Genomic DNA, 56335 nt, shown 5'->3' with positions numbered 1-56335 from the left:
GGTAGGGCAGCGGCCGCTGCCACAGGCCGTCGTACTTGAGCAGCACGGTCTTGAGGGCGCGCGCCAGGTCGGCCCGCTCGGCCGGCGTCAGCTGCGCGAAGCCGGGCACCGCGCGCACCGGCGCCACCCAGACCTCGTACGGGTAGCGGGCGCAGACCGGCACGAAGGCCACCGCGTGCTCGCCGGCGTAGACGATGCGCTCGCCGCCCGCGCGCTCGGCCTCGATCAGCATCTCGAGCGGCCCGCGGCCGTGCGTCGCATGGTGGGCCGCCGCCACCTCCTGCATGCGCGCCGGCACCGGCGGCACCACCGGGTAGGCATAGATCTGGCCGTGCGGGTGGTGCAGCGTCACCCCCACTTCCGCGCCGCGGTTCTCGAACGGCAGCACGTACTGGATCTCGGGCCGTGCGCCCAGCCGCTCCGTGCGCTCGCCCCACACCTGCAGCAGCAGCTCGATGTGGTCCAGCGGCAGCCGGCCCAGCGCGCCGCCCGGGTCCTGGGTGAACACCACCACCTCGCAGTGGCCGCGCGCAGGCTCGGTGGGCACGATCAGCGCCGGCGGGGCCTCGCCGCCGCCCGGGGGCACGCCCAGCGAGGGGAAGCGGTTGTCGAACACCGCCACGTCCCAGGCGCCGGCCGGCACCTCGGTGGGGTTGTCGGCCCGCACCGTGGCGGCCAGCGGGTTGTACTCGGGCGGGGGCAGGAAGGTGCGGCCCTGCCGGTAGGCGGCATAGGTCACCCACTCGCCGCGCAGCGGATGCCAGCGCAGGTGCGGCGACGCGTTCAGCGGCTCCGGGAACGGGCTGGGCGCCACGAGCGCGCCGTCGATCGGTCTGCGCGCGTACAGCGTGAGCTGCCGCCCGTCGGGTTTGGTGAGCGCCAGCCGGTGCATCACAGCGTCCCGGGAATCCAGGTGCGCGACTCGGTCGTGGCCGCGTGGATCAGCTCCAGCGGGACCTTGGGCGTGCGGTCCGCGTTGAGCAGCCCGTTGGCCTCCTGGTAGGTGTCGGCGAACTGCGTGTAGCAGAAGCCGCTGAACAGCGCCGTGTGGACGATGGTGTGCATCAGCTCCTGGTACAGGCGGCCGAACTCCTCGGCCGTCTCGGCCTTGGTGTAGCCCCAGACCTTCTTGACGCCGGGCTCGGGCTTGCCCACGTAGGCGATGCCGCCGAACTCGGTGAGCATGATGGGCTGGCCGCGGTGCGGGTAGCCGTCCAGCGTGAGCACCCGGCCGCCGGGACGCCGCCGGTCGAACAGCTGCTCGGGCGGGATCTCCTTGCCGTAGCGCTGGCGGATGTGCTCGGTGTTGGCGTCGTAGTCGTGGATGCCGATGATGTCCGTCGCACTCGACTCCCAGCCGTCATTGCCGATCACCGGCCGCGTCACGTCCAGCGTCTTGGTCAGGTGGTACAGCGCTTCCACCGCATGCCGCTGCTCGCGCACCGCCGTGAGCTCGGGCACGCCCCAGGACTCGTTGAACGGCACCCAGACGATGATGCAGGGGTGGCTGTAGTCGCGGTCGATCGCCTCGGTCCACTCGCGCACGATGCGCTTGATGGCGGTGCGGGTGAAGCGGTAGGCCGAGGGCATCTCCTCCCAGACCAGCAGCCCCAGCCTGTCGGCCCAGTAGAGGTAGCGCGGATCCTCGATCTTCTGGTGCTTGCGCACGCCGTTGAAGCCCATCGCCTTGGCCAGCTCGACGTCGCGCCGCAGCGCCTCGTCGCCGGGGGCGGTGAGCAGCGTGTCGGGCCAGTAGCCCTGGTCCAGCACCAGGCGCAGCACGTAGGGACGGCCGTTGAGCATGAAGCGGTCGCGCAGGATGTGCACCGAGCGCAGCGCGGTGTACGAGGTGAACTCGTCGATCACCTTGTCGCCGCGCAGCAGCCGGATCCGCGCGTCCAGCAGCGTGGGCCGCTCGGGGCTCCACAGCAGCTCGTTGCGGTAGTCGTCGATGCCGGGGTCGGACAGCACGATGAACCGGTCCACCTCGTTGTCGACCACCTGGTAGCGGTCGCGCGCCAGCAGCCGCTCGCCATGGCTGAGGCTGACCTCGATCGACAGGTCGTCGGCCAGATCGCCGCGCACCCGCACCTCGAAGCCGATCTGGAAGCCCTCCACGCGCGGGGTCCAGCGGATCTTGTCGACGTAGGTGCGCGGCACCCGCTCGATCCAGACCGTCTGCCAGATGCCGGTGGTGCGGGGGTACCAGATCGAGTGCGGCTCCAGCTGCCAGTCCTGCTTGCCGCGCGGCTTGGTGAGCTCGTGCGGGTCGTCCTCCGCCCGCACGGTGATGACCTGCCGGCCCGAGGGATCCAGCATGCCGGTGATGTCGGCCGCGAACGGCGTGTGGCCGCCCTCGTGGGTGGCGGCGAGCTGGCCGTTGACCCAGACGCGGGCGGCGTAGTCGACGGCGCCGAAGCGCAGCATGACGCGGTCCTGGCCGGGCTTGATCTCGACGTCGCGCTGGTACCAGCAGACCTTGTGGAAGCCGCGGTCGCCGATGCCGCTGGCCTGGGACTCGGGCGGGTACGGCACCGTGATGGTCTGCGGCCAGTCACGGATGTCCTGCGGGCAACTGAAGGCGAGGTCGTCGTCGTAACGGAAGCGCCAGCTGCCGTTCAGGCTGGTCCAGTTGGCGCGTTGCAGCTGCGGGCGCGGGTAGGCGAAATCCAAACGTTGTCTCCTAGGTGCGGGGCCGGCGCGGCGTCCCCGGCCGGCGACGGCGCCGTCCCGCCTGGATGCGTTCGGGTGGCGCGTCAGCCCGCCGGGCCGCGCAGGACGAGCCAGGCGAACAGCCCTGCGACGGGCCGGCCCTGGTCGATCCGCAAAGGATGCCGGGCGACGTGCCGGACAGCGAAACCGTGTTGCCCGGCAAGCATCCGGATGTAACGCTCCGAGTGCGCATAACGCAGGCTGGCACGCAGCACCAGATCGTCCTGCCCATCCGCGGCTTCGGCCGAGAAACAGAAGACGCCGCCAGGTTGCAGCACCCGCGCCGCGCCCGCGAAGACCGCATCCAGCGCGCCGACATAGATGAACACGTCGGCGGCGATGAGCAACTCGTAACGCTCCGGCGTGCGCGCGAGGTGCTCCGCGACGTCCGCCTGCACCACCTGGTCGTACGCGCCGCGGCGGCGCGCCTGGTCCACCATGTTGGCCGACAGGTCGACGCCGACCAGGCGCTGCACGCGCGGCCGCAGCAGCGGCCCGCACAGGCCGGTGCCGCAGCCCAGGTCGAGGGCGGCGGCGAAGGAGGAACGGTCCAGGCCGTCGACCAGGATCGCCGGCGCCCGGTACTGCAGGGCTTCCACCAGGTGCGCATCGAAGCCCTCGGCATAGGCGTCGAACAGCTGCTCGACGTAATGGCGGGGCGGCGCCGGCGGAGCCGGTTCGCCGGACAGCGCGGCCAGGCAGTAGCGGGCCACCTGCGGATCGGCGCCGCGGGCCAGCGCCTCGCGGTACGACGCGGCGGCCTCCTCGCGCCGGCCCTGCTCGCGCAGCAGCGTGGCCTGCAGCAGCCAGGCCGCGCCGGCAGCCGTGTCCAGCTGCAGCGCCCGGCCGACGGCCGCCAGCGCCTCGGCCGGCCGGTCCAGCTCGGCCAGCGCGGTGGCCAGATGGCCCAGGGCTTCGGCGTTGTCGGCGTCCTGCGCCAGCGCCTGCTGCAGCACCTCCAGCGCGTCCTGCGGGCGGCCGAGCTTGAGCCGGGTCGCGCCCAGGTTGGTGAGCGTGGACACGCGGCCGGGCACCAGCGCCAGCGAGCCGGCGAACTCGCGCTCGGCCGCCTCGAAGCGGCCGGCCTGGTAATGCGCCAGGCCCTGCAGGAAGGCGGCACGGGCGGATTCGAAGCGGGCGTCCATGGGGTGGCGCATCATACGGAGGGGGCGCCGCGGCCGCGAGCGACAATCCCGCGATGACTTTCGCCCCGCTCCAGAACGACACGTTCCTGCGCGCCTGCCACGGCCTGGCCACCCCGTACACGCCGATGTGGCTGATGCGCCAGGCCGGCCGCTACCTGCCCGAATACCGCGACACGCGCGCCCGCGCCGGCAGCTTCATGGGCCTGGCCACCAACGTGGACTACGCCACCGAGGTCACGCTGCAGCCGCTGGAGCGCTATCCGCTGGATGCCGCGATCCTGTTCTCCGACATCCTCACGGTGCCCGACGCGATGGGCCTGGGCCTGAGCTTCGCACTCGGCGAGGGTCCGAAGTTCGCGCGCACCGTGCGCGACGAGGCCGCGGTGCGCGCGCTCGCCGTGCCCGACATGGAGAAGCTGCGCTACGTGTTCGACGCAGTCACCTCGATCCGGCGCGCGCTGAACGGCCGGGTGCCCCTGATCGGCTTTTCCGGCAGCCCCTGGACGCTGGCCTGCTACATGGTGGAAGGCCAGGGCTCGGACGACTACCGGCTGGTCAAGACGCTGATGTACGCCCGCCCCGACCTCATGCACCAGCTGCTGGCCGTCAATGCCGACGCAGTGGCCGCCTACCTCAACGCCCAGATCGAGGCCGGGGCGCAGGCGGTGATGCTGTTCGACAGCTGGGGCGGCGTGCTGGCCGACGGCGCCTTCCAGGAATTCAGCCTGGCCTACACGGCGCGCGTGCTGTCGCAGCTGCGGCGCGACCACGCGGGCGAGCGCATCCCCCGCATCGTGTTCACCAAGGGCGGCGGCCTCTGGCTGGCGCAGATGGCCGGGCTCGACTGCGAGGTGCTGGGCGTGGACTGGACCGTGAACCTCGGCCAGGCGCGCCAGCTGGTGGGCGACCGCAAGGCGTTGCAGGGCAACCTGGACCCCAACGTGCTGTTCGCGCCGCCCGAGCGCATCCAGGCCCAGGTCCAGTCGCTGCTCGACAGCTTCGGTGCTCCGCACACCGGCCCCGGCCGCGGCGCGACGCACATCTTCAACCTCGGACACGGCATCAGCCAGCACACCCCGCCCGAGCACGTGGAGGTTCTGGTGGACGCCGTGCACCGGTTGTCCCGGCGGGCGGTTGGCTGACGAGTCATCCGGGAATACCCTGGCGGATGCGCAGGTTTCCGTTTTTTCGCGCCTTGACTTATGCACAAAAAGCGTGTTGCGGCCCCCGGGTCGCGGCCGCGACCGGGCAGTCACGCTACCAAACCGATAGCGACGCTAAGTCCTTGATTTCCTTGGAGTTGTGGACATGCCGTTTTTGCGGGCATTCCAGCCAAACCCTTGATTCTTGGGGCTTCGCAAGAGCTCGGCCGCGAGCTTTCAACAAAGTTATCCACAGAAAACGTGAAGAGCGGCGAAGTGCTTTGAAATCAACGACTTGGGGCCGACTCTGAAGCTCAACCTCAAGATGCGCGTGCAAGGATGAGTTCGTTGCCCCATCGGTTGGACGTGGTGGTCGCCACGCCGGCGCACAGCAACCTGGCCGGCGCGCTGACCTACCGCTGCGCCGGTCCGCTGGCGCCCGGCAGTCTGGTGCGCGTGCCGCTCGGCCGCCGGGAGGTGCTCGGGGTGGTGTGGGGCGAGGCGAGCGCGCCGCCCGGCGAGCACGAGGAGCGCAGCATCGTGGCGCAACTGGAGGGCATCGCGCCGCTCTCGGCGGCCTGGCGCCAGCTGGTTGCATTCTGCGCGGCCTATTACCAGCGCAGCCCCGGCGAGGTCGCGCTGGCGGCGCTGCCCCCGCAGCTGCGCGAGCTCGATCCGGCGCAATGGCGGCGGCGGCTGGCCCGCGCCGCGGCGCCATCCGCGCCGGCCGCGGGCACCCCCCCTCCGGCGCTGACCGACGAGCAATCGGCTGCGCTGGACGCGGTGCGCACGGGTCCCGGCCCGTTCCTGCTGTTCGGGGCCACCGGCAGCGGCAAGACCGAGGTCTACCTGCACGCCGTGGCCGAGGCGCTGGCCGCCGGGCCGCAGGCCCAGGCCCTGGTGATGGTGCCGGAGATCAACCTCACGCCCCAGCTGCACGCGCGCTTCGTCGAGCGCTTCGGCGCGGCGGCGGTGGTGGCCATGCACAGCGGCATGACGCCGCCGCAGCGCCTGAAGGCCTGGCTGGCGGCCCACACCGGCGCCGCGCGCATCGTGCTGGGCACCCGCATGGCCGTGTTCGCCTCGCTGCCCGGGCTGGCGCTGCTGGTGGTCGACGAGGAGCACGACCCCAGCTACAAGCAGCAGGAGGGCGCCCGTTACTCCGCCCGCGACCTGGCGATCTACCGGGCCCGGCTCGAAGGCGCGAAGGTGCTGCTGGGCTCCGCGACGCCCTCGCTGGAGAGCTGGCACGCGAGCGAGCGCGGCCGCTACCGCCGGCTGGAGATGCCCAGCCGGGTGGGCGCCGGTGCGCTGCCGGCGGTGCGGCTGGTCGACATGAACCTGCAGCCCAAGAAGACCGTGGTCTCCCCGCAGCTGCTGGACGCCATCCAGACCCGGGTGGCGCGCGGCGAGCAGACGCTGCTGTTCCTGAACCGGCGCGGCTATGCGCCGGTGCTGGCCTGCACGGCGTGCGACTGGAAGAGCGAGTGCCCGCATTGCAGCGCCTACCGGGTGTTCCACAAGATCGACCGGACGCTGCGCTGCCACCACTGCGGCTTCACCGAGCGGGTGCCGCGCGCCTGCCCGCAGTGCGGCAACCTGGACATCGCGCCGCTGGGCCGCGGGACCGAGCGGCTGGAGGAGCACATCGCCGAGCTGCTGGCCGGTGCGCTGCGGCCGGATGGCCAGCCGGCCCGGATCGCCCGCATGGACGCCGACACGACCCGGGCGAAGGGCGCGCTCGATGCGCAGCTGGCGCAGGTGCATGCGGGCGAGGTCGACGTGCTGGTCGGCACCCAGATGGTGACCAAGGGCCACGACTTCCGCCGCATCACCCTGGTGGCCGCGCTCAACGCCGACTCGGCGCTGTTCTCCAGCGACTTCCGCGCACCCGAACGCCTGTTCGCGCTGCTGCTGCAGGCGGCCGGCCGCGCCGGGCGCGACGCCGCCCGCGCCGCGGACAGCCAGATGTGGGTGCAGACCTGGCACCCCGGCCACCCGCTCTTCGCCGCCCTGCGCCGGCACGACTACCCGGCATTCGCGCGCCAGCAGCTGGAGGAGCGCGAAGCCGCGAGCATGCCGCCGTTCGCGTTCCAGGCCCTGGTGCGGGCCGAGGCGCGCACGCAGGAGGTGGCGCAGGCCTTCCTGCAGGCGGCCAGCGACGCCTCCCGGCAACTGCCCGACGCCCCGCAGGTCACCGTGTACCCGCCGGTGCCGATGGCGGTGCAGCGGGTGGCGAACGTCGAGCGCGCGCAGATGGTGGTCGAGAGCACCTCGCGCGTGGCGCTGCAGCGCTTCCTGTCGGCCTGGCAGCCGCTGCTGCAGGACAGCCGGCAGAAGGGCCTGATCCGCTGGGCGGTGGACGTGGATCCGCTGGCGATCTGACGCGGCACCGCGCAGCAGCCGGCGACGGCGCGCCGGACCATCGCCGCCGCCAAGGGCGTGGCCGACGGCTCCCCCGATGCAAGCCGACGCCGGCCGCGCGACCAGCGGCTCAGCCGTCCTGCTTCAGCCGCAGCGCCAGCTCGTAGAGCGCGTTGCGCGAGCCGCCGGTGATCTCGGCGGCCAGCCGCACCGCGGTCTTCACCGGCACCTCGGCCAGCAGCAGCCGCAGGACGCGCTCGCCGTCGTCGGCGGACACCGCCTGCGCGACACCGTGCAGGACCATCGCGAACTCCCCGCGCGAGCGCTGCGGGTCCGCCGCCAGCCAGGCCGGCAGGTCGGCGCAGGCCAGGGTGGCGACCTGCTCGAACTGCTTGGTGAGCTCGCGCCCGACCGTCACCCGCCGCTCGCCCAGCACGGCCAGCGACGAGGCGAGCGGCTCGATCCGGTGCGGCGCCTCGAGCAGCACGATGGCGCGTGCGTCCTGGGCCAGCCGGGCCACCGCGGCGTCGCGCTCGCCGGCCTTGGTGGACAGGAACCCGGCGAACACGAAACCGCCCTCCTGCACCGAGCCGGCGGCGCTGAGCACGGTGGTGACGCTGCTCGCGCCGGGCAGCGGCAGCACCCGCAGCCCGGCCGCGTGCGCGGCCGCCACCAGGCGCGCCCCCGGGTCGCTGACCGCCGGCGTGCCCGCGTCGCTGGCATAGGCCACCCGCTCGCCGGCCTGCAGCCAGCGCAGCACCTGGCCCGCCGCCTCGGCCTCGTTGTGCTGGTGCAGGGCCAGCAGCCGGTCGCCGGCCTTGTCGATGCCGTAGGCGCGCAGCAGCGCCTGCGTGTGCCGGGTGTCCTCGCAGGCGACCCGGTCGACCAGCTGCAGCACGTGCAGTGCGCGCAGCGTCACGTCCGCCAGGTTGCCGATGGGCGTGGCCACGACATAGAGGGTGCCCTGCGGATAATGCTGGGCGCCCGCCGCCTCGCGGGCGGCCTGCAGGGCGGTGGAGAAGGACGAGGCGCTCGAGGACAAGGTGGAACCCCAGGGATGAACACCTCCAGCGGCAGGCCCGCCAGCCCGAAGGCGAGCGGCGACGCGGCGGAAGACCTGGCCCTGCGCCGGCTGCGCGAGGCGGGTCTGCGGCTGGTGGCGCGCAATTATCGGACCCCCGGGCGCGGCGGGGGCGAGATCGACCTGGTCATGCGCGATGGCGACACCCTGGTCTTTGTCGAAGTGCGGCGGCGCGCCGGCGCGGCCTTCGGCGGTGCGGCTGCCAGCGTGGGCGCCACCAAGCAGCGCCGCATCGTGCTGGCAGCCCGGCATTTCCTCCTGCGCCTGCCCGCGCCCCCGCCCTGCCGCTTCGACGTGGTGACGGTGGAGGACGGCCGCATCGGCTGGCTGCGCGCGGCGTTCGACGCGGGCTGATCCGCGGCGGCGTGCAGGCCGCGCGCGGCTCGGCCATTCGCCCCCCACCGGGCCGGCCCGCAGCAGGCACCCCCCGGGGCGCCCGCACCGGATCCGCTGCCCCGCCATCCTTCCCATCCTTCCCATCCTTCCCATCCTTCCCGTCCTTCCCGTCCTTCCCGTCCTGCCCTCTCTGCCCTGCTCTGACCCTGCTCCCCCGCGGCCCTCCCCTGCCGTCCGAGAGCCGTTCGCCGATGCCCTGCCGCGGCCGAGGCCACTGCCCACGGCGGACGGCCCCGGCGATGCGCAAGTTATCATCCCCGCCCATGCTCGAACAACGGATTCAGCAGCACTTCATCGACAGCGCCGACCTGAAGTACCAGGCTGCGCAGACGCTCAGCAAGCCGATCGCGGCTGGCGTGCAGGCCATCCTGGCCTGCGTGACGAGCGGCGGGAAGGTGCTTGCCTGCGGCAACGGCGGCTCGGCGGCCGACGCCCAGCATTTCGCGGCGGAGTTCGTCGGCCGCTTCGAGCGCGAGCGCCCGGAGCTGGCCGCGGTGGCCCTCACCACCGACACCTCGATCCTCACGGCCATCGCCAACGACTACGACTTCCAGCGCGTGTTCTCCAAGCAGGTGCGTGCGCTCGGCCAGGCCGGCGACGTGCTGCTGGCGCTGTCGACCAGCGGGAACTCGGGCAACGTGGTGGCGGCGATCGAGGCCGCGCACGAGCGCGAGATGACCGTGATCGCCCTGACCGGCCGCGGCGGCGGCAAGATCGGCGCCATGCTGCGCGAGACCGACGTGCACATCTGCGTGCCGCACGAGCGCACCGCCCGCATCCAGGAAGTCCACCTGCTCGTGCTGCACTGCCTGTGCGACGGCGTGGACGCGCAACTGCTCGGAGAACAGGAACCCCCGACATGACCCGTCCCCTGCATCGCCTCGCGGCGATGGCCCTCGCCTCGGCCGCACTGGCCGGCTCCCTCAGCGCCTGCGCGCCCCTGGTCCTCGGCGGCGCCGCCGTCGGCGGCCTGGTCGCGGTGGACCGCCGCACCTCCGGCGCACAGCTGGAGGACGAAGGCATCGAGCTGCGCTCGGCGTCCCGCCTGCGCGACGCGATGGGCGAGCGCTCGCATGTCAACGTCACCAGCTACAACCGCCAGGTGCTGCTGACCGGCGAGGTGCCCAGCGACCGCGACAAGCAGGCCGCCGAGCAGATCGTCTCCAAGGTCGAGAACGTCCGCACCGTGGTCAACGACCTCGCGGTCGCGGCCAACTCGTCGCTGGCCCAGCGCTCGTCCGACACCCTCACCACCGGCAAGGTGCGCGCCTCGCTGGTCGACGACAAGCTGCTGCAGGCGTCGGCCTTCAAGGTCGTGACCGAACGCGGGACCGTGTACCTGATGGGCCTGGTGACGCAGCGCGAAGCCGACCGCGCCACCGAGCTGACCCGCGGCGTCAGCGGCGTGCAGCGGGTGGTGCGCGTGTTCGAGCTGATCAGCGAGGACGACATGCGCCGCATCGCCCCGACGCAGCCCCGCACCGACGCGCCTCGCCAGGCGCAGTGAGCGCCAGGGGCGCCGACCAACGACAAGGGCCGCTCGCGCGGCCCTTGTCGTTTCAAGCAGCTGCTTGCCTCAGCGCAGCCGCTTGATCAGGCTGGAGGTGTCCCAGCGGTTGCCGCCCTGCTGCTGGACGTCGGCGTAGAACTGGTCGACCAGGGCCGTCACCGGCAGCCGCGCACCGTTGCGCTTGGCCTCGTCGAGCACCAGGCCGAGGTCCTTGCGCATCCAGTCGACGGCGAAACCGAAGTCGAACTTGCCGGCGATCATGGTCTTGCCGCGGTTGTCCATCTGCCAGCTCTGCGCCGCACCCTTGCCGATGACCTCGAGCACCTGCTCCATGTCGAGCCCGGCGCGCATGCCGAAGGCGATCGCCTCGGACAGACCCTGCACCAGCCCGGCGATGGCGATCTGGTTGACCATCTTGGCCAGCTGCCCGGCGCCGCTGCCGCCCAGCAGCGTGAAGGCGCGCGCGTAGGCCATCGCGACCGGGCGCGCCGCCTCGAAGGCGGCCGCGTCGCCGCCGCACATCACGGTGAGCAGCCCGTTCTGCGCGCCTGCCTGGCCGCCGGAGACCGGGGCATCGACGAACTTCAATCCCTTCTCGGCGGCCGCCGCCGACAGCTCGCGGGCGACGCCGGCCGAGGCGGTGGTGTGGTCGACGAAGACGGCACCCGGCTTCATGCCGGCGAGCGCGCCGTCCGGGCCGAGCACCACCGAGCGCAGGTCGTCGTCGTTGCCGACGCAGCAGAACACGAAGTCGCAGCCGGCCACCGCCTCGCGCGGCGTGGGGGCCGAGCGGCCCTTGAACTCACCGGTCCAGGCCTGCGCCTTGGCGGCGCTGCGGTTGAAGACGGTCACGTCGTGGCCGGCCAGCGCCAGGTGGCCGGCCATCGGCAGGCCCATCACGCCCAGGCCGAGGAAGGCCACCTGGCGGGAGGGAGTGGGATCGTAGGTCTTCGGGTTGGTGCTGGGCATGCCGGTCGTCCTGGGATGGGGGAAGCCGGATTCTAGGCACGCGTCGCCGGCTGCGCCCGGTCCTGCAGCGCGTAGTGGGCGATGCCGGCGCCGAACGACCAGTTCTCGCGGGCGGTCTCAACCAGGTTGAGGATCACGTCCTCGGCCCGGAACTCGGTGTCCCGGGCGACGTCGGCCGCGATGCGCGCGTACAGCGCTTCCTTGCGCCCGACGCTGCGCCCCGGCGAACAGGTGATCTGCACGAACGCGACCCGGTCGCCGTGGGTGAGCCCGAGGTAGGCCGGCGTGCACACCAGCTCGCCGGGCGCGCGGCGCGCGATGACGTGGAAACGGTCGTCGGCCGGCACGTCGAACACCTCCACCAGCGCCTGGTGGACGGCCTCGGAGAGTGCGGCGGCTTCGCGCTGCGAGGTGGACGCGGGGATGTCGATGCGCACGAGGGGCATGGCGGGCTCCTGGGAAAGTGTCGAAGGAGCCCCAATGTGCCGCGCGGCCGCCGGCCGGGAAAGGCCCGGCGGCGCACAACGGTTTTGCGCCCGCTGCGCAGCCGCCGCGGCGGCTGCGCGCGGGGTCGCGCGCCGGCTCAGGGCACCGTGTAGACGTTCAGGTTGTCGAAGCGGACGCGGGCATCCTCGGTGTAGAAGCCCACCTTGCCGTTCAGGTAGGCACCCGCCGGGTTGTCGTCCACGTGGTAGGCCACCTGCACCCCGTCGACGTAGACGCCGATCTCGTTGCCGACCTGGCGCACGCGGATGACGTTGGTGGCCGGCACGGTGATGCGGGGATAGTCGCCGGTCTTCAGGAAGATCTGGCCGCCGTTGCCGGCCGGGTCGCGCCGCCCCAGCTCCCAGCCATTGGGCTTGAGCATGAAGTAGTAGAAGTGGTCGTTGTCGGTGAAGTGCCAGACGAACCAGCCGACCTCCCACGGATTGGGGGCCGTGCCGGTGCGCAGCTGCTGGTCGGTGTTCATCGTCACCGACACGTCCAGGTCGCCCCAGCTGCTCTGCGTGGTCACCAGCGCGGCGTGGGTCTCGCTGGCGGCGGTCGACGCCTTGGGCTTGAGGTTGATGCGGTGGTTGGTCTCGTTGCCGATGATCGAGACGATCCCCATTCCGTTGAAGTCGACGAAGAAGTTCCCGTGCGAGGAGCTCTGGGCCCAGGTCGCGAGCGGGTAGCTGTTGAAGTCGTCCGACAGCACGAGGGTGTCGGCGCGTGCGCTCCAGGCGCCGAGGGACAGACAGAGCGCGGCGCAGGCGCCTGCGATGCGCCGTGGCGCGAGACGTGAGACAAGCATGGTGGTTCTCCCTGTGGGCGGCCCACTCGCATGCGCCCTTCGCACGCGCCCCGGACCGCTGCGGGATGATCCGCGGCAGCCCTGGCGCGGTCAGTCACCGCGCGTGTGAGGTGTACGAAAGCGTAGGGCGCAGCGGCCGGCCAGGCGCGAACCCCGGCGCTGGGCCGGGGTTCGGTGCCCGGCGGCGGACACCCGCCGACGCCGGGATGCGCGCACGGCCTACAAGGCCGCGCGCGATCAGACGATGGCGAGGTGCTCGGTGCCGGACGCGAGGTCCTGCGTCTTGGCGCGCTGGCTGTTCAACTTGATCTGCAGGCGCAGGTCGTTCACCGAGTCGGCGTTGCGCAGCGCATCCTCGTAGCTGATCACGTTGCCTTCGTAGGCATCGAACAGCGCCTGGTCGAAGGTCTGCATGCCGAGGTTGCGGCTCTTCTTCATGATCTCCTTGATCTCGGAGACCTCGCCCTTGAAGATCAGGTCGGAGATCAGCGGAGAGTTCAGCATGATCTCGACCATCGCCTGCCGGCCCTTGCCATCCTGCTTGGGCACCAGGCGCTGCGAGACCATCGCCTTGAGGTTCAGCGACAGGTCCATCAGGAGCTGGGCACGGCGCTCCTCGGGGAAGAAGTTGATGACGCGGTCGAGTGCCTGGTTGGCGCTGTTGGCGTGCAGCGTGGCCATGCAGAGGTGGCCGGTCTCGGCGAAGGCGATGGCGTGCTCCATCGTCTCGCGGTCGCGGATCTCGCCCATCAGGATCACGTCGGGCGCCTGGCGCAGCGTGTTCTTCAGGGCCGATTCCCAGTTGTCGGTGTCCAGCCCCACCTCGCGCTGCGTGATCACGCAGTTCTTGTGCGGGTGAACGAATTCGACCGGGTCCTCGATCGTGATGATGTGCCCATAGGAGTTCTCGTTACGCCAGTCGATCATGGCCGCCAGGGTGGTCGACTTGCCGGAGCCGGTGGCGCCCACCAGGATGACCAGCCCGCGCTTGGACATCACCACGTCCTTGAGGACCTGCGGCACGCCCAGCTTGTCGATCGTGGGCAGCACCTGCGGGATCACCCGCAGCACCATCCCGACCTTGCCCTGCTGCACGAACGCGTTGACGCGGAAGCGGCCGATGCCGGGCGGCGAGATCGCGAAGTTGCACTCCTTGGTGCGCTCGAACTCGGAGGCCTGCTTGTCGTTCATGATCGAGCGGGCCAGCGCCAGGGTGTGGCCGGCGTTGAGCGGCTGCGGCGACACCTTGGTCACCTTGCCGTCGACCTTGATCGCGGGCGGGAAGTCGCCGGTGATGAACAGGTCGCTGCCGTTGCGGCTGACCATCAGCTTGAGCAGGTCGTTGATGAATTTGCTGGCCTGGTCGCGTTCCATGTCACACCGTCCTTGTTCTGGGTCAGCCCGGGAAGTTCTCGGGGATCTTGGCCTTGCTGCGGGCCTCGGCCGGGCTGATCACGTTGCGCTTGACCAGCTCCGACAGGTTCTGGTCGAGCGTCTGCATGCCGAAGCTGTTGCCGGTCTGGATGGCCGAATACATCTGCGCCACCTTGGCCTCGCGGATCAGGTTTCGGATGGCCGAGGTGCCCAGCATGATCTCGTGCGCCGCGACCCGGCCGTTGCCGTCCTTGGTCTTGCACAGGGTCTGCGAGATCACCGCCTGCAGCGATTCCGACAGCATGGCGCGGACCATCTCCTTTTCCTCGGCCGGGAACACGTCGATGATCCGGTCGATGGTCTTGGCCGCGCTGGACGTGTGCAGGGTGCCGAACACCAGGTGGCCGGTCTCGGCCGCCGTCATGGCCAGCCGGATGGTCTCCAGGTCGCGCATTTCGCCCACCAGGATGGCGTCCGGGTCCTCGCGCAGCGCCGACTTCAGGGCCGCCGCGAACGACAGCGTCATCGGGCCCACCTCGCGCTGGTTGATCAGGCACTTCTTGGACTCGTGCACGAACTCGATCGGGTCTTCCACCGTCAGGATGTGGCCGTACTCGGTCTCGTTCAGGTAGTTGACCATCGCCGCCAGCGTGGTGGACTTGCCCGAGCCGGTGGGGCCGGTCACCAGCACCAGGCCACGCGGCTTGAGCGCCAGGTCGCCGAAGATCTTGGGGGCGTTCAGCTGCTCCAGCGTCAGGATCTTGGACGGGATGGTCCGGAACACGGCGGCCGCGCCGCGGTTCTGGTTGAAGGCGTTGACCCGGAAGCGCGCCAGTCCCTCGATCTCGAAGGAGAAGTCGCATTCGAGGAACTCCTCGTACTGCTTGCGCTGGCTGTCATTCATGATGTCGTACACCATGGAATGCACCTGCTTGTGGTCCAGGGCCTCGACGTTGATGCGCCGCACGTCGCCATGCACCCGGATCATCGGGGGCAGGCCTGCCGACAGGTGCAGGTCGGAGGCCTTGTTCTTCACGCTGAACGCCAGCAGCTGGGTAATATCCACGAGTCCCTCGAGTCGTTGTAGAGATAGCGCCGGCCGATTATGACGACCATTCCAAGCAACCTCCAAGCCGTTCACGACCGGATCGCGGCCGCCTGTGCCCGCGCGCAACGCCAAGTGAACGAAGTCACGCTGCTCGCCGTGTCCAAGACCTTCGGGCCTGCGGCGGTGCGCGAGGCGCACGCCGCAGGCCAGCGCGCCTTCGGCGAGAACTACATCCAGGAAGCGGTCGACAAGATGGCGCAGCTGGCCGACCTGCCGCTCGAGTGGCATTGCATCGGGCCGATCCAGAGCAACAAGACGCGCCTGGTGGCCGAGCACTTCGACTGGGCCCACACGGTCGACCGGCTGAAGATCGCGCAGCGGCTGTCCGAGCAGCGCCCGGCCGGCAGGCCGCCGCTGTCGGTGTGCATCCAGGTCAACGTCGACGGCGGTGCCACCAAGTCGGGCGTCGCGCCCGGCGACGCGCTGGCGCTGGCGCGCGATGTCGCGCAGCTGCCCCGCCTGCGGCTGCGCGGGCTGATGACGATCCCCGAGCCGGCCGACACGTTCGCGGCGCAGCAGGCCGTGCACGCGCGGGCCGCGCGGCTGTTCCACGAACTGCAGGCCGCCGGCCTGCCGCTGGACACGCTGTCGATGGGCATGACCGCCGACCTGGAAGCCGCGGTCGCCGCCGGCAGCACGCTGGTGCGGGTCGGCACCGCGATCTTCGGCGGGCGGGCGCCGCGCGCCTGACCGCGGGGCGCACCGCGCCGGCTGGCCGCAGGCCCCCGTCGCAGGGCACGGTCGCAGATGCCATGCAGATCCACGCCCTGGTTGACCGCCGCCATCGACGCTTGCATCACGTCGCGCAGCCAGTCCGGCCGCCCCTTGCCCATGTCGCCGGTCTCGCCGATCACCATCGGCCGGCCATCCCGTTCCCAGACCCGGCGCGAGCAGGGTGCACAGCGGCTGGGTGCCCGGCTGCCGGGCGGCAGCGCCGGGTGCGGGCCGTGCTCGCGGGACGCCATCTCCTGGCCGGCCGCGCGCGGCGTGCCGGGCCGTGCCGTGGCCCTACTTCCTGGGCTGGATCGGCTGCACGCTGCCGCAGTCGGCGCCGAGCCAGCGGCCGGAGCCCTCGACGGTGGTCTTCTCGGACTGGCCGTCGGTGGTGGTCGTCACGGTCGTCTTCGAGGTGTAGGCCTCGGGACCGTTGAAGGTGACCTGGGTTTCGCCGCTGGAAGGCGGCCGCGTGCAGGTGAACGCCATCTTCAGCGTATTGCCGCTGCGCTGCTGCTGGCTGGTCTTGCAGTCGCCCTGGTTGGCGGGCAATTCGTTGCGCTCGACCATCTCGCGCGTCAGGCACATGCGCACCGCCATCCCGCCGCCCGCCGCCGGGCTCATCTGCACGCCCTGCCGCCCCATCATGGCCTCCATCTGCCTGCGCTGCTCCGGCGGCATGCCGGCCATCTGCTTTTGCAGGTCGGCCATCGCGCGGTCGACCTCGGGATTGCCGTTGGCCTTGTGGCGCAGCTCCCAGAGGCCGGGCTTGAGGGTCTGGGCGGCGGCCGGCAGCGCGGCGGAACAGGCCAGCGCGGCCACGAACGGAAGCAGCGTCTTCATGCGGTCGTCTCCTGGATTGGATGCAGGCGATTGTGGGCGGGGCGCGACGTCACGACAACGTGGCCTGCCGCACCGCGTGCTCCCAGCGCGCCATCAGTTCGGCCGCCCGGTCGCGCGACTGCGTCGGCAGGAAGCGCCGTTCGGCCCGCCACTGGCTGGCCAGCTCGTCGGGCCCGGCATAGACCCCGGCAGCCAGCCCGGCCAGGTAGGCCGCACCGAGCGCCGTGGTCTCGGTCACCGCCGGGCGCACCACGGGGATGCCCAGCAGGTCGGCCTGGAACTGCATCAGCAGGTTGTTCACGCAGGCGCCGCCGTCCACCCGCAGCTCGGCCACGGGCGCGACGCCGGCGGCCTCGGCATCGCGGCTCATTGCCTGCAGCAAGGCGGCGCTCTGGTAGGCAATGCTCTCCAGCGCGGCGCGCGCGATGTGCGCGACGGTCGAGCCGCGCGTCAGGCCGGTGATCGTGCCGCGCGCATCGGGCTGCCAGTACGGCGCGCCCAGGCCGGTGAAGGCCGGCACCAGCATCACGCCGCCGGCGTCGGGCACGCTTTCGGCCAGCGCCTGCACCTGGGCGCTGCTCTCGATGGCGCGCAGCCCGTCGCGCAGCCACTGGACGACGGCGCCGCCGACGAACACGCTGCCTTCCAGGGCGTACTGGGTCTGCGCCGAGGTCTGCGCCGCGCTGGTGGTCAGCAGCCCGTTGCCGGACGGCTGGAAACGGCCGCCGGTGTGCATCAGCAGGAAGCAGCCGGTGCCGTAGGTGTTCTTGGCCATGCCTTCGCGCAGGCAGGCCTGGCCCACCAGCGCGCTCTGCTGGTCGCCGGCAACGCCGCCGATGCGCACCGGCGCGCCCAGCAGCGTGTCCAGGCTGCGGCCGTAGTCGCCGCTGGAGGGCAGCACCCGCGGCATCATCGACGCGGGCACCTGCAGCAGGTCCAGCAGCTCCTCGTCCCAGCGGTTGCGGTGGATGTCGAACAGCATGGTGCGCGAGGCGTTGGTGACGTCGGTCGCGTGCAGCGCGCCACCGGTGAGCTGCCACAGCAGCCAGCTGTCGACGGTGCCGAAGGCCAGCTCGCCACGCTCGGCCTGCGCCCGCGCGCCCGGCACGTGGTCCAGCAGCCAGCTGAGCTTGGTGCCCGAGAAGTACGAATCGACCAGCAGCCCGGTGCGCGCCTGGATCAGCGGTGCATGGCCCTGCTCGCGCAGCCGCGCGCACAGCGGCTCGCCACGCCGGTCCTGCCAGACGATGGCGTGGTGGATCGGCTGCCCGGTGCGGCGGTTCCAGACCACCGCCGTCTCGCGCTGGTTGGTGATGCCCAGCGCCGCGATGTCCTTCGCCCCGATGCCCGCCTTGGCGAGCGCCTCCCGCGCGGTGGCCAGCTGGCCGGCCCAGATCTCCAGCGGGTCGTGCTCGACCCAGCCCGGCTGCGGGTAGATCTGCGGCAGCTCCCGCTGGGCCATGGCGACGATGCGGCCGTCGTCGCCGAACACGATGCTGCGGGAACTGGAGGTGCCCTGGTCGAGTGCGAGGAGGTAGGTCATCTCGCGATTGTGTCGCCTGCCGTGTCGCCCGCCAGCACGCACCGCCCGCCTCGGCCAGCAGGCCGGGACCGGACTCCGAGGCGGGAGGCCTTGCGGGTCGTCGCGAGCGGGGGCTGGACCCAAGGACGGCAAGGTCCGCTGACCTGCCACCCGTGCGAGCAAGGCGCTAGCGCGGCTTGCCGCCGCTGCCGCGCTTGCGCAGGGCCTGCGGCTTGTGCGCGGCCTGCCCGCCGCTGTCCGTCTCGACCAGGTACTCGGGGTTGTCGGGGGACGCCGCGACCTGGTGCCCCTTGATGGTGGTGCGGCTGGTCAGCTTCTTCATCACCTTGCCCCTGGCGATGCCGCCATGCGAATTCCATTCGACCGCGTCGCCGGGGCGGAACTTGTCACTCATGCAGTGCTCCTTGTGTGAAGAGGCGTTCCATCATCGTCGGGCTGCCGACGCAAGGGTGTGACCGGCTGCCTTCAGCCGCAACGCTTCCTAGCGCAGCGGCAGCCTGGCGGTGCTCTTCACCTCCTCCATCACCGCGTAGGTGCGGGTCTCGCGCACGCCGGGCAGCTGCCACAGCACGGTGCCGGCGAACGCGCGGTAGGCCTGCATGTCGCGCATGCGGGTCTTGAGCAGGTAGTCGAAGCCGCCCGCCACCATGTGGCATTCCATGATGCCGTCGTGCACCTGCACCGCGGCCCGGAACGCCTCGAACACGTTGGGTGTGGTGCGATCGAGCAGCACCTCCACGAACACCAGCATCCCGGCCCCCAGCTTCAGCGGGTCGAGCCGGGCCTCGTAGCCGAGGATGTAGCCGTCGCGCGTGAGCCGCTGCACCCGTGCCAGCACGGCCGTCGGCGAGAGCGCGACCGCCTCGGCCAGCTTCAGGTTGGAGATCCGGCCGTCCCGCTGCAGGACGTCCAGGATCTTGCGGTCGATGCGATCGATGTCCCCTGTTTCGTCGGCCATGGCTGGTGAATCATTCGTCTGAAAGGGCGAATTTAGCGAATAACTCACCGGCGCTGGCGCCACCATCGCGGCAGATTCCCATCGGAGCCCCCATGCCGCAGCGCCTGCCCACCCCCTACCGCGACGAGCACGCGATCGTTGCCGACCGCCTGGCCCGGCTGGCCGGCCGCCTCGACTGGCCGTCCGCCGCAGCGGCGGCGGCGCCCTGGGTGGAGGCGGTGCGCCGCCATCCGCCGCCGTTCTGGGCGATGGAGACCCTGCTGAAGGAATACCCGATCGCCGGCAGCGAAGGCCTGGCCCTGATGCGCCTGGCCGAGGCCCTGCTGCGCGTGCCCGACGCCGAGACCGCCATCGCGCTCACGGCCGACCAGCTGGGCCGGGCCGATTTCGGCCGCCACGACGGCGAGAGTCCGCTGGGCCGGCTCTCGGGCACCGCGATCGCGCTGTCCAAGAAGGTCCTGCCCGCCGATGCCGACCAGCCGCAGGGCCTGGTGGGCCGGCTCGGTGCGCGCACGGTGGTGGCCGCCACGGTGCGCGCGGTGCAGCTGCTCGGGCGGCAGTTCGTGCTGGGGCAGGACATCGGACAGGCGCTGGACGAGGCCGGGAGCGCCCGGCGCAGCCAGCAGAACCTGCGCTTCTCGTTCGACATGCTGGGCGAAGGCGCGCGCACCGAGGACGATGCCTTGCGCTACCTGGCAAGCTACCAGGGCGCGATCGCGGCCATCGCCGCGCGTGCCGGCAGCGGCGGCCCGGTGGAGCGCCGCGACGGGATCTCCATCAAGCTGAGCGCCCTGCACCCGCGCTACGAGTTCAGCCAGCACGAGCGGGTGCTGGGCGAGCTGGTGCCGCGCGCCTGGACGCTGTGCGAGCTGGCGGCCCGGGCCGACATCAACCTGACCATCGACGCCGAGGAGGTCGACCGCCTGGAGCTGTCGCTGGACGTGTTCGAGGCGCTGGCACGACGCGTGGCCGCGGAGCACCCGGGCTGGCGCGGCTTCGGGCTCGCGCTGCAGGCCTACCAGACGCGCGCCGTCGAGCTGGTGCAGCACGTGGCCGGCCTGGCGCGTGCGCTCGGGCTGCGCTTCATGTGCCGCCTGGTCAAGGGCGCCTACTGGGACGCCGAGATCAAGCGGGCGCAGGAGATGGGGCTGCCGCACTACCCGGTGTTCACCCACAAGCACCACACCGACATCTCCTACCTGGCCTGCGCGCAGGCGCTGCTGGAGGCGCACGACGTCCTGTACCCGCAGTTCGCGACCCACAACGCCGGCACCATCGGTGCGATCGTGCAGATGGCGCAACGCCGCTTCGGCCCGGCCTCGGCGCAGCCGGGCGGCGACTGGAGCGGCCGGTTCGAGCTGCAGCGGCTGCACGGCATGGGCCAGGGGGTCTACCGCGAGGTCCTGCAGGACCCGGCGCTGGCGTGCCGGGTGTACGCCCCGGTCGGCCGGCACCGCGACCTGCTGGCCTACCTGGTGCGCCGGCTGCTGGAGAACGGCGCGAACTCCTCGTTCGTGCACCAGCTGGCCGACGACACCGTGCGGACCGACGAACTGCTGCGCTCGCCGCTGCACGCGTCGGCGGCGCCGGCGTTGCCGCTGCCGGCCGCCCTCTACGGCCCGCCGCGGCGCAACAGCGAAGGGCCGGACCTGTCGGTCGAGGCGATGCGCGCGCCGCTGCTGGCCGCGCTGGCCGCCACCGAGGTGCCGGCGCTGCGGATGGCCGAACCGGCCCAGGTGCCGGCGGCGATCGCGCGGGCCGAGGCCGCCTTCCCGGCCTGGGCCGCGACACCGGTCGCACAACGCGCCGCCGCGCTGCGCGGCGCCGCCGACGCGATGCAGGCCGCCCTGCCCCGCCTGTGCGCCCTGCTAGTGCGGGAAGCCTTCAAGACCTGGGGCGATGCCGTGGCCGAGGTGCGCGAGGCGGTCGACTTCCTGCGCTACTACGCAGCCGAGGCCGAACGGCTGATGCAGCCGGTGCTGCTGCCGGGGCCGACCGGCGAGCGCAACGAACTGCGGCTGGAAGGGCGCGGCACCTGGGTGTGCATCAGCCCCTGGAACTTTCCGCTGGCGATCTTCACCGGCCAGGTGGCGGCGGCGCTGGCCACCGGCAACACGGTCGTGGCCAAGCCGGCCGAGCAGACGCCCGCGATCGCCGCCGAAGCCGTCGCCCTGCTGCACGCGGCCGGGGTGCCGGCCGACGTGCTGCAACTGCTGCACGGCACCGGCGAGACCGTCGGCGCCGCGCTGGTGGCGGCGCCCCGCATCGCCGGCGTGGTGTTCACGGGCTCGACCGAGGTGGCGCGCCGGATCGCCCGCGCGCTGGTCGACAAGGACGGGCCGATCGTGCCGCTGATCGCCGAAACCGGCGGCATCAACGCGATGGTGGTCGACTCCACCGCCCTGCCGGAACAGGTGGCCGACGCGGTGGTCCAGAGCGCGTTCCGCTCGGCCGGCCAGCGCTGCTCGGCGCTGCGGCTGCTGTGCCTGCACGAGGGCATCGCGGACGCGGTGATCGGCATGGTCGGCGGCGCCGCCCGCGAGCTGCGCAGCGGCGACCCGGCCTTGCTGGCGACCGACGTCGGCCCGGTGATCGATGCCGAGGCGGCCGCGACGCTGGGCCGCCACCTGGCGCGCCTGCACGCGACGGCCACGCCGCTGTTCGCGGCGCCGCTGCCGCCGCACGCCCCGCCCACGCTGGTGCCGCCCCAGGCGTTCGAGGTGCGCGCGATCGCCGACGTGGCGCAGGAGGTGTTCGGCCCGGTGCTGCACGTGGTGCGCTGGTCGGGCGATCCGCTGGCCGTGGTGGACCAGGTCAACGCGCTCGGCTACGGCCTCACGCTCGGCCTGCAGACCCGGATCGACGGCCGCGCCCAGGCCATGGCGGCCCGCGCGCGGGTCGGCAACGTCTACGTCAACCGCAACATGATCGGTGCGGTGGTCGGGGTGCAGCCGTTCGGCGGCGAAGGGCTCTCGGGCACCGGCCCGAAAGCCGGCGGCCCGCACTACCTGCTGCGCTTGTGCGCCGAACGCACGCTCACGGTGAACACGGCGGCCGCGGGCGGCAACGTGGCGCTGCTCGCGGCCGCGTGACGGCCGGGTCCACGCGGCGACTGCAATGCTTGCCGCAGCGTCTTCCCTGGCTCAGGCGTGGCGGTTCGCGGGGCTCAGCCGCATCAGCGCAAAGCCCCAGATCGCCGCCAGGCCGACGGCGATGTAGATGACGCGCGAGACCATCGAGCCCTGGCCGAACAACGTGGCCACCAGGTCCAGGTTGAACAGCCCGACCAGGCCCCAGTTCAGGCCGCCGACGATCAGCAAGATGATCGCCAGCCAGTCGAGGATGTTCTTGCTGCCGTGGCTCGCGTGGTGGCGCGGCGCCGCCCGGTCGTCGTAGGCGGGGGCGCCTGCGGTGGTGCTGGTGGTGGACGGATCGCGGTAGGTGGTGCCGGTGCGGCTGTCGTACTCTGCCATGGAGACTCTCCTTCGTGCTTGGATGCCGAAGGACTGGCAACGCGCGTGCCCGGCAGCGCCGGCGCGGCTCAGCCGGCGCCGCGCCGCTTGGACAGCTCGTCGATCAGCGAGCGGATGCGTCCCACGTTCAGCGGCTTGGTCAGGTGGGCGTCGAAGCCGGCCTCCATCGAGTGCTGCACGTCGCTCTCCTGGCCCCAGCCGGTGGCGGCGATCAGCACCATGTGGCGGCCCCAGTCGGTGGCCCGCAACCGGCGCGCCACCTCGTGGCCGCTGATGTCGGGCATGCCGATGTCGAGCAGGGCGATGGCGGGCCGGTGCTGGTCGGCCACCTGCAGGGCCTCTTCGCCGCTGCGCGCCAGCAGCGCCCGGTAGCCCGACAGCTCCAGCAGCTTGGCCAGGCCCCAGGCGGCGTCGCCGTTGTCGTCGGCCACCAGGATCAGCTCGCCGTCGCTGGACGGGGCCGCGGCGACCGGCTGCTGCACCGGGGGCGCCTCCACCGGCTCCGGCTCGGCTGCGGTGCCGCGCAGCAGCGGCAGGCCGACCCGCAACTGGCTGCCCTGGCCCACGCCGGCCGAGCTGGCCAGGATCCAGCCGCCGTGCAACTCGACGATGTTGCGGGCCAGTGCCAGCCCGATGCCGAGCCCGCCATTGGAGCGGTTGACCGCGCTCTCGCCCTGCGAGAACAGGTCGAACATGCGGTCGATCTCGGCCGGGTCCATGCCGATGCCGTTGTCGGCCACCGTGATCACGACCTCGTCGTGGAACACCTCCACCGACACCACGATCCGGCCGCCCTCGGGCGTGTACTTGGCCGAGTTGCTGACCAGGTTGGAGACCACCTGCGACAGGCGCAACGGATCGGCCTCGACCTCGATCGGCTGGCGCGGCAGGTCGATCACCAGTTCGTGGCGCGCGGCCTGCACCAGCGGGCGGGTGGTCTCGACCGCCGACTGGATCACCGCGCCCAGCAGCACCGGCCGGCGCGCCAGCGTCAGACGGCCCAGGGCCAGACGCGAGACGTCGAGCAGCTCGTCCAGCAGCACCTTCATCGCGCGGGCCTGCCGCTGCACCACCTCGGCCGCCTTCTCGCGCGCGGCTTCCGGCAGGCCGGCCATCATCAGCAGCTCCGAGGCACTGGCGATCGAGGCGAGCGGGTTGCGCAGTTCGTGCGACAGCACGGCCAGGAACCGGTCCTTGGCCGTGTCGGCCGCCTCCAGGGCGCGGCGGGCGGCCTGGGTCTCGTTCAGCGAAGCCTGCAACTCGGCCCGGCTGGTCTCCAGCGCCTCCTGCGCCGCCCGCGCTGCGGTCTGGTCGCGCAGGACCTTGACGAAGCCGACCGGCTTGCCCCCGGCATCGCGCATCAGCATCGACACCCCTTCGGCCCAGAAGCGGCTGCCGTCCTTGCGCACGTGCATGCGGTCGTCCTCGGCGTGCCCCTCGGCGAGCGCCTGCCGCGCCTCCTTCTCGGGCGCACCGGCCTGGCGGTCCGCTTCCGTGAAGATGATGTCGCCGCTGTGTCCCAGCACCTCGGCGGCGCTGTACCCCAGCAGCCGCTCGGCGCCGCTGTTCCAGGTCGTCACGCACCGCTGCAGGTCGATCGAGAAGATGGCGTAGTCGCGCGCGTTCTCGACCATGAGGCGCAGCCGCTCCTCGCTCGCGCGCAGCGCCTCGGCGGCGGCCCGGTGCTGCGTCACGTCGCGTGCGATCGCGGTGCCGCCCAGGATGGCGCCGGCGTTGTCGCGGATCGGCGCGGCGCTCAGCGAGATGTACAGCACGCTGCCGTCCTTGCGCCGGCGCGGCACGTCGACCTGGCTGATCGTCTCGCCGGCGCCGATGCCGGCCGCGATCTCGTCCCACCCCAGCGGTTCGCCGCGTTCCGGTGGCGGCACCAGCAGCGACAGCGGCTGGCCGATCGCCTCGGCCGCCGTGTAGCCGAAGATCCGCTCGGCGCCCGCATTCCAGCTGAGGATGGTGTGGTCCAGCGCGAAGCTGACGATGGCGTCGTCGACCGACGACACGACCGCCTGCAGCCACAGCCGCACCTCCTCGGCCTGCTTGCGTTCGGTGATGTCGATGAACGACAGCACGACCCCGCCGATGCGGTCGTCCTGGGTGCGGTAGGGCAGCATGCGGGTGAGGAACCAGGCGCCGTCGGGCAGCCCGACCTCGCGCTCGATCGGCACCAGCCGCTCCAGCACCCGGGCCGCGTCCTCGCTGAGGGCGGGGTAGTCCAGCCGGGTGGCCAGGTCGGCCAGCGGCCGGCCCACGTCGGACGGGATCAGGTTGAACAGCTGCACCGCGGTTGGCGTGTACCGCATGATGGACAGGTCGCGGTCGAGGAAGACCGTCGCGATCGCCGTCGCGTCCATGAGGTTGTGGATGTCGGTGTTGGCATGCGCCAGCTCGTCGACCTTGCTCTTGAGCTCGTGGTTGACGGTGGTCAGCTCCTCGTTGATGGACTGCAGCTCCTCGCGGCTGGTCTCCAGTTCCTCGGTGGCCGACCGCAGCTCCTCGTTCATGGCCTGCAGTTCCTCGTTGCTGGCCTTGAGTTCCTCGGTGGACGCCTCGTATTGCTCGACGGTCTCGCGCAGCTGGGATTTCAGCCGCTCCAGCTCGCGATCGAGCTGGCTGGCGACGGCGTCGCTGTAGGCCTGCGGCGCCGGGCCGCCCGCCGCCTCGCCCGCGGCCGCCACGGGCCGCTGCTCCAGCAGCACCATGAACATGTCGACGCCCATGTCCTGCACCGGCCAGACCCGGACGGTGACCGCGCTCTCCTGGCCGCCCAGTGCCACGCGCGGCACGGTGACCTCGGCCATCTGGTTCGACTGGGCGGCCTGGTACAGGGTGGCGCGCAGTTCGATGCGCAGGCCGGGCACGATGGTGCGCAGGAGGTTGCGGCTGGGCTCGCCGCCGGCGTACTGGAGGAAGCGGCCCGCCCCGGCCGACAGGTGGACGATCTCGTGTTCGCGGTCGACCAGGATCGAGGGCGGGGCCAGCGTCTCCAGCAGCCGCAGGTGCAGCGCGCCCCAGCTGACGCCGCGCTCCTCGGTCGCACGGCCCGTGCGCCCCGGCAGTGGCGGCTGCTCGAAGGCACGGCCGCCGATCGCGGGGCCATCGTCGACCGGAGCCGTCTGCAGCGCCAGCGCCAGCGAACTGGCGCCCGCCGGGACCGGCATCGGCACCGGACGCGGGGTGGGACGCTGCTCGAACACGCGGTGCTTCTTGTCGAGCACCCCGAACAGCAGGTTGGCGTCGTCGCAGTTCTCCGAGGAACCCAGGAACAGCAGGCCTTGCGGCCGCAGCGCGAAGTGGAAGGTCTGGAACACGCGCTGCTGGGCCTCGCGCGCCAGGTAGATCAGCACGTTGCGGCAGGACACCAGGTCCAGCCGCGAGAACGGCGAGTCCTTCAGCAGGTCGTGCTGGGCGAACAGCACCATCTCGCGCACCTCGCGCCGCACCCGGTAGCCGCGGTGCTCCTTGGTGAAGTAGCGGCGCAGGCGGTCCTGCGAGACGTCGGCCTCGATGGTGGCCGGATAGATGCCTTCGCGGCCCACCCGGATCGCGTCGTCGTCGAGGTCGGTGGCGAACAGCTGGATCGTCGGCGGCGCGTCGAGTTCGCGCGCCTGCTCGCACAGCAGGATGGCCAGCGAATACACCTCCTCGCCCGTCGCGCAGCCCGGCACCCAGACCCGCACGGTGTCGGTGGTCCCCTTGCTGCGCATCAGCGCGGCCAGGCGTGGCTGCAGGGCATCGAAGCAGTCGGCGTCGCGGAAGAAGTTGGTCACGCTGATCAGCAGGTCCTGCAGCAGCGCCGTCGGCTCGCCAGGGCGGGTGCGCAGCACGTTCAGGTACCCGGCCAGGTTCTCGGTGCCGTTGACCTGCATGCGGCGGGCGATCCGCCGCACGATGGTGGCCCGCTTGTAGCCGCTGAAGTCGCGCCCGGTGCGCGTGCGCAGGAAGGCCAGCACCTCGCGCAGCGCGCCCTCGTCCTGGTCCTTGCGTCCGGCTGGCTGCTCGGGCGCCGGAAGCTCCTCGGGCGGCAGCTGCAGGGTCTGCTCGAGCCGGAAGTAGCCGAGCAGCCGCGGCGCCATCTCGGCAACCGGGAGCGTCCAGTCGACCATGCCGGTGGCGATGGCGGTGCGCGGCATGCTGCCGTGCTCGCACTCCCCGGGATCCTGCGCGATGGTCAGGCCGCCCCGCTCCTTGATGCGCTTGAGGCCGATCGCGCCGTCGCCGTCGGCGCCCGAGAGGACGACCGCGGCGCCGTGCGGCCCGTGCGAATCGGCCAGCGTGCGGAAGAACAGGTCGACGGTGACGTGGCGGCCCCGCTCGGGCAACAGCTCGTCCAGCCAGAGGCCGTCGCCATCCACCCGCACCAGCTTGGCCGGCGGGATCACGTAGACGTGGTTGGGCCGGATGGCCTCGCGGCCGCTGAGCTGGGTGACCGGCATCCGGGTGCACTGCTGCAGCATCTGCGCCAGCTGGCTCTCGTGCCCGGGTGCCAGGTGGACGACGACCACGAACGCCAGCCCCGGCTCGGGCGGCACCGAACGCAGGAAGGTCTGCAGCGCGGGGATGGCGCCGGCCGAGCCGCCCAACCCGACCACCGGGACCAGCTCGTAGCCGCGGCTGGGCACCGCGTTGTCCAGTCCGGCGTCGGCGTCTTGTTCGGCGTGATCGGGGGCGGTGCTGTCGGCCATCCTGGACCTTGTCTGGGTCGGCGATTATGCGCCGCTGGTCTCCTCCTGCATCAGCTTGGCCAGGTGCGCGGCCTGCTCGTGGACACGGTCGGCCTGCTGCCGGCCGGCCTGCGCGGCGGCCAGGTCGCCAAGCTTCTCGGACACCATGGCCAGGCGCCGCAGCAGGAACTCGCGCTCCTTGAGCGCGCGCAGGCTGCTCTGCAGGGAATGGTTGGCCCGCGCCGCCTGGGCATCGTGGAGGGTCAGGGCCGTGTAGGCATGGCCGGTGTGGCAGCGGTAGCGCAGCGGGCGGCTCTCGCGCACTTCGGTCAGGGTGCCGCCGCATTCGGGGCAGGTCAGCTGGCTCGGTTCGCCGAGGGCGGCCAGGTTCTCCATGGGATCGACTCCGTTGAAAACAGCTTGTTCGTGCCGCAGCATCTCGGGCGGCTCCCCGGTGCCACCGCGCGGCGGCAGGCCGACCAGCCGCACCAGCAGCGGCGCGATGGCGTCCAGCGGCAGGCAGTGGTCGACTTCGACGTTGGCCAGCGCGCTCAGCGGCATGCTGGGGGCCACGCAATCGGCCGGGTCCTGCACGATGGCCACGCCGCCGCACGACTTGATCGCCGCGAGGCCGGCCGTGCCGTCATCCAGCTGGCCGGTCAGCACCACGCCGATCACGCGCGAGCGCCACCCCAGCGCCGCGCTGCGGAACAGCGGATCGATGGCCGGCCGCGTGTGGTTCTCGCGCGGCCCGCGACTGAGGTGCGCCACCGCCTTGTCCAGCACCAGGTGGTGGTCCGGCGGCGCCACGTAGAGGGTGCCGGCGTGCAGGCGCTCGCCGTCGCGCGGATGCCGCGCGGGCAGCGGGCCGGCGCGGCGCAGCAGCTCCGGCAGGATGCTGGGCTGGGTGCCGATGTGGACCACGGCGGCGACCATGGCCGGCAGGTTGGCCGGCAGCGCCGCGGCCAGGCGCAGCAGCGCGTCGACCCCGCCCGAGGAGGCGCCGATCACCACCAGGGGCGGGTCGGCACCGGCGCCGGCAGGCGCGGTGGCGGAGACTTCATCGTCGTTCATGTGGGGGTTCCTGGCGCGCCCGACGGGACCGTAGCCGTAGTCCCACAGCGACGGCGCGCAGGTTCCGACGGCAATCGGCGGGCCCGCGCCGCACACTGGTGGCAACCTTTGGAGGCCCACACCATGGCTTACAGCAGCATCCTTGGCGGTGATCTGGCGCCCGCCCAGCCCAGCGGGCGCAGCAGCGACCTGCTCGGTCCCAGCGACCTCTCCGACACCGGCAGCGACGCGCTCGGCACCCAGGAGATCCATGCGGACAGCGACGGCGCCGGCACCGGCGAGCGCGGCGCGGTCTTCGGCGGCGACGTCCTCGAAGGCGCCGACATCGCCCCCGACCGGGTGGTGCGCCTGGGCGCCGACGAGGAGCTGGGCGAAGACGTGGACGACGGCCCCGGATCGGGCAACGGCTTCCCCGAGGCCGACCCCGACGGCCAGGAGTTCACCGACCTCGACGCGGACCGCGATGCGGACGCGGACGCGGAGGACGACGCCGCCTGACGCGCGCCGTCCCCGCCCCGGGACGCCACCGGACGCGCAGGGCCCACGCCGGGCCTTGCGCCCGCCCCTGCCGATCGCAGGGATCCCCATCCAGCCATGCCAGCGACGCAACCCCTCTCTGCCACGGCACGCGCCCGCCGCGTCGCCCAGGTCCTCCGGGACACCTTCCACCTCGACCGGCTGCGGCCTGGCCAGCGCGCGGTGATCGACCGGGTGCTGGCCGGCCGCCACACCCTGGCCATCATGCCCACGGGCGCCGGCAAGTCGCTGTGCTACCAGCTGCCGGCACTGCTGCTGCCCGGCCGCACGGTGGTGGTGTCGCCGCTGATCGCGCTGATGAAGGACCAGATCGAATCGATGCGCGAACGGGGCATCGTGGCCGTCCAGTTGAACAGCGCCAACGACAGCGAGGAGGCGCGCGCCGCGCATGCGGCAGCCGTCGACGGCAGCGCCCGCGTGGTGATGACCACGCCGGAGAAGCTGGCCGAACCCGGGTTCGTGCAGGCGCTGGCCGCGCACCCGACCAGCCTGCTGGTGGTCGACGAGGCGCACTGCATCTCGCAGTGGGGCCATGACTTCCGTCCGGCGTTCCTGGACATCGGCCCCGCGCTGCCCGGGCTGGGGCGGCCCACGGTGCTGGCCCTCACCGCCACCGCCACCGACGATGTCGCGCGCGACATCTCGCAGCAGCTCGGGGTGCCGCGCGACGGCATCGTGCACACCGGGTCCTACCGGCCGAACCTCGCGCTCAAGGTGGAGCAGGTGGCGCGCGAGGAGGACAAGCTGGAACGCGCCGTCGCCTTCGTGCGCGGCACGCAGGGCTGCGGGCTGGTCTACACCGCGACGGTGAAGGCCGCACAGGCCGTGCACGAGGCCCTGGAGGCCGCCGGCGAATCGGTGGGCCTGTACCACGGCAAGCTGTCCGCCGGCGACCGCAAGGCGGCGCAGGATGCCTTCATGGACGGCGAGCGCCGCGTGATGGTCGCGACCAATGCGTTCGGCCTGGGCATCGACAAGCCCGACATCCGCTTCGTGCTGCACTACCAGCTGCCGCCCGGGCTGGAGGCCTACTACCAGGAGGCCGGCCGCGCGGGACGCGACGGCCAGGCCTCGCTGTGCACCCTGCTCTACCTGCGTGCCGACAAGGCGGTGCAGCAGTTCTTCATGGCCGGGCGCTACCCGACCGACGACGACGCGATGGGCCTGTACCAGGCCTTGCAGGAGGCGCCCGGCGACGGCGGCGCGTGGACGCTGCCGCTGCTGCAGGCCCGCCTCGGCCGGCCGCGCAGCAAGGTGCAGGTTGCGCTGGGCCTGCTGCGCCGCCAGAAGATCGTGGCGGTCGACGCCGAGGGTGGCGTGCGGCTGCTGCGGCGCGGCCTCGAGGGCGATGCGGTGGGGCGGCTGATGACGGCCTACCGCGACAAGCGCGAGTCCGACCGCGAGACCCTGGAGCGCATGGTGTTCTATGCACAGACCGGCCAGTGCCGCTGGCGCGTGCTGCTGGAGCACCTGGAAGGCGAGTCGCCGTTGGAGCGTTGCAAGCACTGCGACAACTGCCTGCGCATCGCCCGCCAGGAGGCGGCGCTGGCGCGCGCCGAGCAGGAGCAGCAGGCGCACGGGCAGGACGCCCATGACGACCAGCACGCGTCGGCGCGCGCGGTGTTCGCGCGCGGCGACATCGTGCTGGTGCGGCGCTACGGCCGCGGCGAGGTGCGCGAGGCCTCGGCGACCGAGGTGACGGTGGCGTTCGCCGACGGCAACCTGCGCAGCTTCCAGCCCGAGTTCGTCCGCAAGGCCCGGACGCGGGCAGCGGCTCCCACCGCGGCCACGGCCTGAGGCGCCCGGCGCAGCACTCCGGGCGAGCGCGTGGCCATGCCCAGGCGTCGCCGCGCGGGCGCTAGGCCAGCCGCACCTCGCCGTCGAACACGACCTTCAGCCCGAGCCCCGGGATCTCCAGCGTCATCGCCGCGGGAAAGGTTTCGGTGCCGGCGACGGCGCGCTCCTGCAATGCGCGGGCGACGGCCTGCTCGATCTCGCGCTGCGAATTCACGCCGACCACCTTGAGGAACTTGCGCACGCTGAGGTTGAAGACTTCGTCGTTCATGGGTGTCCTTTGCACGCTGGTGCGGCCGGTGCGCACACCGGCCGCGGGTCGCTGATGCCGCTCGTTCCGCTCATTCGAGCTTCATGTCCTGGATGATCGGGCGGAACTGGTCCATCTGGCGGCGGAAGATCGCGTCCTGCTCGGCCCCGGTGGAGCCGACCGGTTCGGCCCCCATCTCCACCAGCCGTCTGGCGACGTCGGGGTGCCGCACCGCGGCAACCACCTCGCGCTGCAGGCGGTCCAGCACGTCCTTCGGCGTGCGCGCCGGCGCGAACACGCCGTTCCAGCCCTCGAGCTCGAGCCCGGCAAAGCCCAGCTCCCGCACCGTGGGCACGTCCGGCAGCACGGCGATGCGCTTGGACGCGGTCGTTGCCAGCGCCTTCAGGGTGCCGGCCTTGATCTCCGCCAGCGAGGTGGACAGCTGGTCGCCGCCGATCTGGATGCGCCCGGCCAGCATCTCCTGCTTGAGCGGCGCCGCGCCCCGGAAGCCCACGTGCTCCATGTTGACCTTGGCCTCGCGCTTGAACGCCTCGCCCAGCACGTGCACCGTGGAGCCGGGGCCGGTCGAGCCGAAGTTGTATTGCAGCTCGGGCCGGGACCGCAGCAGGGTGGCCAGCTCGCGCAGGTCCTTCGCCGGCACGCCAGGGTACGCGGTCAGCACGAACGGCACGTACACCGCGATCGAGACGCCGGCGAAATCGGTGTCGGGATTGAACGGCGACCGCCTGGACAGCACCTGCGCCACCGACGAGAGCGGGAAGGTCAGGTTGTGCATCATGATCGTGTAGCCGTCCGGGGCCGCCTTGGCCACCGCGTCGGCCCCGATCGCGCCGCCGGCGCCGGCGCGGTTCTCGACCAGCACTGGCTGCCCCATCGACTCCTGCATGCGCTGCGCGACCAGGCGCGCGACCACGTCGGTCGTGCCGCCCGCGGCGAACGGCACGATCATGCGGATCGGCTTGCTGGGATAGCCGGCGGGCGCCTGCGCCCGGGCGCTGGCGCCCGCCAGCAGCCCCAGGATGGCCAGGCCGGCCGCGGCCAGTGCTTGGAGTCGGATGCGCATCGATGTTTCCTGTCGTGGTCGTCCGCTCGCGGCAGCGGCGACGCCGGTGCGCGCGGGACGTCGCCCGATGCTAGGCAGCGGGGGACGCACCGGCGATGGGAGATTCCCTTGCACCGCACGCCGCACACCGCGTCCACGCGGGAAGCGGAGCACGCGCGGGAGGCAGGCCGGCGCGGGAGCGGCGCCCAGCCGCTGCAACGCGCCGGTGCCCCTGGCGCGGGCTCAGCGCGCCAGCGTCGAGGCGCCGAACAGGCTCTGCACGAACTCGACCGCCAGTTCGGCCGTTCGGTTGCGCACGTCGAGCGCAGGGTTGATCTCCACCACGTCGAGCGAGCCGAGCTGCCCGGTGTCCGCGATCATCTCCATGCACAGCTGCATCTCGCGGTAGGTCGGGCCGCCGCGCACGCCGGTGCCCACCCCGGGCGCATCCAGCGGGTCCAGGCAGTCCAGGTCGAAGCTCACGTGCAGGTGGGTGTCCTCGTGCACGTCCTGCAGCACCTCGGCCATCGTGTTGCGCATGCCGTGCTCGTCCAGGTGGCGCATGTCGAACACCTGCAGGCCCAGCTGGCGGATCGCCTGCTTCTCGTCGGCGTCGACGCTGCGGATGCCGATGAAGTCGATCTGGTCCGGGCCGATCGCCGCGCGCGTGCCGCTCCAGCCCACCAGTGCCTGCGGGCCGTGGCCCAGCAGGCACGCCACCGGCATGCCGTGCAGGTTGCCGGTGGGGCTGATCGCCTCGGTGTTGACGTCGGTGTGGGCGTCCAGCCAGACCACGCGCAAGTGTTTGCCCGTGGTGCGGCAGTGGCGCGCCACCGCGCTGATCGAGCCGATGGCCAGGCAGTGGTCGCCGCCCATCAGCAACGGAACGTCGCCGCCGGCCAGCGCCTGGTCCACCGCGGCGAACACCGCGCGGTTCCACGCGACGACCTCGTCCAGGTGGCGCAGGCCCTGCTGCGCGGCCTGCCAGGGGTTGGGCGGCCCCGCGAGGTTGCCGCGGTCGACCACCTCGAGGCGGTGCGCGCGCAGCGCCTCCATCAGCCCGGCCACGCGCAGCGCGTCCGGGCCCATGCCGGCGCCGCGGACACTCGCGCCGACGTCCGTCGGCGCTCCGATGAGGCTGATCCTGCTGCTCATGCCGCGATTGTGGCCGCGACCCGGTGCGCCGTGGGCCGCTCGGCCCATGGCACGCCAATTGCCGGGCAGACGGACTTACCCAACTGGAGAACCACGAATGCTGGCGATGAACTACCGGGGCCCGTACCGCGTGCGCGCGGTGCAGAAGGCCGAGCCCGAGATCGAGCACCCCAACGATGCGATCATCCGCGTGACGCGGGCCTGCATCTGCGGTTCGGACCTGCACCTGTACCACGGCCTGGTGCCCGACACCCGGGTGGGCACGACCTTCGGCCACGAGTTCACCGGCATCGTCGAGGAGGTCGGCCCGTCGGTGCGCAACCTCAAGAAGGGCGACCACGTGCTGGTGCCGTTCAACATCTTCTGCGGCTCGTGCTTCTTCTGCCAGAAGGAGCTGTACAGCAACTGCCACAACGTCAACCCCGAGGCCACCGCGGTGGGCGGCATCTACGGCTACTCGCACACGACCGGCGGCTACGACGGCGGGCAGGCCGAGTACGTGCGCGTGCCCATGGCCGACGTCGGCCCGACCGTGATCCCGTCCGACCTCGACGTGGACGACGCCGTGCTGCTCACCGACGCCTATCCCACGGGCTACCAGGCCGCGGAAATGGGCGACATCGAGGAAGGCGACACGGTGGTGGTCTTCGGCGCCGGGCCGGTGGGAATCTTTGCCGCAAAGTCCGCCTGGCTGCTCGGTGCCGGCCGCGTGATCGTGGTCGACCACCTCGAGTACCGGCTGGAGTTCGTCAAGCGCTTCGCGCAATGCGAGGTGGTGAACTTCAAGGACGTCAAGGACATGGCCATCCACCTCAAGAAGATGACCGACTGGCTCGGGCCGGACGTCTGCATCGATTGCGTCGGCGCCGAGGCCGCCGGCAACTTCATGCAGCGGCTGACCGGCGTGCACACCATGATGCAGGCCGGCGCGGCCACGGTGCTGCACTGGTGCATCAACTCCGTGCGCAAGGGCGGCACCGTCTCGATCGTGGGCGTGTACGGCCCGACCTTCAACTTCGTGCCGATCGGCAACGCGCTGAACAAGGGCCTGACGCTGCGGATGAACCAGGCGAGCGTCAAGCGCCACCTGCCGCGCCTGATCGAGCACATCCAGGCCGGACGCATCAAGCCCAGCGAGATCATCACGCACCGCGTGCCACTGGAAGAGGTGGCCGACGCCTACCACCTCTTCTCGAGCAAGCTGGACAACTGCATCAAGCCGGTGCTGATCCCGCCGTCGGCACGCCATTGAACCGCAGGAGCACGCCATGGACACCGCAGTTTCCCGCACCAACGAGAACTCGCCGCCCTACGTCGAGAACACCGATCCGCAGGCCCGCCGCCGGCACGGCGACATGTCGGCCATCCCCGGCTGGGGCGCCGACCTGGACCATGCCAACCGGCCGGGCTACCCGATGGAGCGCACCCCGCCGCGCCTGGAGGGCGTCCACTGGGACGAGCCCGAGCAGCAGCACTCGCACGTCAAGGTCTTCCACTCCAACGAGCGGCCCGGGATGACGCCGGTCTACGGCACCAGCGTGCCGCCGCGCGGCCTGTCGGGCATGCTGCGCAGCTTCGCGTTCCGCTTCAGCGAGAACGACATGCGGCACTGGCTGGTGCTGCTGATGGCCGACCGCGTCGACATGGGCGAGGGCATCCTGGAAGACCTGGCGCACGGCCACATTCCCAACATCTTCAGCGAGATGGGTGGCCCGGCCGAGTGGCGCTACAACCGCGCCGGCTTCGTGCGCAAGGCGCTGATCGTCTCGACGGCGGTCGCGCTGGCGGTCTACCTGCTGCGCCGTCGCAACCGCTGAGCCGCGGTGGCCGCATCACCGGCGGCCGCCGGTGATGCGGCAACTACTGACATGGCGGGCCGGGCGTTCATGCTCTAATCCGCCCCACGAAGGGGAGTAGCTCCCAGGCGTGCCGCCCCGAGCGGTGCGGCGCGCCGATCGACGTATCGTCAAGACGAAGCCTCGCGGCTTCCGGTGCGTCGGGCCCGACTTTCCACAAGCCGAGCAAGACCTTCGAACACGGCCCGCGCACCGGGCCCGTTCGAGGCGTCGACCCGCTGCACCACCGCAGTCCCGCCCTCGTTCCCCGGTGCCCGGCCAATCGACAGATTGAACTGGAGCTCACATGGAATTGTTCTCGGCGGCATGGTTCTCGGCCCTCCTGGCCATCATCCTCATCGACCTGGTGCTCGCGGGCGACAACGCGATCGTGATCGCGCTGGCGGCCCGCAGCCTGCCGCAGCACCTGCGCCGCAAGGCCATCGTGTGGGGCACGGTGGGCGCCATCGTCGTGCGCTCGATCATGACCATCGGCGTGGTCTGGCTGCTCAAGATCCCGGGCCTGATGCTGGTCGGGGGCCTGGGCCTGCTGTGGATCGCCTACAAGCTGCTCGCCCCGGCCAGCGGCGAGGACGAGCATGGTCCCGTGGCCTCGACCTTCTGGGGCGCGATGAAGACCATCATCGTGGCCGACGCGCTGATGGGCGTGGACAACGTGCTGGGCGTCGCGGGCGCGGCGCACGGCTCGTTCGACCTGGTGGTGATCGGCCTGCTGGTGAGCGTGCCCATCGTGGTGTTCGGCAGCTCGGTCGTGCTCAAGCTGGTCGACCGCTTCCCCGTCATCATCCAGCTGGGGGCGGCGGTGCTGGCCTTCACGGCGGCCAAGATGATCGTCGGCGAGCCCTTCCTCGACCCGGTGTTCGACCCCGAGACCGTGCAGGCCACGGCGGCGCGCTGGGCGGTGTATGCGCTGTCGGTCGCCGGCGTGCTGGGCGCCGGCTGGCTGGTCGCCAAGCGGCAGCAGGCCGCCACCGACGGCGCGGCGCAGTCCTGATCGCCTTGCCGGTGTGACGCAAGGGCGGCTGCGGCCGCCCTTGTCGTTTGCATCGCGCCCCCGAGCCGCGCCTGGCGGCATTGCCTGTCGTCGCCTCGCCCGGGCCGCGCTGCCGCCGGTCAGCCCGGCCGCTGCTCGGCCAGTGCCTGCGCCAGGTACGGCGCCGTGCGGCTGCCGCCGGCCTTCGCCACCGCCGCCGGCGGTCCCTCGGCGACGATGCGGCCGCCCTGGGCGCCCGCGCCCGGTCCGACGTCGATCACCCAGTCGGCCTGCGCCGCCACCCGCATCTCGTGCTCCACCAGCACCACGGTGTGGCCGGCATCGACCAGCCCGTGCAGCTGCGCCATCAGGCGGTCGACGTCGGCCGGATGCAGGCCGGTGGTGGGCTCGTCCAGCAGGTACAGGGTGGGCAGCCGGCTCGCCCGCTGCAGCTCGGTGGCCAGCTTGATGCGCTGCGCCTCGCCGCCCGACAGCGCGGTGGCCGGCTGGCCCAGCCGCAGGTAGCCCAGGCCGATCGCCTGCAGCACCGCCAGCGGCGCGGCCACGCCGGCTTCCTCGGCGAAGAAGCCGAGCGCCTCGTCCACGGTCATGGCGAGCACGTCGGCGATCGAGCGGTCGCGCCAGAGCACCTCGAGCGTCTGCGCGTTGTAGCGCGCGCCGTGGCACTGCGGGCACGGCGCATACACGCTGGGCATGAACAGCAGCTCCACCGACACAGAGCCCTCGCCTTCGCAGGTGGCGCAGCGGCCCTTGGGCAGGTTGAACGAGAAACGGCCGGCGTCGTAGCGCCGCCGGCGGGCCGCGGGTGTCGCGGCGAAGAGCTTGCGCACCGCGTCGAACAGACCGGTGTAGGTGGCCAGGTTGGAGCGCGGCGTGCGGCCGATCGGCTTCTGGTCGACCTGCACCAGGCGCCGCACGAACGAAGCGCCGGCGGCGATGCGTCCTTCGAGCGGGAGGACGGCCTCGGCCAGCAGGTCGTGTTCGCCGGGCTCCTCGTCGTCGGCCGCGGGGGTGCCCAGGTGCGCCAGCACCAGCTCGCGCAGGGCCTGGCTCACCAGGCTGGATTTGCCGGAACCGGAGACGCCGGTCACCGCCGTCAGGCAGCCGATCGGGAACCGGGCCTCCAGCCCTTGCAGGTTGTTGCGCCGCAGGCCTTCCAGCCGCAGCCAGCCGCGTGGCGCGCGCGGCGCACGCGCGGGCGCGGCCGCCTCGCCGAACAGGTACGGGCGGGTGCGCGACTCGGCGACCCGCGCCAGGCCGGCCGGCGGGCCGCTGTACAGCACGCGGCCGCCGCGCTCGCCCGCGTCCGGGCCGACATCGACCAGCCAGTCGGCCCGACGCATCGCCGCGACGTCGTGCTCGACCACGAACAGCGTGTTGCCGGCTGCCTTCAGCCGCTCCAGCGCGGTGACCAGCGCCTCGCCGTCGGCCGGATGCAGGCCGGCGGACGGCTCGTCCAGCACGTAGACCACGCCGAACAGGTGCGACCCCAGCTGCGTGGCCAGCCGCAGCCGCTGCAGCTCGCCGGGCGACAGGGTGGGCGTGGCGCGGTCCAGCGACAGGTAGCCCAGCCCCAGCTGCTCCAGCGTCGCGATGCGGCCGAGCAGGTCGCGGGCGATGCGCTGCGCCGCCAGCTGTTTTTCCTGCGAGAGGTTGGCGGTGCGGCGCACGTCCGGCGCCGCGGCATGGGCCGAGCCCCCGCGCGCCACCCGCTCCTGCACCGCCGCGCGCGAGCGGCCCCGCGCGAGCGCACCGCCCTGCGCGGCGCCCAGGCGGCCCTGCGCCGCGGGCTCCAGCACCTCGCGCAGCGACGACAGCGGGCGCTGCGCGAGCTCGCCGATGTCCAGTCCCTGGAAGGTCACCGAGAGCGCCTCGGGCTTGAGGCGCTTGCCGGCGCACACCGGGCAGGTGGTGCCGGTGAGGAACCGCGAAACGCGCTTCTTCATCAGCGCGCTCTGGGTGGTCGCGAAGGTGTGCAGCACGTAGTTGCGCGCACTGGTGAACGTGCCCATGTAGCTGGGCTCCAGCTTGCGGCGCAGCGCGGCGCGGGTTTCCTGCGGCGTGAAGCCGGCATACACCGGCACCGTGGGCGTCTCGTCGGTGTAGAGGATCCAGTCGCGGTCCTTCTTCGGCAGCTCGCGCCAGGGACGGTCGACGTCGTGGCCCAGCGTGACCAGGATGTCGCGCAGGTTCTGCCCGTGCCAGGCCGGCGGCCACGAGGCGATCGCGCGCTCGCGGATGCTGAGCGAGTCGTCGGGCACCATCGCGCGCTCGGTGACGTCGATCACCTGGCCCAGGCCATGGCAGCGCGGGCAGGCCCCCTGCGGCGTGTTGGGGGAGAAGTCCTCCGCGTACAGCATGGGCTGGTGCGGCGGGTAGCTGCCCGCGCGCGAATAGAGCATGCGCAGCAGGCTGGAGATGGTCGTCACGCTGCCCACGGTCGAGCGCGCACTGGGCGTGCCGCGCTGCTGCTGCAGCGCCACCGCCGGCGGCAGCCCCTCGATGCTGTCGACGTCTGGCACCCCGGCCTGGTCGATCAGCCGTCGCGCGTAGGGCGAGACCGACTCCAGGTAGCGCCGCTGCGCCTCGGCGTACAGGGTGCCGAAGGCGAGCGACGACTTGCCCGAGCCGGACACCCCCGAGAACACGACCAGGGCGTCGCGCGGAATGTCGACGTCGACGTCGCGCAGGTTGTGCTCGCGGGCGCCGCGCACGCGCACCAGCCCGGCCGGGCGGTGCGGGGTGGCGAGGGGGGGCACGTCGGCCGGGGGCGCTGGCTTCTCCTTCGGGTCGCGGTCACGGTCACGGTCACGGGCCATGCACCGATGCTGGCGCGCCCGCCGAGGCAGGCGGGTGGGACCGCGCAGCGCGGCGGCGTAGGAACCCGGCCGGTCCGCCAGCAGAACACCGCGGCGGTGTCGCACGCTGGCCGGCCGGTCCCCGCGCATCCGCTCGGCGGCGGGTAATGCTCGGCTGGTTTGCGGGGCTGGGTCGGCGGATCGAATCGACGGGTTGCGGCGCTGCGCTGAAGGCCGGCGGGCAGCCGGCGCCGCTTGCGGCATCATCCCCGGGGTGACGTCCGCCTCCTTCCGTTCCCGCTTCGCCCCGCGCCGGCTCGCCTGGCTGTCGGCCCTGGCGCCTGCCTCGTTCGCCGGCCTCGCCGCCCCGGCCGCCGCCCAGGAGCCGGCGTGGCAGGCCTGCGCCGCGCAGGCGGCGCCCGCCGCCCGGCTGGCCTGCTACGACGCCTGGGCGCGGCGGCAGCCGCCGGCCGCCGCGCCGGTCTCGCCAGTCACGCCGGCCTGGACGGTGCCCGGCGCGGCTGCACAGCCGGCGTCCCCGGCCAGCCCCGCCGCGGCGCCGGCGGCAGCAGCGGGCACCACGCCCCCACCCGAGCCGCCGCCGGTCGGCCTGGAACTGCCGGCCCAGGCCGCCGGCCCCGGGGCCCCGACCGCGCGCTGTGGCACCGCCAAGTCCGAGCTGGCGCGCACCTGGGACCTGGAGACCGCCACCGGCTGCGGGGTGCTCGGCATCCGCCTGTACCGGCCGCTGCAGCTGGGGCTGGTGACAGCCGACACCGTCAACCGCCAGCCGACCTCGGACAATCCGGCCAACCAGGTCGGCTTCCAGCCCTATCGCAACACCGAGACGCGCATCCAGTTGTCGGTTCGCACCAAGATCGCCGAGGGCCTGCTCACCGAGCGCGGGCCGCTGCGCGACTCGCTGTGGTTCGCCTATACGCAGCAGTCGTACTGGCAGCTGTTCACGCCGGCGCTGTCGCGCCCCTTCCGCAGCACCGACCACGAGCCGGAGGTGATCTACATCCACCCGTTCGCGGTGCCGGCGGTCCGGGGCTGGACGCTGCGCTATGGCGGGCTGGGGCTGGTGCACCAGTCGAACGGCCAGAGCCTGCCGCGCTCGCGCAGCTGGAACAGGGTGTACCTGATGGCGGGCGCCGACACGGCGGCCGGCACCACGCTGCAGGCGCGGCTGTGGCGTCGTCTGCGGGAGGATGGCGCGAGCGACGACAACCCCGGCATCAGCGACTACATCGGCCGCGCGGAACTGGTGGCCGGCTGGCGCACCGACACCGGCCGCACGCTCTCGCTCACGCTGCGCAACACGCTGCGCGACCAGTCGCGCGGGTCGGCCAAGGTCGAATGGATGATGCCGGTCGATTCCGCCGAGCAGCCCGGCGAGTTCGGCCGGCTGCGGCTGCACGCCAGCCTGTTCAGCGGCTACGGCGACACCCTGCTGGACTACAACCGGCGGCGCACGGTGTTCAGCGTCGGGGTGAGCCTGGTCGACTGGTGAGCCGGCCTCAGGCCGTGGTGCGCAGCCGGAACGCCGGCTTGCGCTCGCCCACCTGGGTGCCGCGCGCGTTGGCGATCGGCTCGGCGCGCCAGGGCCGCAGCTCCTCGCGCTGACGCGCATCGAGCCAGCCGAGCTGGTCCATCACGGCCACCGTGGCCGCATGCACCGCCGTCCTGTTGCCGTCGATGACCTTGAGTGCGAACGCCTGGCCGCGGCAGATGCTGCCGACGGCCTGCACGCCGTCGGCCCCGGCCTTGCTGACCCAATCGCCGCGGCCGGCGCGCATGAACGCCAGGTCGTTGCGCCCGGTGCCCGAGACCAGGTCGGGGTGGGCCACCATGGCCTGCGACAGCTGCGCGAAGCTGGCGCCGAACTCGGCGTCGCGCTCGCCGCTGGCCAGCCGCGCGTAGCCGCGCGCCAGGTGCGACAGCGGCAGCGCGTAGTTGGGCGCGGAGCAGCCGTCCACGCCCAGGCGCAGGTCCTCGGGCGCGAGGCCCACCGCACGCGCCACGTCGCGGCGGATCGCCTGCTGCAGCGGATGGCCGGGCGCGGTGTACGTGCCCACCGCCTGTCCATGCTGCACGCACCAGGCCAGGAAGCCGGCGTGCTTGCCGCTGCAGTTGTGGTAGCGCTCGTCGACCACCGCCGGGGCGGGCCCGACCCCGTGCTCGACGTAGTACGGCACGTGGCAGCCGCACTGCAGCGCGCGCACCGGCTGGCCGATGCGCGCGAGCATCGCGTCGACGTTGCGCACGTGCACCGGCTCGCCGTTGTGGCTCGCGCACAGCAGGGCGACCTGCTCGCTGCTGAAGCCGAAGCGGGCCGGCCCGCCCGCCTGCAGGAACGGCAGCGCCTGGAACGCCTTGAGGGTGGAGCGGCTGAAGGTGACCCAGTGCGGATCGCCGGCGTGCGCGACCAGCCGGCCACGCGTGTCGGCCACGGCCACGGCGCCGAAGAACTGGCATTCGAGCGTGCCGCCGCGCCAGGTTTCGATCAGGGGGACGAGCGTCGTCATGCCGGGATTGTTGCGCGGCGCGCAAGCCGCCGGCGGTGCACGCCCGATAAGATCGAACGGCCGCATGTCCGCTCCGCCTGCCGCTCCCGCCTCCCCCGCTTCCGACCTCGCCACCTGCCTGCGCCTGACGGTGCTGCTGACCGTGACCCACGCCAGCTTCGGCGGCGCCCGCCTCACGCTCACGCTGCAGGCCGTGCAGTGGCACGCCACGCCGCTGGCGGTCGGGTTGCTGGTCAGCCTGCTGATGCTGGTGCCGGCGCTGGTGTCGGTGCACATCGGCCGCTGGGCCGACCGCGCCGGCCATGTGCCGCCCACCGTCGCCGGGCTGGCGGCGCTGGCCGCGGGCGAGCTGCTCGCGGCGTGCGCGGGGCACCTCGCGCTGCTGGCGGCCGCCAGCGTGCTGGTCGGCACCGGCTACACGCTGTGCCACGTGGCGATCAACCACGCCATCGGCATCGTCGCCGGCACGCAGGGACGGGTGCGCGCGTTCGGCGTGACGGCGCTGGGCTTCTCGCTGTCGGCGCTGGCCGGACCGCTGGTCGCCGGCTGGCTGATCGACCAGGTCGGCCATGCCTGGACCTTCGCGCTGCTGACCCTCGGGCCGGCCGCTTCGGGGCTGATGCTGGCCGGCCTGCGGCATGCGAGCGGGCCGGCGCGCACCGCCGCCGCCGCGCGCGCCGGCCTGCTCGACCTGCTGCGGCATGCCCCGGTGCGCACCGTGCTGGTCAGTAGCGCGCTGGTGGCGATGGGCTGGGACCTCTTCACGTTCCTGGTGCCGCTGCATGCGGAAAAGCAGGGGCTCTCGGCGACCGCCATCGGCCTGGTGGTGGGCACCTTCGGCATCGGCAGCTTCGCCGCCCGGCTGGCGCTGCCGGCGCTGGTGCGGACGCTGGAGCCACGCCAGCTGCTGCATGCGGCCGTGCTGCTCGCGGCGGCCGGCTACCTGGTGCTGCCGTTCTGCGGCACGGTCGCGAGCATGCTGCCGCTGGCGTTCGTCGTGGGCCTGGTGCTGGGCTGCGGCCAGCCGCTCGTGATGACCCTGCTGCTGGAGGCTGCGCCGGCCGGCCGCGCAGGGGAAGCGGTCGGCCTGCGCACCGCGCTGACCAGCCTGGGGCAGACGGCGCTGCCGCTCGTCTTCGGCGCGCTGGGCGCCGCGGTGGGCATGCTGCCGCTGTTCTGGGCGGTGGCCGCGACCATGGCCGGCGGCTCGCTGGCCAGCCGGCGACGGCCGCGACGCTGACGCGGCGCCTCAGTGCTTCAGGTCCGCGGGGACCTGGCCGCCGTTCTCCTCGAGCTTGCGCATCACCTGCTGGTGCAGCCAGATGTTCATGGCCGCGCTGTCGCTCTTGTCGCCCTTGTAGCCGAGCTCGTCGGCCAGCTCCTTGCGCTCCTGCAGCGAGCTCTCCAGGCCGACCAGCTTCATCAGGTCGACGATGGAGGTTCGCCAGTTCAGCTTCTGGGGATTCTTGGCGGCCAGCCCGTTGAGGACCTGCTCGATGTCCACGCGCTGCACGGTGGCGGCGGGCGCCGACTGCGCCACCGGGGCCGCAGACGCCACCGACGCGGGCTGCTGCGCCGCGCCGGCTGTCGGCACCTGCGCGGTCGCCGCGGAGCTGGCGGGTGCCTGGCCTGCCTGGGCGTTGGTATTGGTGTCGGTGTTGGCGTTGGCGTTGGGGAAGATGCGGCCGAAGATCTTGCCGAGGATGCTCATGCGGATTCCTTGTGTGGAGGTCCGTGATGTTGGGCAGGCCATCGGATGCGTGCTGTGGGCGCCCGTTGGGAAAACGATGGGCTGCCGTCCGACACGGCCGCGCACGCGGCGCGGCTCAGCGGCGATGGCCGCGGGGACCGCCGTGACGATGGTGGTGGTACCCGCCTCCGAAGCGGCCGAAGAACACCACCGGCGGCGGCGCCACCCGGTAGACAGGTGGCCCGTAGTACACCGGCCCCGGGACGACCACCGGCCCGGGCGTCGCGTAGACCGTTCCCGGCGGGCCATAGACCGGCCCCGGCGCGGGAAAGACGGCCACCGGCTCGGGTGCATAGACCGCACAGCCACCGGCCAGGGCCGCCACCCCGAGCAGACACAGGCGCTGGATGCTTGGGTACTTCTTCATGACACCATTGAACGCCCCGGGTGGCAGCCCGATGACGGCTGGCCCGTGTCCGCTCCGCAAAGATCGCTGCGGACTGTAACGCTCTCGGCCAGCTGCAGGCGGCTAGCCTGCGAGGTTGCGGAAGACATAGCGCGCCAGGGCCTTCCAGAACCCGCTGCCCGCGTGTTGCTGGGCCAGCGCGGTGACATCGGCGTAGCCCTTGTGCAGGAGCATGCCGACAAGGCCGGCCAGCGCGAGGATGGCCAGCACCTGCAGCACGGTCTTGAACAGCTCGTCGGTCCGGCGGGTCATCGTGGGGCACCTGGCACGGCGACGGATCGCCGCCATGGCCGCCAGTGCTGCCGTGCCAGGGAGCAGCAGTGTGCCACCGCCCTGCCCTGTCCTCGTGATGACTGACAGGGGTCGCCGATTCTCCACAATGGGCCGATGCTGCCGCTGCGCTCCCCCCTGCAGGCCCAGGTCGTCGAATGGCTGGTCCAGCCTGGCGCGCTCGTGCGCGAAGGCGACCTGGTGCTGGTGCTCGAAGCCATGAAGATGGAACACGAGGTGCGCGCGCCGGCACCGGCCCGCGTGCGCGAACTGCTGTTCGCGCCCGGCGACCTGGTGGCCGAGGGCGACCTGCTGTGGACCGCGGATGCCGTCGTCGCGACCGGCGCCATGCCAGCCGCGGCGACAGCCCTGGCGCCCGCCGGCGATCCTGCGCCGGCGCCGCGCCCTGCCGTCCGGGCCGACCTGCAGCGCGTGCTGGACCGGCACGCACTCACGCAGGACGCCGCCCGGCCCGAGGCCGTGGCCCGGCGGCATGCGCTGGGGCAGCGCACCGCGCGCGAGAACGTGGCCGACCTGTGCGACGACGGCTCCTTCAGCGAGTACGGCGCGCTCGCGGTCGCGGCGCAGCGCAGCCGGCGCAGCGAGGAGGACCTGCAGCGCAACACCCCGGCCGACGGCCTGGTGGCCGGCATCGGCAGCGTCAACGGCGCGCTGGTGGGGCCGGAGCGCGCACGCACCGCCGTGCTGGCCTACGACGCGACAGTGCTGGCCGGGACCCAGGGCTTTCGCAACCACCAGAAGACCGACCGCCTGCTCGGCGTGGCGCTGCGCCACCGGCTGCCGGTGGTGCTGTTCGCCGAAGGCGGCGGCGGCCGGCCCGGCGACACCGACATGGCGATCGTGGCCGGGCTGCACGTGCCGACCTTCGCCGCCTTCGCGCGCCTGAACGGCCGCGTGCCCACGCTCGGCATCGCGGCCGGCCGGTGCTTCGCCGGCAACGCCGCGCTGCTGGGCTGCTGCGACCTGATCGTCGCCACCCGCCACGCCAACATCGGCATGGGCGGCCCCGCGATGGTCGAAGGCGGCGGCCTGGGCCGCTTCCCGCCGGAGGCGATCGGGCCGGCGGCCGAGCAGCATCGCAGCGGCGTGGTGGACCTGCTGGTGGACGACGAGGCGGCGGCGGTGGCCGCCGCCAAGGCGTGCCTCGCCATCTTCCAGGGAGCGACCAGCGGGTGGGCCGCACCGGACCCGCTGCTGCTGCGCGACGTGGTGCCGGAGAACCGGCTGCGCGCCTACGACACGCGGGCCGCGATCCGCGGCATCGCCGACGCCGGCTCGGTGCTGGAGCTGCGCACCGGCTTCGGCGTGGGCATCCACACCGGCTTCGCACGCATCGAGGGGCGCCCCCTCGGCTGGATGGCCAGCAACCCGTCGCACCTGGGCGGCGCCATCGACGCCGATGCCGCCGACAAGGCCGCGCGCTTCATGCAGCTGTGCAACGCGCACGGGCTGCCTCTGCTCAGCCTGGTCGACACGCCCGGCTTCATGGTGGGGCCGGCCGTCGAGCGCGTGGCGCAGGTGCGGCATGTGAGCCGGATGTTCATCGCCGCCGCCCACCTGGACGTGCCGGTGTTCGCCGTGGTGCTGCGCAAGGGCTATGGACTGGGCGCCATGGCGATGGCGGCAGGCGGCTTCCACGCACCGGCGTTCACCGTGGCCTGGCCGACCGGCGAGTTCGGTGGCATGGGGCTGGAGGGTGCGGTGAAGCTGGGGTACCGCAAGGAGCTGGAGGCACAGCCCGAAGGCGCAGCGCGCGAGGCGCTCTACCAGCGGCTGCTCGCGCAGCAGTACGAGAACGGGCAGGCGCTTCGCATGGGCGAGACGCTCGAGATCGACGCGGTGATCGATCCCGCGCAGACCCGCGCCTGGCTGGTGCGCGGGATCGCGTCGGCGCCGGTGTCGCCGCGCACGCAGGTGCGGGCGGTCGACGCCTGGTGACGGCGGCGGCGGGGCGGCAGCCGCGGCGCCTGCGGCAGCCGCGGCGCCTGCGGCAGGCGCCGTGCCGGCCGGATGCCCCGCGACCCCGGAGCCCGGCTTACTTCTTGTCGCCGCCCTGCTCCTTTTCCTTGGCCGTGGTGACGTTCACGTTCGGGACGGTGATCGTCTTCTCCTCGGTCTTCACGGTCGGGACGGTCACCGTCTTTTCTTCCTTGCTGACCTGCACGTCGGGGCCCTTCACGTCGTACTTGGGCAGGCTGACGTTGCCTTCCTGGGTCTTCTGCACGTCGTACTTGGGCAGGTTGACGTTGCCTTCCTGCGTCTTCTTCACGTCACAGGCGGACAGGCCCAGCATGGCGGCGCCGACGAGGGCCGCGGTCACGGTGGTCTTGAACATGGTGCACTCCCTTCGATGTTGTCGATGCGGCCGGCAGGCGTGCTGGCCGTGTCTGCATTCTGGAAGTCGGACCGCGCCCTGGCTGTAGGAAGCGGGCCGCCGGGGCTGTGGGGACCTGCCTCGACAGCAGGCAGGTCCCCGCGCGGGCGCAACTGTCACCTTCTTCCTACGGGTGGCGCACTGCTGCCGACCTAGCATGGCCCGCACCGCCACCGGAGCCGCCATGTCCGCCACGCCCCCGCCCGAGTCCCCCGCGCAGCAGCCGCACCACGCCGCGGGCACCGTGCGCGACCTGCGCGGCGGCATGCGCCTGGCCGTCGACGGCGTGCGCGGTGCGATCGGACTGGTGGAAGAGGTGCATGAGCGGCTGGCCCACATCACGCCACCGGTGCGCGGGTTCTCGCCGGGGCGGCCGGGCCGGGGCTGGCCGGCGTTCGTCTACCGCAGCCTGCGCGGCACCACCGACCTGGTGGGCGGTGGGCTGGACCTGCTGCTGGCGTCGGTGCAGGCCTCGCTGCAGACTCCCCAGCGGGACCGCGCGCCCGAGGCGGTCCGGCCCACGCGCGAGGCCCTGGTGGCCGCCTTGAACGCGCTGGCCGGCGACCATCTGCACCGCACCGACAACCCGCTGGCCGTTGCGCTGCAGCTTCGCCTGCCGCGGGCGCCGGCGCGGCCGCGCGTGCTGGTGCTGGTGCACGACCTCGGCCTGAACGACCTGCAGTGGCGCCAGGACGGCCACGACCACGGCGAGGCGCTCGCCGCCGCGCTGGACTGCACGCCGGTCTACGTGCAGTACAACACCGGCCGCCACGTCGCCGCCAGCGGGCGCGAGCTGGCTGCCGAGCTCGAGCGCCGGCTGGGCAGCTGGCCGGTGGCCCTCCAGGGCCTCGCGATGCTGGGCCACGGGATGGGCGGGCTGGTGCTGCGCAGTGCGCTGGACCAGGCCGTGCGGGCCGGCATGGGTTGGCCGACCCAGCTGCAGAAGCTGGTCTTCCTGGGCACCCCGCACCTGGGCGCGCGCCTGGGCAGCGGCCTCGACCTGCTGCTGCGCAGCGGCCTGGGCGCCCAGGCCATGGTCGCCCCGCTGGTCCGCCTGGGCCGGCGCCGCAGCGATGGCATCGACGATGTCCTGCAGGGCCGCTACCTCGACCCCGACGCCGGCTTGGCCGCGCCCCTGGCGCCACCGTGGCCGCCGGGCTGCGCCGTGCATGCCATCGCCGGCGTGTGCGGTGACGGGACGGGCGACGGCCTGGTGCCGCTGGCCAGTGCGCTGGGACGCGCCGAGTCACCGGCGCAGGACCTGCAGATCCCCGAGGACCACCGCTGGATCGCACAGGGCGTGGACCATCTCGGGCTGCTGCGCAGCGAAGCGGTGCTCGGCACGATGCGGCAGTGGCTGTCGGCGTGAGTCGCGCGGCGCGCACAGGGGCGTGGGCGCCGCGCTGACATGGTGCGTCGCAGGCGACTCCCACACTGGGTCGCAACCGTTGGAGTGCGAGCGATGACCTACCTTCCCAAGGCCCAGGAACAGATGAACGGCGACCTGCTGCTGCCCGAGGCCACCAAGCTCTTCCTGCACCGGCTGGTGCGCGACCTCAAGGCCCAGCCGGACCTCGAGCCCGCCGCGCTGGCCGCCCTGGAAAGCGCCCTGGGGCCGTGCCTGGAGCCGCTGCCCTCCTTGCGCGAGATGCTCGACCTTCCCGATCCCGAGCAGGAGGCGCGCGCCCACGCGCTGCTGCGCTACAGCCTGGCCCGCTGAGGCGGCGATGCCGGGCGTCGGCGCCGCCGACGGAGCGCAAGCTCAGGCTGCGCGCGCGAGCAGCGCCTTCTGCAAGGTCGAATGGATGGCCTGCGGTTCGGCCGGCTTGACCAGGTGGCCCGAGAAGCCGGCCATGGACGAGCGCTGCAGGTCGGGCGTGGCGCCGTAGCCGCTGAGCGCGACCACCGGCAGCGTCCGGCTGAGGGCGCGGCCGACGTCGATGCCGCTGCCGTCCGGCAGGCCGAGGTCGGTCAGCACGATGTCGAAGTCGCCCTGCTGCGCCGTGCGCACCGCGTCGGCGCAGGTCGCCACGTGCGTGACCTCGTAGCCGTAGGCTTCCAGGCACATCACGATGGTCTCGGCGGCGTCCTCGTTGTCCTCGACCAGCAGCAGCTTCCACCCGCCCTCGGCGCTCTGGCCCTGGTCGGCGCCGCCGGCACCCAGGCCGGCCACCTGGGCCTCGGCCTGGCTGCGCAGCCGCAGCGTGAACGTGGCGCCCTGGCCCCGCCCGGCGCTGCTGGCGCTGAGCTCGCCCTTGTGTTCCGTCACCAGGCCGCGCGCGATCGCCAGCCCCAGGCCCAGACCGCCGAACCGCTGGGAGACCTCGCGGTCGGCCTGCTCGAACGCGCTGAAGATGCGCGGCAGCGCCTCCGGGTCGATGCCGATGCCGCTGTCGCTGATCTCGACCACCAGCGTCGGGCCCTCCAGCCGCGAGCGCACGTCGACGCGGCCCGCCTCGGGCGTGAACTTGATCGCGTTGCGCAGCAGGTTCCACAGCACCTGCTGCATGCGCGCTTCGTCGGCCTGCACCAGCCCCGAGGCCGCGCGCAGGTCGAGCTGCAGCTGCAGGCCCTTGTCGCGGACCTGCCCGTCCAGCATGTCGAGCACCGCGTGGACCAGCGCGTGCATGTCCACCGCCCTGGGCTTGAGGCTGACCTTGCCGGCGGAGATCGCGGTGAGGTCCAGCAGGTCCTCGATCAGCCGCGCCTCCAGCGCCACGTTGCGCTGGATCATGGGCAGCAGGTTCTGGTACTTCTCCGGAACCGTGACCGAGCGCTCCAGCAGGTGGGCCGCGGTGGCGATCGGCGACAGCGGCGTGCGCAGCTCGTGCGACAGCACGGCCAGGAACCGGTCCTTGGCCTGGTTGGCCCGCTCGGCCTCCTCCTTGGCAGCGCGCAGCGCCTCGGCGTCGCGGTAGTCGGCGGTCGCGTCGCGCACGATCTTGCAGAAGCCGGTGTGCTCGTTGCCGTCGCTGAACAGCGGCATCAGCACGCCCTCGGCCCACAGGCGCAGGCCGTCGCGCCGCATCATCCAGCGGTTGTCGTCGGCCTTGCCCTCGCGCAGCGCCTGCGCCATCTCGGCCGCGATCGCGCCGCGCTCGCGGTCCTCCGGCGTGAACAGGCGGTCGGCCGAGATGCCGATCATGTCATCCCGGGTGTAGCCGAAGATGTCGCGGGCGGCCTGGTTCCAGCTGTGGATCACGCCGCGCTGGTCCATCAGGATCACCGCGTAGTTGCGCAGCGAATCGACCACCCGGGCGAAGATGGCGTTCGCCTCGCGCAGCTGCACCTGGGCGGAGTCGCGCGCCTCGCGCTGGGCCACCTCGCGCAGCGCGCGGTCGATCACCAGCGGCAGGCGCACCAGCCGGCTCTTGCTGACGTAGTCGGTCGCACCGCGCTTGAGCATCTCGACGGCGTTGTCCTCGCCGATGACGCCGGACACGAAGATGAAGGGCACGCGCGGGTTCTTCGCGCGCGCCTCGGCCAGCGCCTGTTCGCCGGAGAACCCCGGCAGCTCGTAGTCCGACAGGATCAGGTCGTAGCGCTGCGCCGCCAGGGCGGCCACGAAGCCTGGTTCGTCGCGCACCACGTCCAGGCGCGCGTTCGGGTAGGACGCGATCAGCGCCTCGCGCAGCAGCTCGGCGTCGAAGCGGGAATCCTCCAGCAGCAGCACCTCCAGCGTCTTCTCGTGAAAACCGTGCTCCGGCAGGTGCTCATTCATATCGGCGCATGGCCTTCAGGGAACCGGGCGGCGGCTCGTTCAGCACGGCCCAGAACACGCCCAGGTCGGCGATGGCGCCGACGAACTGCTTGAACTCGACGGGCTTGACCACGTACGCGTTCACCCCGAGCTCGTAGCTGCGGACCACGTCCGATTCCTCCTGCGAGGAGGTCAGCATCACCACCGGGATGCTGCGCAGCGCCGGCGTCCCCCGCACCTTCTGCAGCACCTCCAGCCCGTTGACCTTGGGCAGCTTCAGATCGAGCAGCACCACGGCGGGATTGCCCTCGTCGCGCTCCCTGAAATCGCCTTCGCGCAGCAGGTAGTCCAGCGCCTGTGCGCCATCACGCACGACGATCACCTCGTTGGCCAGCTGGCTGCGCTCCAGCGCCACCAGGGTCAGTTCCAGGTCCCGCTTGTCGTCCTCGACCAGAAGAATCGGCTTGAGCATGGTCACGTCCTCTTTCTCGACAGTCTCGGGGCTTGTGCATCCCCTTTCCCTCCCGGCAGGGAGAACCCGAACACGGCTCCCTGGTCCGGTTCGCCGTGCGCCCACACGGTTCCGCCGTGGCGCTCAACGATCCTCCTCACGCTGGCCAGGCCGATGCCCGTGCCCTCGAATTCCTCGGCCTGGTGCAGGCGCTGGAACACGCCGAACAGCTTGCCCACGTACTTCTGCTGGAAGCCCACGCCGTTGTCGGCGACCTCCAGGCCTTCGCCGTCCGCGTTGCGGATCGCCCGGATGCGCACCTGCGGCGACTTGCGCGTGCGCGTGTACTTCACCGCGTTGCTCAGCAGGTTGCGCAGCGCCACCTGCAGCAGGAACGGATCGGCGGTCAGCACCGGCAGCCCGGGGTCGACCTCCCAGGCGATGACCCGACCTGCTTCCTGCCGGCTGTACTCGGCCACCAGCTCGTCGACCAGCGCCCGCGTGTCCACCTGCGAGCGCTTGAGCGCGGCGCGGCCCATGCGCGAGAAGTCCAGCAGGGCATCCACCAGGTGGCCGGCATACGCCGCGGCCTCCTTCACGTGCGACAGGTAGCGCATGGCGCGCTCGGACAGCTGCTTGCCTTCCATGTCCTGCACCAGGTCGACGTAGCCGGCGATGTGCCGCATCGGCGCGCGCAGGTCGTGCGACACGGTGTAGGAGAAGGCTTCCAGCTCCTTGTTGACGCGCCCCAGTTCGGTGGCCACCTCGTTCATCTCCTCGGCGCGGCGCAACACGATGCCGATCAGGGCGTGCCGCAGCTCGCCGGCCGCCGACACCTCGGCGGGGCTCCAGGCCTCGCTGCGGCCACGCACCTGCTCCTGCCAGCTCTCGAAGCTCTGGCGCGGATGGATGCGGCCGGCGGTCACCTGCACTTCCTTGCGCGGATCGCCCGCCCAGCGGATGGTGCGCACCAGCTCGGGACGGAACCACAGCACCAGGTGCTGGTGCACCTGCGAGATGGAGATGGCCAGCACCCCGGCTGCGCGGGCGACGAAGTCCAGCCCCGGGGGATAGACCTCGGGCAGGCGGTCCGTGCTCCAGGTCTCCGCGCCCTTGGCGTTGATCCACTGGGCGAGCGCCGCCACCTGCGCAGGCTCGGGCGTCTCGCCGGTGGTCCAGCACTGGTCGTTGAGGACCACTGCCGCGCCCGACGCACCCGCCATGCGCAGCAGCAGTGCGGGCTCGCCGACCAGCCGCTGCAGCGTGGCGTCGCTGTCGGCCAGGTGCGCCACCAGTTGCAGCGTCAGGTGCCGCAGCTCCAGCCGGGCCGCCACGTCCGCGTTGTCCTCCTGGCTGGCGATCTGCAGCGACAGCAGCCGGCCCAGGTGCTCGCAGGCCGCGCGTGTCTGGAACGACAGGTGCCTGGGCTGGTGGTCGTGGCAGGAGATCAGGCCCCAGAGCCGGTCGCCCAGCACGATGGACACCGACATCGACGCCAGGGTGCGCATGTTGCGCATGTATTCCAGGTGCACCGGCGAGACGCTGCGCAGCGTTGCAAACGACATGTCCAGCGTGCGCGAGTCCCAGCCGGGCGCGGCGCCCAAGAGCGGCACGGCCGTGTAGTGGGCATCCGGGATCAGGCGGATCTGGTTGAGCCGATAGAGGTCGCGCGCCTGCGGCGGGATGTCGGCCGCCGGAAAGCGGTGCCCGAGGTACGAGTCGTAGCCGGGCTCGATCGCCTCGGCGAGCACCTCGCCGTGGCCCTCCTCGTCGAACCGGTAGACCAGCGTGCGGCCGAAACCGGTCAGCCGCTTGATCTCGTCGGCCGCAAGCTGGGCGAGCTTGCCCACGGTGTCGGCGCGCTGCAGCTGCGGCAGGAAGTGCCGGGCCAGCGAATAGATCGGCGCCTGGGTGCCGGTCTGCGGCGACCGCGGCTCGAACTCGACGACCGTCAGGCCGCCCCGGCGATGCGCCAGCACGTCGAGCGCCCGGCCATCGACCTCGACGACACCGAGCGGGGCAGGGGCTTCGCCGTCATCCAGCCCTCCAAGGGCCTCGCGCACGAGTGCCAACGCCTGCTGCGCCTGCTGGGCGTCGCGCCAGTTTGCGCTATAGCCCACCAGCGAGCCTTCGCCGTCCAGGACGACCATCCAGCCGTGGGGCTGGATCGCCCCCGGCACGCGGATCGGCTCTTCGGCGCACAGGACGAGGTCAGGCAGCGGCGCGTTCATGCAGCAGGATCTCGAAGATGTCGATCAGGGCCTGGAAAGTGCGGACCGCGGCGTGCGAGGCCTGGTCGACGGTCAGCGCATCGGCTGGTTCGGCGGCCAGCAGCACCTGGAACTCGCGCCAGCGCGCCGCGGTGCCGGGACCCGCGCCGTGGAAGTACGCGGCGCCGCGCTCCGGGCTGAGCCCCAGCGTGCGCCTGACTTGCGCCGCGATGAACTGGCCGCCCAGCGCGGAGCCCTCCAGCACGTACAGCGACCCCAGTGCCGCCGCCCGGCTGTCCAGGGCCGGCAGGTTGACCGGCAGCGTGGGCGCGGCCACGCCCAGGTGCAGCAGGTCGGCCTCGAGCAGCACCAGCCGCCGCCCCTGCGCGAACCAGGCCTGCAGGTCGGGCGGCAGGACGGCCGCCATCGCGGGCTCCCAGGCGGTGAGGAACGCGGCGAAGCCCTGGAGGGTGCGCGCGTAGTGCGCGCGGCCGAACGGCTTGCGCAGTCCGAGGAGATTGTCGATGTGGGCGTGGCGGTCTGCTGTCGTCTGACGCAGGACCTCCAGCATGCCGCGCGAGGACGCCGGCGCCAGGGACTCTGGAAGAACCATTCAACTGCTCAATGAAGCCCGCGGGGCGGGCCGCGGCGAGCATGCCAGATGGAAACCCATCGCGCCGTAGGACGGATCCGACAAAGATGTCGGGTCGTCTGGCGAACCCGGAACGCTCGTGCGAAAACCAAAGATGGCAGCTTACCGCAGGATCGCCACTGCAGCCGAGAAGGTGACGAAAGCTGCGGCGGTCGTCAGGAGAATGATGCGGGCAATGCGCCCGTTGTCCGCGCCGAAGCGCTCGGCCAGCAGGGCGACGTTGCTGGCGCTGGGCAGGGCCGCCACCAGCACCATCACGGTGAGGGTGAAGCGGTCCAGCGGCAGCCCCGCCAGCATGGCCAGCCGCCCGGCGCCCAGCACCAGGAGCGGGTGCACCACCAGCTTGGCGACCGAGACGGGCACGACATCGGCCAGCGGCATCGGCCCCTGCTCCTGCGCAGCCGCCACCATCTGCGACCGCGCGAGCACCGCGCCGATGGTGAACAGCGCCACCGGCGAGGCCGCATCGGCCAGCAGCCCGATGAACGCGCCCACCGGCCGGGGCGGCACCAGCCCCAGCCCCGAGGACAGCGCGCCCAGCCCGATCGCCCACGGCATCGGGTTGGCCGCGACGCCGCGCAGCGCCTTGCGTGCGGCTTCAGCCGCGCCATGCTGGCCTGCGGCGTCCAGGCGCGACAGGGCGATGCACAGCGAACTCGTGATCACCAGGTCGATCAGGATGGTGAGGATGGCCGGGCCGGCGGCCTGTGCGCCGAGCAGCGCCACCAGCAGCGGCACGCCCATGAAGCCGGTGTTGGGGAACGCCGCCACCAGGGCGCCGAAGGCGGCGTCGTTCCACCGGATGCGCGCGTTCAGGCTGAAGGCCACCGTGCCGGCCACCATCAGCAGCGCGCACGGCAGGTAGACGACCAGGGCGGCCGGGTCGAACAGCTGCGCGATCGGCGTGCCGGCGCCAAAGCGGTACAGCATGCAGGGCAGCGCGAAGAACAGCACGAAGGTGTTCAGCCCGCCGATCGCCTCGAGTGGCAGCAGGCGGCGGCGGGCGGCCAGGTACCCGCACAGCACCAGCGCGAAGAACGGGAACGTGACCTGCAGGATGTCAAGCACGCGCCGTATTGTCGGTGCAACGTGGCGGGGCACTTGTCGCGGCGCTGACGCAGGGCCCTCGGTATCATTCGCCGGCCTTCCGGTCCCTCCCGCCGTCCCCCTCCGCAGTCCCCTCCCCCGATGTCCGGCCTCAATCTCGCGCAGCAGGAAGCTGTGAACTTCATGCACGGCCCCTGCCTCGTGCTGGCGGGCGCGGGATCGGGCAAGACGCGCGTGATCACGCACAAGATCGGTCGCCTGATCCAGAGCGGCATCGAGGCCAGGCGCATCCTCGCGATCACCTTCACCAACAAGGCCGCGACCGAGATGCGCGAGCGCGCCAAGTCGCTGATCGGCCGCGATGCCAAGGACGTGGTCATCTGCACCTTCCACGCGCTGGGCGTGCGGCTGCTGCGGCAGGACGGCCAGGCGCTCGGCCTGAAGCCGCAGTTCTCGATCCTGGACAGCGACGACGTCACCTCGATCCTGAAGGACGCGGGCGGCACCACCGACGCGGCCACCGCGCGCCAGTGGCAATGGACGATCAGCCTGTGGAAGAACACGGGCCTGACCGCAGCGCAGGCCGAGGGGGAGGCCAAGGACGACAACGAGAAGGTGATCGCGCGCATCATGGCGCGCTACGAGGAGCGCCTCGCGGCCTACCAGAGCGTCGACTTCGACGACCTGATCGGCCTGCCGCTGAAGCTGCTGCGCGACCACGCCGAAGTGCGCGAGAAGTGGCAGCGGCAGCTCGGCCACGTGCTGGTCGACGAGTACCAGGACACCAACGCCACCCAGTACGAGCTGCTCAAGCTGCTGGTGGGCGAGAAGGGCCGCTTCACCGCGGTGGGCGACGACGACCAGTCGATCTACGGCTGGCGCGGCGCCACGCTGGACAACCTGAAGCGGCTGCCGCAGGACTGGCCGGCCCTGAAGGTGATCAAGCTGGAGCAGAACTACCGCTCCACCAGCGCCATCCTGCGCGCGGCCAACAACGTGATCCAGCCCAACCCCAAGCTGTTTCCCAAGACGCTGTTCTCGGAGCTGGGCGAGGGCGAGCCGGTGCGCGTGGTCGACTGCGACAACGAGGAGCACGAGGCGGAACGTACCGTGCACCGCATCCAGTCGATCCGTGCGGGGACGGCGGCCACCGCCAGCGGCGGCGCGGGCAAGGAGTGGAAGGACTTCGCCATCCTGTACCGGGCCAACCACCAGGCCCGCATCTTCGAGCAGGCGCTGCGCAAGGCGCAGATCCCCTACAAGGTCTCGGGCGGCCAGAGCTTCTTCGACCGCGCCGAGATCCGCGACCTGTGCGCGTGGCTGCGGCTGTGGGTGAACAACGACGACGATCCGGCCTTCCTGCGCGCGGTGACCACGCCCAAGCGTGGCATCGGCCACCAGACCCTGGGCACGCTGGGCGAGTTCGCCGGCAAGTACAAGCTGAGCCTGTTCGCGGCGCTGTTCTCGTCCTCGCTCGGCTCGGTGCTTAACGCGCGCGCGGTCGGCAGCCTGCACGAATTCGGCCGTTACCTGAACGACCTGGAATTCCGCGCCCGCCACACGCTGGGCGCGGAGGACGCGCGGGCCTTCCTGCTCGCCTGGCTCAAGGACATCGGCTACGAGAAGCACCTGTACGACAGCGAGGAGAGCGAGAAGGTCGCCGCCGCGCGCTGGACCAACGTGATGGAGTTCTGCGACTGGATGGCGCAGCGCTGCGGCGGAACGCTCGACGACGCCGCCGGCGTGTCGATCGCCAGCGAGAAGAAGAACCTGCTGGAGGTGGCGCAGACCATCGCCCTGCTGTCCACGATCAGCGAGCGCGAGAAGGACCAGAACGTGGTGACGCTGTCGACGCTGCACGCCGCCAAGGGCCTGGAGTGGCCGCACGTGATGCTGGTGGGCTGCGTCGAGGGCCTGCTGCCGTTCAAGCTGGGCGACGACGAGAACCCGACCGGCCGGGCCGACGGTCCGATGAGCGAAGGCATCCTGCAGCGCCTGCAGGAGGAGCGGCGGCTGATGTACGTGGGCATCACCCGTGCGCAGCGTTCCCTGGCGGTGAGCTGGACCAAGCGGCGCAAGAAGGGCCGCGAGGTGGTCGCC

48 protein-coding genes (2 of these 48 cut by a window edge) are annotated in these 56335 nt (G+C 72.1%); 18 read left to right on the top strand and 30 right to left on the bottom strand.

The genetic code is table 11. From position 1 onward, the window contains the following. From galT to VFE82_RS00535, 3 genes are all read right to left on the bottom strand, one after another. Window positions 1–892, bottom strand: partial view of a galactose-1-phosphate uridylyltransferase gene (galT, locus tag VFE82_RS00545; protein ID WP_324998277.1) — the 5' portion only. It extends 200 nt beyond the left edge of the window; 892 of the gene's 1092 nt are visible here — the first part of the coding sequence; the start codon lies at window positions 890–892; the stop codon falls past the left edge of the window. After that, on the bottom strand, window positions 892–2673 hold the full coding sequence (locus tag VFE82_RS00540) for a glycoside hydrolase family 2 protein (protein WP_324998276.1): 1782 nt from the start codon (window positions 2671–2673) through the stop codon (window positions 892–894). Before VFE82_RS00540 ends, galT begins: the two co-directional genes overlap by 1 nt. Window positions 2674–2756: 83 nt before the next feature. Beyond that, entirely contained in the window at window positions 2757–3857 is a 1101-nt protein-coding gene (locus tag VFE82_RS00535) for a methyltransferase domain-containing protein (RefSeq protein WP_324998275.1), read from the bottom strand. Between the two features lie 53 nt (window positions 3858–3910). Between VFE82_RS00535 and hemE the strand changes: the two genes are divergently transcribed. Next, window positions 3911–4999 carry a uroporphyrinogen decarboxylase gene (gene hemE / locus VFE82_RS00530; protein WP_324998274.1) on the top strand — a complete coding sequence of 363 codons (1089 nt, stop codon included), beginning with the start codon at window positions 3911–3913 and terminating at the stop codon, window positions 4997–4999. A 339-nt stretch (window positions 5000–5338) separates the two neighbouring features. Continuing rightward, a complete protein-coding gene (locus VFE82_RS00525) occupies window positions 5339–7384 on the top strand; it encodes a primosomal protein N' (RefSeq protein WP_324998273.1) in 2046 nt (681 codons plus the stop codon). 109 nt (window positions 7385–7493) lie between these two features. On the opposite strand, the gene rsmI is transcribed toward VFE82_RS00525, so the two are convergent. Then, window positions 7494–8405 (bottom strand): 16S rRNA (cytidine(1402)-2'-O)-methyltransferase, encoded by a 912-nt coding sequence (rsmI, locus tag VFE82_RS00520; RefSeq protein ID WP_324998272.1) that lies wholly within the window; start codon window positions 8403–8405, stop codon window positions 7494–7496. 15 nt (window positions 8406–8420) lie between these two features. On the opposite strand from rsmI, the gene VFE82_RS00515 reads away from it, so the two are divergent. The 3 genes from VFE82_RS00515 (at window position 8421) to VFE82_RS00505 (ending at window position 10347) form a co-directional block, all read left to right on the top strand. Further along, window positions 8421–8798: a YraN family protein gene (locus VFE82_RS00515; protein WP_324998271.1), complete on the top strand. Its 378-nt coding sequence runs from the start codon at window positions 8421–8423 to the stop codon at window positions 8796–8798. 305 nt (window positions 8799–9103) lie between these two features. Beyond that, a complete protein-coding gene (locus VFE82_RS00510) occupies window positions 9104–9703 on the top strand; it encodes a phosphoheptose isomerase (protein WP_324998270.1) in 600 nt (199 codons plus the stop codon). Then, complete coding sequence (locus VFE82_RS00505; protein WP_324998269.1) at window positions 9700–10347, top strand: BON domain-containing protein; 648 nt, start codon at window positions 9700–9702, stop codon at window positions 10345–10347. The genes VFE82_RS00510 and VFE82_RS00505 overlap by 4 nt, the downstream gene beginning before the upstream one ends. Before the next feature lie 69 nt (window positions 10348–10416). Here VFE82_RS00505 and VFE82_RS00500 read toward each other — a convergent pair whose 3' ends face one another. The 5 genes from VFE82_RS00500 to VFE82_RS00480 form a co-directional block, all read right to left on the bottom strand. Then, entirely contained in the window at window positions 10417–11319 is a 903-nt protein-coding gene (locus VFE82_RS00500; RefSeq protein WP_324998268.1) for an NAD(P)-dependent oxidoreductase, read from the bottom strand. 32 nt (window positions 11320–11351) lie between these two features. Beyond that, entirely contained in the window at window positions 11352–11765 is a 414-nt protein-coding gene (locus VFE82_RS00495; RefSeq protein ID WP_324998267.1) for a tautomerase family protein, read from the bottom strand. 137 nt (window positions 11766–11902) lie between these two features. After that, window positions 11903–12613, bottom strand: coding sequence for a hypothetical protein (locus VFE82_RS00490; protein WP_324998266.1), 711 nt, complete (start codon window positions 12611–12613; stop codon window positions 11903–11905). Between the two features lie 237 nt (window positions 12614–12850). After that, complete coding sequence (locus VFE82_RS00485; RefSeq protein ID WP_324998265.1) at window positions 12851–13987, bottom strand: PilT/PilU family type 4a pilus ATPase; 1137 nt, start codon at window positions 13985–13987, stop codon at window positions 12851–12853. A gap of 22 nt (window positions 13988–14009) precedes the next feature. After that, the gene (locus VFE82_RS00480) at window positions 14010–15053 is read right to left on the bottom strand and encodes a type IV pilus twitching motility protein PilT (protein WP_324998264.1); all 1044 of its coding nucleotides are present in this window, start codon (window positions 15051–15053) and stop codon (window positions 14010–14012) included. 39 nt (window positions 15054–15092) lie between these two features. Here VFE82_RS00480 and VFE82_RS00475 point away from each other — a divergent pair, with 39 nt between their 5' ends. Beyond that, entirely contained in the window at window positions 15093–15785 is a 693-nt protein-coding gene (locus VFE82_RS00475; RefSeq protein WP_324998263.1) for a YggS family pyridoxal phosphate-dependent enzyme, read from the top strand. A gap of 318 nt (window positions 15786–16103) precedes the next feature. Here the strand turns inward: VFE82_RS00475 and VFE82_RS00470 are convergent, their stop codons facing one another. The 4 genes from VFE82_RS00470 to VFE82_RS00455 form a co-directional block, all read right to left on the bottom strand. After that, window positions 16104–16652, bottom strand: a complete 549-nt coding sequence (locus tag VFE82_RS00470) for a DUF3617 domain-containing protein (protein ID WP_324998262.1) — start codon at window positions 16650–16652, stop codon at window positions 16104–16106. Between the two features lie 49 nt (window positions 16653–16701). Next, window positions 16702–18195, bottom strand: coding sequence for a glycerol kinase GlpK (glpK, locus tag VFE82_RS00465; RefSeq protein ID WP_324998261.1), 1494 nt, complete (start codon window positions 18193–18195; stop codon window positions 16702–16704). 166 nt (window positions 18196–18361) lie between these two features. After that, a complete protein-coding gene (locus VFE82_RS00460) occupies window positions 18362–18589 on the bottom strand; it encodes a DUF2945 domain-containing protein (protein ID WP_324998260.1) in 228 nt (75 codons plus the stop codon). Window positions 18590–18676: 87 nt separating this feature from the next. After that, window positions 18677–19153, bottom strand: a complete 477-nt coding sequence (locus tag VFE82_RS00455) for an Lrp/AsnC ligand binding domain-containing protein (protein WP_324998259.1) — start codon at window positions 19151–19153, stop codon at window positions 18677–18679. Between the two features lie 92 nt (window positions 19154–19245). On the opposite strand from VFE82_RS00455, the gene VFE82_RS00450 reads away from it, so the two are divergent. Further along, the gene (locus VFE82_RS00450; RefSeq protein ID WP_324998258.1) at window positions 19246–22245 is read left to right on the top strand and encodes an L-glutamate gamma-semialdehyde dehydrogenase; all 3000 of its coding nucleotides are present in this window, start codon (window positions 19246–19248) and stop codon (window positions 22243–22245) included. A 51-nt stretch (window positions 22246–22296) separates the two neighbouring features. On the opposite strand, the gene VFE82_RS00445 is transcribed toward VFE82_RS00450, so the two are convergent. The 3 genes from VFE82_RS00445 to VFE82_RS00435 all read right to left on the bottom strand — a co-directional run bounded on the left by VFE82_RS00445 (window position 22297) and on the right by VFE82_RS00435 (window position 28379). Further along, window positions 22297–22626 carry a DUF378 domain-containing protein gene (locus tag VFE82_RS00445; protein WP_324998257.1) on the bottom strand — a complete coding sequence of 110 codons (330 nt, stop codon included), beginning with the start codon at window positions 22624–22626 and terminating at the stop codon, window positions 22297–22299. Window positions 22627–22694: 68 nt separating this feature from the next. Beyond that, a complete protein-coding gene (locus VFE82_RS00440) occupies window positions 22695–27326 on the bottom strand; it encodes a PAS domain S-box protein (protein ID WP_324998256.1) in 4632 nt (1543 codons plus the stop codon). A gap of 24 nt (window positions 27327–27350) precedes the next feature. Next, the gene (locus tag VFE82_RS00435; protein WP_324998255.1) at window positions 27351–28379 is read right to left on the bottom strand and encodes a chemotaxis protein CheB; all 1029 of its coding nucleotides are present in this window, start codon (window positions 28377–28379) and stop codon (window positions 27351–27353) included. A gap of 123 nt (window positions 28380–28502) precedes the next feature. Here VFE82_RS00435 and VFE82_RS00430 point away from each other — a divergent pair, with 123 nt between their 5' ends. Both VFE82_RS00430 and VFE82_RS00425 read left to right on the top strand, forming a co-directional pair. After that, complete coding sequence (locus VFE82_RS00430; protein WP_324998254.1) at window positions 28503–28877, top strand: hypothetical protein; 375 nt, start codon at window positions 28503–28505, stop codon at window positions 28875–28877. A 96-nt stretch (window positions 28878–28973) separates the two neighbouring features. Beyond that, on the top strand, window positions 28974–30713 hold the full coding sequence (locus VFE82_RS00425) for a RecQ family ATP-dependent DNA helicase (protein ID WP_324998253.1): 1740 nt from the start codon (window positions 28974–28976) through the stop codon (window positions 30711–30713). A 61-nt stretch (window positions 30714–30774) separates the two neighbouring features. On the opposite strand, the gene VFE82_RS00420 is transcribed toward VFE82_RS00425, so the two are convergent. The 3 genes from VFE82_RS00420 to rocF all read right to left on the bottom strand — a co-directional run bounded on the left by VFE82_RS00420 (window position 30775) and on the right by rocF (window position 33178). Then, window positions 30775–30981: a DUF6494 family protein gene (locus VFE82_RS00420; protein WP_324998252.1), complete on the bottom strand. Its 207-nt coding sequence runs from the start codon at window positions 30979–30981 to the stop codon at window positions 30775–30777. Window positions 30982–31051: 70 nt separating this feature from the next. Further along, window positions 31052–32044, bottom strand: coding sequence for a Bug family tripartite tricarboxylate transporter substrate binding protein (locus VFE82_RS00415; protein WP_324998251.1), 993 nt, complete (start codon window positions 32042–32044; stop codon window positions 31052–31054). A gap of 222 nt (window positions 32045–32266) precedes the next feature. After that, window positions 32267–33178: an arginase gene (gene rocF, locus VFE82_RS00410; protein WP_324998250.1), complete on the bottom strand. Its 912-nt coding sequence runs from the start codon at window positions 33176–33178 to the stop codon at window positions 32267–32269. Window positions 33179–33275: 97 nt separating this feature from the next. Here rocF and VFE82_RS00405 point away from each other — a divergent pair, with 97 nt between their 5' ends. The 3 genes from VFE82_RS00405 to VFE82_RS00395 all read left to right on the top strand — a co-directional run bounded on the left by VFE82_RS00405 (window position 33276) and on the right by VFE82_RS00395 (window position 36028). Then, complete coding sequence (locus VFE82_RS00405; RefSeq protein ID WP_324998249.1) at window positions 33276–34430, top strand: zinc-dependent alcohol dehydrogenase; 1155 nt, start codon at window positions 33276–33278, stop codon at window positions 34428–34430. Window positions 34431–34446: 16 nt separating this feature from the next. Continuing rightward, window positions 34447–34995 carry a hypothetical protein gene (locus tag VFE82_RS00400; protein ID WP_324998248.1) on the top strand — a complete coding sequence of 183 codons (549 nt, stop codon included), beginning with the start codon at window positions 34447–34449 and terminating at the stop codon, window positions 34993–34995. 325 nt (window positions 34996–35320) lie between these two features. Next, window positions 35321–36028: a TerC family protein gene (locus tag VFE82_RS00395; RefSeq protein WP_324998247.1), complete on the top strand. Its 708-nt coding sequence runs from the start codon at window positions 35321–35323 to the stop codon at window positions 36026–36028. 119 nt (window positions 36029–36147) lie between these two features. Here VFE82_RS00395 and VFE82_RS00390 read toward each other — a convergent pair whose 3' ends face one another. Continuing rightward, window positions 36148–38847 (bottom strand): excinuclease ABC subunit UvrA, encoded by a 2700-nt coding sequence (locus VFE82_RS00390; RefSeq protein WP_324998246.1) that lies wholly within the window; start codon window positions 38845–38847, stop codon window positions 36148–36150. A gap of 253 nt (window positions 38848–39100) precedes the next feature. Between VFE82_RS00390 and VFE82_RS00385 the strand changes: the two genes are divergently transcribed. After that, window positions 39101–40339 carry a phospholipase A gene (locus VFE82_RS00385; protein ID WP_324998245.1) on the top strand — a complete coding sequence of 413 codons (1239 nt, stop codon included), beginning with the start codon at window positions 39101–39103 and terminating at the stop codon, window positions 40337–40339. A 7-nt stretch (window positions 40340–40346) separates the two neighbouring features. On the opposite strand, the gene VFE82_RS00380 is transcribed toward VFE82_RS00385, so the two are convergent. Continuing rightward, on the bottom strand, window positions 40347–41354 hold the full coding sequence (locus tag VFE82_RS00380; protein WP_324998244.1) for an asparaginase: 1008 nt from the start codon (window positions 41352–41354) through the stop codon (window positions 40347–40349). Window positions 41355–41418: 64 nt separating this feature from the next. On the opposite strand from VFE82_RS00380, the gene VFE82_RS00375 reads away from it, so the two are divergent. Further along, entirely contained in the window at window positions 41419–42594 is a 1176-nt protein-coding gene (locus tag VFE82_RS00375) for an MFS transporter (RefSeq protein WP_324998243.1), read from the top strand. 9 nt (window positions 42595–42603) lie between these two features. Here VFE82_RS00375 and VFE82_RS00370 read toward each other — a convergent pair whose 3' ends face one another. The 3 genes from VFE82_RS00370 to VFE82_RS00360 all read right to left on the bottom strand — a co-directional run bounded on the left by VFE82_RS00370 (window position 42604) and on the right by VFE82_RS00360 (window position 43762). Further along, the gene (locus VFE82_RS00370) at window positions 42604–43065 is read right to left on the bottom strand and encodes a DUF3597 domain-containing protein (RefSeq protein WP_324998242.1); all 462 of its coding nucleotides are present in this window, start codon (window positions 43063–43065) and stop codon (window positions 42604–42606) included. Between the two features lie 115 nt (window positions 43066–43180). Next, on the bottom strand, window positions 43181–43471 hold the full coding sequence (locus tag VFE82_RS00365; RefSeq protein ID WP_324998241.1) for a hypothetical protein: 291 nt from the start codon (window positions 43469–43471) through the stop codon (window positions 43181–43183). Between the two features lie 102 nt (window positions 43472–43573). Then, complete coding sequence (locus tag VFE82_RS00360) at window positions 43574–43762, bottom strand: hypothetical protein (RefSeq protein WP_324998240.1); 189 nt, start codon at window positions 43760–43762, stop codon at window positions 43574–43576. A gap of 144 nt (window positions 43763–43906) precedes the next feature. Between VFE82_RS00360 and VFE82_RS00355 the strand changes: the two genes are divergently transcribed. Beyond that, a complete protein-coding gene (locus VFE82_RS00355; RefSeq protein ID WP_324998334.1) occupies window positions 43907–45739 on the top strand; it encodes a carboxyl transferase domain-containing protein in 1833 nt (610 codons plus the stop codon). A 97-nt stretch (window positions 45740–45836) separates the two neighbouring features. On the opposite strand, the gene VFE82_RS00350 is transcribed toward VFE82_RS00355, so the two are convergent. Beyond that, the gene (locus VFE82_RS00350; RefSeq protein WP_324998239.1) at window positions 45837–46136 is read right to left on the bottom strand and encodes a hypothetical protein; all 300 of its coding nucleotides are present in this window, start codon (window positions 46134–46136) and stop codon (window positions 45837–45839) included. 223 nt (window positions 46137–46359) lie between these two features. Here VFE82_RS00350 and VFE82_RS00345 point away from each other — a divergent pair, with 223 nt between their 5' ends. Next, the gene (locus VFE82_RS00345; RefSeq protein WP_324998238.1) at window positions 46360–47544 is read left to right on the top strand and encodes an alpha/beta hydrolase; all 1185 of its coding nucleotides are present in this window, start codon (window positions 46360–46362) and stop codon (window positions 47542–47544) included. A 93-nt stretch (window positions 47545–47637) separates the two neighbouring features. Beyond that, window positions 47638–47895: a hypothetical protein gene (locus VFE82_RS00340; protein ID WP_324998237.1), complete on the top strand. Its 258-nt coding sequence runs from the start codon at window positions 47638–47640 to the stop codon at window positions 47893–47895. A 42-nt stretch (window positions 47896–47937) separates the two neighbouring features. Here the strand turns inward: VFE82_RS00340 and VFE82_RS00335 are convergent, their stop codons facing one another. The 5 genes from VFE82_RS00335 to VFE82_RS00315 all read right to left on the bottom strand — a co-directional run bounded on the left by VFE82_RS00335 (window position 47938) and on the right by VFE82_RS00315 (window position 54256). Further along, window positions 47938–49896: a hybrid sensor histidine kinase/response regulator gene (locus VFE82_RS00335; RefSeq protein ID WP_324998236.1), complete on the bottom strand. Its 1959-nt coding sequence runs from the start codon at window positions 49894–49896 to the stop codon at window positions 47938–47940. Next, window positions 49889–50347, bottom strand: a complete 459-nt coding sequence (locus VFE82_RS00330; RefSeq protein ID WP_324998235.1) for a response regulator — start codon at window positions 50345–50347, stop codon at window positions 49889–49891. Before VFE82_RS00330 ends, VFE82_RS00335 begins: the two co-directional genes overlap by 8 nt. A gap of 2 nt (window positions 50348–50349) precedes the next feature. Next, on the bottom strand, window positions 50350–52557 hold the full coding sequence (locus VFE82_RS00325) for an ATP-binding protein (protein ID WP_324998234.1): 2208 nt from the start codon (window positions 52555–52557) through the stop codon (window positions 50350–50352). Next, complete coding sequence (locus VFE82_RS00320) at window positions 52538–53149, bottom strand: biliverdin-producing heme oxygenase (RefSeq protein ID WP_324998233.1); 612 nt, start codon at window positions 53147–53149, stop codon at window positions 52538–52540. Before VFE82_RS00320 ends, VFE82_RS00325 begins: the two co-directional genes overlap by 20 nt. Before the next feature lie 141 nt (window positions 53150–53290). Continuing rightward, window positions 53291–54256 carry an AEC family transporter gene (locus VFE82_RS00315; RefSeq protein WP_324998232.1) on the bottom strand — a complete coding sequence of 322 codons (966 nt, stop codon included), beginning with the start codon at window positions 54254–54256 and terminating at the stop codon, window positions 53291–53293. A 120-nt stretch (window positions 54257–54376) separates the two neighbouring features. Here VFE82_RS00315 and VFE82_RS00310 point away from each other — a divergent pair, with 120 nt between their 5' ends. Then, window positions 54377–56335: the 5' portion of an ATP-dependent helicase gene (locus VFE82_RS00310; RefSeq protein WP_324998231.1), read on the top strand. It continues 156 nt past the right edge of the window; only the first 1959 of its 2115 coding nucleotides appear in the window; its start codon is at window positions 54377–54379; the stop codon falls past the right edge of the window.

It is taken from the genome of Ramlibacter sp., from assembly GCF_035655895.1.
In the GTDB taxonomy this organism is placed as follows: domain Bacteria; phylum Pseudomonadota; class Gammaproteobacteria; order Burkholderiales; family Burkholderiaceae_C; genus Ramlibacter.
Note: the sequence above shows the minus strand (reverse complement) of the source record. Positions and strands in the feature narration are given on the sequence as shown.

Coding starts and splice junctions, on each gene's coding strand:
- VFE82_RS00320 (WP_324998233.1), bottom strand. CDS start 53,149: ATGGTTCTTCCAGAGTCCCTGGCGCCGGCGTCCTCGCGCGGCATGCTG.
- VFE82_RS00470 (WP_324998262.1), bottom strand. CDS start 16,652: ATGAAGACGCTGCTTCCGTTCGTGGCCGCGCTGGCCTGTTCCGCCGCG.
- VFE82_RS00335 (WP_324998236.1), bottom strand. CDS start 49,896: ATGAATGAGCACCTGCCGGAGCACGGTTTTCACGAGAAGACGCTGGAG.
- VFE82_RS00395 (WP_324998247.1), top strand. CDS start 35,321: ATGGAATTGTTCTCGGCGGCATGGTTCTCGGCCCTCCTGGCCATCATC.
- VFE82_RS00510 (WP_324998270.1), top strand. CDS start 9,104: ATGCTCGAACAACGGATTCAGCAGCACTTCATCGACAGCGCCGACCTG.
- VFE82_RS00445 (WP_324998257.1), bottom strand. CDS start 22,626: ATGGCAGAGTACGACAGCCGCACCGGCACCACCTACCGCGATCCGTCC.
- VFE82_RS00495 (WP_324998267.1), bottom strand. CDS start 11,765: ATGCCCCTCGTGCGCATCGACATCCCCGCGTCCACCTCGCAGCGCGAA.
- VFE82_RS00440 (WP_324998256.1), bottom strand. CDS start 27,326: ATGGCCGACAGCACCGCCCCCGATCACGCCGAACAAGACGCCGACGCC.
- VFE82_RS00380 (WP_324998244.1), bottom strand. CDS start 41,354: ATGACGACGCTCGTCCCCCTGATCGAAACCTGGCGCGGCGGCACGCTC.
- VFE82_RS00435 (WP_324998255.1), bottom strand. CDS start 28,379: ATGAACGACGATGAAGTCTCCGCCACCGCGCCTGCCGGCGCCGGTGCC.
- VFE82_RS00525 (WP_324998273.1), top strand. CDS start 5,339: ATGAGTTCGTTGCCCCATCGGTTGGACGTGGTGGTCGCCACGCCGGCG.
- VFE82_RS00455 (WP_324998259.1), bottom strand. CDS start 19,153: ATGGCCGACGAAACAGGGGACATCGATCGCATCGACCGCAAGATCCTG.
- VFE82_RS00330 (WP_324998235.1), bottom strand. CDS start 50,347: ATGCTCAAGCCGATTCTTCTGGTCGAGGACGACAAGCGGGACCTGGAA.
- VFE82_RS00390 (WP_324998246.1), bottom strand. CDS start 38,847: ATGGCCCGTGACCGTGACCGTGACCGCGACCCGAAGGAGAAGCCAGCG.
- VFE82_RS00325 (WP_324998234.1), bottom strand. CDS start 52,557: ATGAACGCGCCGCTGCCTGACCTCGTCCTGTGCGCCGAAGAGCCGATC.
- VFE82_RS00370 (WP_324998242.1), bottom strand. CDS start 43,065: ATGAGCATCCTCGGCAAGATCTTCGGCCGCATCTTCCCCAACGCCAAC.
- VFE82_RS00405 (WP_324998249.1), top strand. CDS start 33,276: ATGCTGGCGATGAACTACCGGGGCCCGTACCGCGTGCGCGCGGTGCAG.
- VFE82_RS00535 (WP_324998275.1), bottom strand. CDS start 3,857: ATGGACGCCCGCTTCGAATCCGCCCGTGCCGCCTTCCTGCAGGGCCTG.
- VFE82_RS00360 (WP_324998240.1), bottom strand. CDS start 43,762: ATGACCCGCCGGACCGACGAGCTGTTCAAGACCGTGCTGCAGGTGCTG.
- VFE82_RS00425 (WP_324998253.1), top strand. CDS start 28,974: ATGCCAGCGACGCAACCCCTCTCTGCCACGGCACGCGCCCGCCGCGTC.
- VFE82_RS00505 (WP_324998269.1), top strand. CDS start 9,700: ATGACCCGTCCCCTGCATCGCCTCGCGGCGATGGCCCTCGCCTCGGCC.
- VFE82_RS00460 (WP_324998260.1), bottom strand. CDS start 18,589: ATGAGTGACAAGTTCCGCCCCGGCGACGCGGTCGAATGGAATTCGCAT.
- hemE (WP_324998274.1), top strand. CDS start 3,911: ATGACTTTCGCCCCGCTCCAGAACGACACGTTCCTGCGCGCCTGCCAC.
- VFE82_RS00500 (WP_324998268.1), bottom strand. CDS start 11,319: ATGCCCAGCACCAACCCGAAGACCTACGATCCCACTCCCTCCCGCCAG.
- VFE82_RS00490 (WP_324998266.1), bottom strand. CDS start 12,613: ATGCTTGTCTCACGTCTCGCGCCACGGCGCATCGCAGGCGCCTGCGCC.
- VFE82_RS00340 (WP_324998237.1), top strand. CDS start 47,638: ATGACCTACCTTCCCAAGGCCCAGGAACAGATGAACGGCGACCTGCTG.
- VFE82_RS00365 (WP_324998241.1), bottom strand. CDS start 43,471: ATGAAGAAGTACCCAAGCATCCAGCGCCTGTGTCTGCTCGGGGTGGCG.
- VFE82_RS00400 (WP_324998248.1), top strand. CDS start 34,447: ATGGACACCGCAGTTTCCCGCACCAACGAGAACTCGCCGCCCTACGTC.
- VFE82_RS00375 (WP_324998243.1), top strand. CDS start 41,419: ATGTCCGCTCCGCCTGCCGCTCCCGCCTCCCCCGCTTCCGACCTCGCC.
- VFE82_RS00450 (WP_324998258.1), top strand. CDS start 19,246: ATGCCGCAGCGCCTGCCCACCCCCTACCGCGACGAGCACGCGATCGTT.
- rocF (WP_324998250.1), bottom strand. CDS start 33,178: ATGAGCAGCAGGATCAGCCTCATCGGAGCGCCGACGGACGTCGGCGCG.
- VFE82_RS00345 (WP_324998238.1), top strand. CDS start 46,360: ATGTCCGCCACGCCCCCGCCCGAGTCCCCCGCGCAGCAGCCGCACCAC.
- VFE82_RS00485 (WP_324998265.1), bottom strand. CDS start 13,987: ATGGAACGCGACCAGGCCAGCAAATTCATCAACGACCTGCTCAAGCTG.
- glpK (WP_324998261.1), bottom strand. CDS start 18,195: ATGACCTACCTCCTCGCACTCGACCAGGGCACCTCCAGTTCCCGCAGC.
- VFE82_RS00420 (WP_324998252.1), bottom strand. CDS start 30,981: ATGAACGACGAAGTCTTCAACCTCAGCGTGCGCAAGTTCCTCAAGGTG.
- VFE82_RS00350 (WP_324998239.1), bottom strand. CDS start 46,136: ATGTTCAAGACCACCGTGACCGCGGCCCTCGTCGGCGCCGCCATGCTG.
- VFE82_RS00430 (WP_324998254.1), top strand. CDS start 28,503: ATGGCTTACAGCAGCATCCTTGGCGGTGATCTGGCGCCCGCCCAGCCC.
- VFE82_RS00475 (WP_324998263.1), top strand. CDS start 15,093: ATGACGACCATTCCAAGCAACCTCCAAGCCGTTCACGACCGGATCGCG.
- VFE82_RS00415 (WP_324998251.1), bottom strand. CDS start 32,044: ATGCGCATCCGACTCCAAGCACTGGCCGCGGCCGGCCTGGCCATCCTG.
- VFE82_RS00515 (WP_324998271.1), top strand. CDS start 8,421: ATGAACACCTCCAGCGGCAGGCCCGCCAGCCCGAAGGCGAGCGGCGAC.